This window comes from Cupriavidus metallidurans CH34 (assembly GCF_000196015.1).
GTDB lineage: Bacteria > Pseudomonadota > Gammaproteobacteria > Burkholderiales > Burkholderiaceae > Cupriavidus > Cupriavidus metallidurans.
The window spans coordinates 629,223-686,195 of the sequence record NC_007974.2 but is presented as its reverse complement, the minus strand read 5'-3'; the positions used below and the strand labels follow the sequence as shown (position 1 = coordinate 686,195).

The 56,973-nt window shown below is 64.0% G+C and carries 54 protein-coding genes and 1 pseudogene (2 of these 55 running past the window's edge); 27 read left to right on the top strand and 28 right to left on the bottom strand.

Features of this window, described 5'->3' with window-relative positions; all coding sequences use genetic code 11:
* The 5 genes from pdxK to RMET_RS21255 all read right to left on the bottom strand — a co-directional run.
* A protein-coding gene (pdxK, locus tag RMET_RS21275) for a pyridoxine/pyridoxal/pyridoxamine kinase (RefSeq protein WP_011518609.1) crosses the window boundary here: on the bottom strand, positions 1–817 show its 5' portion. The gene continues 50 nt to the left of window position 1, outside the view; only the first 817 of its 867 coding nucleotides appear in the window; its start codon is at positions 815–817; its stop codon lies off the left edge, out of view.
* A gap of 36 nt (positions 818–853) precedes the next feature.
* The gene (locus RMET_RS21270; protein ID WP_011518608.1) at positions 854–1,714 is read right to left on the bottom strand and encodes a YggS family pyridoxal phosphate-dependent enzyme; all 861 of its coding nucleotides are present in this window, start codon (positions 1,712–1,714) and stop codon (positions 854–856) included.
* A 169-nt stretch (positions 1,715–1,883) separates the two neighbouring features.
* A complete protein-coding gene (locus RMET_RS21265) occupies positions 1,884–2,837 on the bottom strand; it encodes a PDR/VanB family oxidoreductase (RefSeq protein WP_011518607.1) in 954 nt (317 codons plus the stop codon).
* Positions 2,837–3,361: an MOSC domain-containing protein gene (locus RMET_RS21260; protein ID WP_011518606.1), complete on the bottom strand. Its 525-nt coding sequence runs from the start codon at positions 3,359–3,361 to the stop codon at positions 2,837–2,839. Before RMET_RS21260 ends, RMET_RS21265 begins: the two co-directional genes overlap by 1 nt.
* Positions 3,362–3,500: 139 nt before the next feature.
* Complete coding sequence (locus RMET_RS21255) at positions 3,501–4,139, bottom strand: helix-turn-helix domain-containing protein (RefSeq protein WP_011518605.1); 639 nt, start codon at positions 4,137–4,139, stop codon at positions 3,501–3,503.
* 109 nt (positions 4,140–4,248) lie between these two features.
* Between RMET_RS21255 and RMET_RS21250 the strand changes: the two genes are divergently transcribed.
* Both RMET_RS21250 and RMET_RS21245 read left to right on the top strand, forming a co-directional pair.
* Complete coding sequence (locus RMET_RS21250) at positions 4,249–5,253, top strand: Bug family tripartite tricarboxylate transporter substrate binding protein (protein WP_011518604.1); 1,005 nt, start codon at positions 4,249–4,251, stop codon at positions 5,251–5,253.
* 45 nt (positions 5,254–5,298) lie between these two features.
* Positions 5,299–6,075: an aldolase gene (locus RMET_RS21245; RefSeq protein WP_011518603.1), complete on the top strand. Its 777-nt coding sequence runs from the start codon at positions 5,299–5,301 to the stop codon at positions 6,073–6,075.
* A gap of 179 nt (positions 6,076–6,254) precedes the next feature.
* Here the strand turns inward: RMET_RS21245 and RMET_RS21240 are convergent, their stop codons facing one another.
* Genes RMET_RS21240 through RMET_RS21230 form a run of 3 tightly spaced genes read right to left on the bottom strand, consistent with a single transcriptional unit; the run spans position 6,255 to position 11,268 of the window.
* Entirely contained in the window at positions 6,255–6,764 is a 510-nt protein-coding gene (locus RMET_RS21240) for an acetone carboxylase subunit gamma (protein WP_011518602.1), read from the bottom strand.
* A gap of 23 nt (positions 6,765–6,787) precedes the next feature.
* On the bottom strand, positions 6,788–9,112 hold the full coding sequence (locus RMET_RS21235) for a hydantoinase B/oxoprolinase family protein (protein WP_011518601.1): 2,325 nt from the start codon (positions 9,110–9,112) through the stop codon (positions 6,788–6,790).
* An 11-nt stretch (positions 9,113–9,123) separates the two neighbouring features.
* The gene (locus tag RMET_RS21230; RefSeq protein ID WP_029309363.1) at positions 9,124–11,268 is read right to left on the bottom strand and encodes a hydantoinase/oxoprolinase family protein; all 2,145 of its coding nucleotides are present in this window, start codon (positions 11,266–11,268) and stop codon (positions 9,124–9,126) included.
* A gap of 325 nt (positions 11,269–11,593) precedes the next feature.
* Here RMET_RS21230 and RMET_RS21225 point away from each other — a divergent pair, with 325 nt between their 5' ends.
* Entirely contained in the window at positions 11,594–13,579 is a 1,986-nt protein-coding gene (locus RMET_RS21225; RefSeq protein ID WP_011518599.1) for a sigma-54-dependent Fis family transcriptional regulator, read from the top strand.
* A gap of 268 nt (positions 13,580–13,847) precedes the next feature.
* On the opposite strand, the gene RMET_RS21220 is transcribed toward RMET_RS21225, so the two are convergent.
* From RMET_RS21220 to RMET_RS21205, 4 genes are all read right to left on the bottom strand, one after another.
* The gene (locus RMET_RS21220) at positions 13,848–14,957 is read right to left on the bottom strand and encodes an alkene reductase (protein ID WP_011518598.1); all 1,110 of its coding nucleotides are present in this window, start codon (positions 14,955–14,957) and stop codon (positions 13,848–13,850) included.
* Between the two features lie 7 nt (positions 14,958–14,964).
* On the bottom strand, positions 14,965–15,600 hold the full coding sequence (locus tag RMET_RS21215; RefSeq protein ID WP_011518597.1) for a TetR/AcrR family transcriptional regulator: 636 nt from the start codon (positions 15,598–15,600) through the stop codon (positions 14,965–14,967).
* Between the two features lie 99 nt (positions 15,601–15,699).
* Positions 15,700–16,686: a Bug family tripartite tricarboxylate transporter substrate binding protein gene (locus RMET_RS21210; RefSeq protein WP_011518596.1), complete on the bottom strand. Its 987-nt coding sequence runs from the start codon at positions 16,684–16,686 to the stop codon at positions 15,700–15,702.
* A gap of 47 nt (positions 16,687–16,733) precedes the next feature.
* The gene (locus RMET_RS21205; protein WP_011518595.1) at positions 16,734–17,492 is read right to left on the bottom strand and encodes an enoyl-CoA hydratase/isomerase family protein; all 759 of its coding nucleotides are present in this window, start codon (positions 17,490–17,492) and stop codon (positions 16,734–16,736) included.
* Positions 17,493–17,681: 189 nt separating this feature from the next.
* On the opposite strand from RMET_RS21205, the gene RMET_RS21200 reads away from it, so the two are divergent.
* The gene (locus RMET_RS21200) at positions 17,682–18,365 is read left to right on the top strand and encodes a GntR family transcriptional regulator (RefSeq protein WP_011518594.1); all 684 of its coding nucleotides are present in this window, start codon (positions 17,682–17,684) and stop codon (positions 18,363–18,365) included.
* 14 nt (positions 18,366–18,379) lie between these two features.
* Here RMET_RS21200 and RMET_RS21195 read toward each other — a convergent pair whose 3' ends face one another.
* Both RMET_RS21195 and RMET_RS21190 read right to left on the bottom strand, forming a co-directional pair.
* Positions 18,380–19,606: a CaiB/BaiF CoA transferase family protein gene (locus RMET_RS21195; RefSeq protein ID WP_104669924.1), complete on the bottom strand. Its 1,227-nt coding sequence runs from the start codon at positions 19,604–19,606 to the stop codon at positions 18,380–18,382.
* A gap of 95 nt (positions 19,607–19,701) precedes the next feature.
* Complete coding sequence (locus RMET_RS21190; protein ID WP_011518592.1) at positions 19,702–20,412, bottom strand: YoaK family protein; 711 nt, start codon at positions 20,410–20,412, stop codon at positions 19,702–19,704.
* Between the two features lie 95 nt (positions 20,413–20,507).
* On the opposite strand from RMET_RS21190, the gene RMET_RS21185 reads away from it, so the two are divergent.
* A complete protein-coding gene (locus tag RMET_RS21185) occupies positions 20,508–21,632 on the top strand; it encodes a porin (protein ID WP_011518591.1) in 1,125 nt (374 codons plus the stop codon).
* Positions 21,633–21,757: 125 nt separating this feature from the next.
* Here the strand turns inward: RMET_RS21185 and wrbA are convergent, their stop codons facing one another.
* The 4 genes from wrbA to RMET_RS21165 all read right to left on the bottom strand — a co-directional run bounded on the left by wrbA (position 21,758) and on the right by RMET_RS21165 (position 24,035).
* Entirely contained in the window at positions 21,758–22,357 is a 600-nt protein-coding gene (gene wrbA, locus RMET_RS21180) for an NAD(P)H:quinone oxidoreductase (RefSeq protein ID WP_011518590.1), read from the bottom strand.
* An 88-nt stretch (positions 22,358–22,445) separates the two neighbouring features.
* Positions 22,446–22,811, bottom strand: a complete 366-nt coding sequence (locus tag RMET_RS21175) for a nuclear transport factor 2 family protein (protein ID WP_011518589.1) — start codon at positions 22,809–22,811, stop codon at positions 22,446–22,448.
* Between the two features lie 50 nt (positions 22,812–22,861).
* Positions 22,862–23,284 (bottom strand): DoxX family protein, encoded by a 423-nt coding sequence (locus RMET_RS21170; protein WP_011518588.1) that lies wholly within the window; start codon positions 23,282–23,284, stop codon positions 22,862–22,864.
* A 52-nt stretch (positions 23,285–23,336) separates the two neighbouring features.
* A complete protein-coding gene (locus RMET_RS21165) occupies positions 23,337–24,035 on the bottom strand; it encodes a pirin family protein (RefSeq protein ID WP_011518587.1) in 699 nt (232 codons plus the stop codon).
* Positions 24,036–24,215: 180 nt separating this feature from the next.
* Between RMET_RS21165 and RMET_RS21160 the strand changes: the two genes are divergently transcribed.
* Positions 24,216–25,133, top strand: coding sequence for a LysR substrate-binding domain-containing protein (locus RMET_RS21160; protein WP_011518586.1), 918 nt, complete (start codon positions 24,216–24,218; stop codon positions 25,131–25,133).
* Between the two features lie 28 nt (positions 25,134–25,161).
* Here RMET_RS21160 and RMET_RS21155 read toward each other — a convergent pair whose 3' ends face one another.
* The gene (locus RMET_RS21155; RefSeq protein WP_029310062.1) at positions 25,162–26,397 is read right to left on the bottom strand and encodes an NADH:flavin oxidoreductase/NADH oxidase family protein; all 1,236 of its coding nucleotides are present in this window, start codon (positions 26,395–26,397) and stop codon (positions 25,162–25,164) included.
* Positions 26,398–26,492: 95 nt separating this feature from the next.
* Here RMET_RS21155 and RMET_RS21150 point away from each other — a divergent pair, with 95 nt between their 5' ends.
* The 4 genes from RMET_RS21150 (at position 26,493) to RMET_RS21135 (ending at position 30,666) form a co-directional block, all read left to right on the top strand.
* A complete protein-coding gene (locus RMET_RS21150) occupies positions 26,493–26,906 on the top strand; it encodes a MerR family transcriptional regulator (protein ID WP_011518584.1) in 414 nt (137 codons plus the stop codon).
* 259 nt (positions 26,907–27,165) lie between these two features.
* Entirely contained in the window at positions 27,166–28,437 is a 1,272-nt protein-coding gene (locus tag RMET_RS21145) for a paraquat-inducible protein A (RefSeq protein ID WP_011518583.1), read from the top strand.
* Between the two features lie 103 nt (positions 28,438–28,540).
* A complete protein-coding gene (locus RMET_RS21140; RefSeq protein WP_011518582.1) occupies positions 28,541–30,067 on the top strand; it encodes a PqiB family protein in 1,527 nt (508 codons plus the stop codon).
* Complete coding sequence (locus tag RMET_RS21135; RefSeq protein ID WP_029310064.1) at positions 30,064–30,666, top strand: PqiC family protein; 603 nt, start codon at positions 30,064–30,066, stop codon at positions 30,664–30,666. The genes RMET_RS21140 and RMET_RS21135 overlap by 4 nt, the downstream gene beginning before the upstream one ends.
* Positions 30,667–30,726: 60 nt before the next feature.
* Here the strand turns inward: RMET_RS21135 and RMET_RS21130 are convergent, their stop codons facing one another.
* From RMET_RS21130 to RMET_RS21120, 3 genes are all read right to left on the bottom strand, one after another.
* Positions 30,727–31,467 (bottom strand): hypothetical protein, encoded by a 741-nt coding sequence (locus RMET_RS21130; protein ID WP_080710375.1) that lies wholly within the window; start codon positions 31,465–31,467, stop codon positions 30,727–30,729.
* Positions 31,468–31,566: 99 nt separating this feature from the next.
* Positions 31,567–32,970 (bottom strand): alkaline phosphatase, encoded by a 1,404-nt coding sequence (locus tag RMET_RS21125; RefSeq protein WP_011518579.1) that lies wholly within the window; start codon positions 32,968–32,970, stop codon positions 31,567–31,569.
* Between the two features lie 35 nt (positions 32,971–33,005).
* Entirely contained in the window at positions 33,006–34,466 is a 1,461-nt protein-coding gene (locus tag RMET_RS21120; RefSeq protein ID WP_011518578.1) for an alkaline phosphatase, read from the bottom strand.
* A 111-nt stretch (positions 34,467–34,577) separates the two neighbouring features.
* Here RMET_RS21120 and RMET_RS21115 point away from each other — a divergent pair, with 111 nt between their 5' ends.
* The 10 genes and pseudogenes from RMET_RS21115 to RMET_RS21075 all read left to right on the top strand — a co-directional run bounded on the left by RMET_RS21115 (position 34,578) and on the right by RMET_RS21075 (position 41,888).
* On the top strand, positions 34,578–34,853 hold the full coding sequence (locus RMET_RS21115; RefSeq protein ID WP_141192919.1) for a hypothetical protein: 276 nt from the start codon (positions 34,578–34,580) through the stop codon (positions 34,851–34,853).
* Positions 34,854–34,948: 95 nt separating this feature from the next.
* Positions 34,949–35,242: a GYD domain-containing protein gene (locus RMET_RS21110; protein ID WP_008644323.1), complete on the top strand. Its 294-nt coding sequence runs from the start codon at positions 34,949–34,951 to the stop codon at positions 35,240–35,242.
* A 177-nt stretch (positions 35,243–35,419) separates the two neighbouring features.
* On the top strand, positions 35,420–35,869 hold the full coding sequence (locus tag RMET_RS32620; RefSeq protein WP_011518576.1) for a hypothetical protein: 450 nt from the start codon (positions 35,420–35,422) through the stop codon (positions 35,867–35,869).
* The gene (locus tag RMET_RS33655) at positions 35,866–36,009 is read left to right on the top strand and encodes a hypothetical protein (protein WP_017511282.1); all 144 of its coding nucleotides are present in this window, start codon (positions 35,866–35,868) and stop codon (positions 36,007–36,009) included. Before RMET_RS32620 ends, RMET_RS33655 begins: the two co-directional genes overlap by 4 nt.
* Before the next feature lie 167 nt (positions 36,010–36,176).
* Positions 36,177–36,392 carry a hypothetical protein gene (locus RMET_RS21100; RefSeq protein ID WP_029310066.1) on the top strand — a complete coding sequence of 72 codons (216 nt, stop codon included), beginning with the start codon at positions 36,177–36,179 and terminating at the stop codon, positions 36,390–36,392.
* Positions 36,393–36,887: 495 nt separating this feature from the next.
* Positions 36,888–37,019 (top strand): annotated as a pseudogene (locus RMET_RS34605) (BamA/TamA family outer membrane protein); the annotation flags it as partial.
* 760 nt (positions 37,020–37,779) lie between these two features.
* Positions 37,780–39,207, top strand: a complete 1,428-nt coding sequence (locus RMET_RS21090) for an L-lactate MFS transporter (RefSeq protein ID WP_011518571.1) — start codon at positions 37,780–37,782, stop codon at positions 39,205–39,207.
* Positions 39,208–39,228: 21 nt separating this feature from the next.
* Positions 39,229–39,360: an MFS transporter small subunit gene (locus RMET_RS21085; RefSeq protein WP_011518570.1), complete on the top strand. Its 132-nt coding sequence runs from the start codon at positions 39,229–39,231 to the stop codon at positions 39,358–39,360.
* Positions 39,361–39,605: 245 nt separating this feature from the next.
* Entirely contained in the window at positions 39,606–40,904 is a 1,299-nt protein-coding gene (locus tag RMET_RS21080) for a TAXI family TRAP transporter solute-binding subunit (protein ID WP_029309350.1), read from the top strand.
* A gap of 189 nt (positions 40,905–41,093) precedes the next feature.
* Positions 41,094–41,888, top strand: a complete 795-nt coding sequence (locus tag RMET_RS21075) for an SDR family NAD(P)-dependent oxidoreductase (protein WP_008644332.1) — start codon at positions 41,094–41,096, stop codon at positions 41,886–41,888.
* 62 nt (positions 41,889–41,950) lie between these two features.
* On the opposite strand, the gene RMET_RS21070 is transcribed toward RMET_RS21075, so the two are convergent.
* The 5 genes from RMET_RS21070 to RMET_RS21050 form a co-directional block, all read right to left on the bottom strand.
* Complete coding sequence (locus RMET_RS21070; protein WP_011518568.1) at positions 41,951–42,946, bottom strand: acyl-CoA dehydrogenase family protein; 996 nt, start codon at positions 42,944–42,946, stop codon at positions 41,951–41,953.
* A 179-nt stretch (positions 42,947–43,125) separates the two neighbouring features.
* Positions 43,126–44,286: an acyl-CoA dehydrogenase family protein gene (locus RMET_RS21065; protein ID WP_011518567.1), complete on the bottom strand. Its 1,161-nt coding sequence runs from the start codon at positions 44,284–44,286 to the stop codon at positions 43,126–43,128.
* A 42-nt stretch (positions 44,287–44,328) separates the two neighbouring features.
* A complete protein-coding gene (locus tag RMET_RS21060; RefSeq protein ID WP_011518566.1) occupies positions 44,329–45,327 on the bottom strand; it encodes a Bug family tripartite tricarboxylate transporter substrate binding protein in 999 nt (332 codons plus the stop codon).
* 58 nt (positions 45,328–45,385) lie between these two features.
* Complete coding sequence (locus RMET_RS21055) at positions 45,386–45,847, bottom strand: MaoC family dehydratase (protein WP_008644344.1); 462 nt, start codon at positions 45,845–45,847, stop codon at positions 45,386–45,388.
* Between the two features lie 35 nt (positions 45,848–45,882).
* On the bottom strand, positions 45,883–47,058 hold the full coding sequence (locus RMET_RS21050) for a CaiB/BaiF CoA transferase family protein (protein WP_011518565.1): 1,176 nt from the start codon (positions 47,056–47,058) through the stop codon (positions 45,883–45,885).
* 112 nt (positions 47,059–47,170) lie between these two features.
* On the opposite strand from RMET_RS21050, the gene RMET_RS21045 reads away from it, so the two are divergent.
* The 4 genes from RMET_RS21045 to RMET_RS21030 all read left to right on the top strand — a co-directional run bounded on the left by RMET_RS21045 (position 47,171) and on the right by RMET_RS21030 (position 54,397).
* Positions 47,171–48,064, top strand: a complete 894-nt coding sequence (locus RMET_RS21045; RefSeq protein WP_008644346.1) for a LysR family transcriptional regulator — start codon at positions 47,171–47,173, stop codon at positions 48,062–48,064.
* A gap of 185 nt (positions 48,065–48,249) precedes the next feature.
* Positions 48,250–51,552, top strand: a complete 3,303-nt coding sequence (locus tag RMET_RS21040) for an acetyl-CoA carboxylase family protein (protein ID WP_029310067.1) — start codon at positions 48,250–48,252, stop codon at positions 51,550–51,552.
* Positions 51,553–51,630: 78 nt separating this feature from the next.
* On the top strand, positions 51,631–53,370 hold the full coding sequence (locus RMET_RS21035) for an AMP-binding protein (RefSeq protein WP_011518563.1): 1,740 nt from the start codon (positions 51,631–51,633) through the stop codon (positions 53,368–53,370).
* A gap of 49 nt (positions 53,371–53,419) precedes the next feature.
* A complete protein-coding gene (locus RMET_RS21030; protein ID WP_011518562.1) occupies positions 53,420–54,397 on the top strand; it encodes a Bug family tripartite tricarboxylate transporter substrate binding protein in 978 nt (325 codons plus the stop codon).
* Here RMET_RS21030 and RMET_RS21025 read toward each other — a convergent pair.
* Positions 54,370–55,005, bottom strand: coding sequence for a class I SAM-dependent methyltransferase (locus RMET_RS21025; protein ID WP_029309344.1), 636 nt, complete (start codon positions 55,003–55,005; stop codon positions 54,370–54,372). The two genes, RMET_RS21030 and RMET_RS21025, sit on opposite strands and share 28 nt — an antisense overlap.
* A 263-nt stretch (positions 55,006–55,268) precedes the next feature.
* On the opposite strand from RMET_RS21025, the gene napE reads away from it, so the two are divergent.
* From napE to napA, 3 genes are all read left to right on the top strand, one after another.
* Positions 55,269–55,433: a periplasmic nitrate reductase, NapE protein gene (gene napE / locus RMET_RS21020; RefSeq protein WP_011518560.1), complete on the top strand. Its 165-nt coding sequence runs from the start codon at positions 55,269–55,271 to the stop codon at positions 55,431–55,433.
* Between the two features lie 95 nt (positions 55,434–55,528).
* A complete protein-coding gene (locus RMET_RS21015; protein WP_011518559.1) occupies positions 55,529–55,858 on the top strand; it encodes a chaperone NapD in 330 nt (109 codons plus the stop codon).
* A protein-coding gene (gene napA / locus RMET_RS21010; RefSeq protein ID WP_011518558.1) for a periplasmic nitrate reductase subunit alpha crosses the window boundary here: on the top strand, positions 55,839–56,973 show its 5' end (the start). 1,361 nt of this gene lie beyond the right edge of the window; only the first 1,135 of its 2,496 coding nucleotides appear in the window; its start codon is at positions 55,839–55,841; its stop codon lies off the right edge, out of view. Before RMET_RS21015 ends, napA begins: the two co-directional genes overlap by 20 nt.

The following is a 56,973-nucleotide window of genomic DNA, read 5'->3' as shown; positions in this document are numbered from 1 at the left end:
TTTGCGCGCGACGGGTGGCTTCCAGAGCGGTCACCACGTGGTCGCTGGCGCTTGCCGCGGCCTCGGCCAGCGGCATTCCTTCCAATAGCCGCGCGGTCAACTTCGCGCTGAACAGGTCTCCGGTGCCCTTGGGCGAAACCGGGATGCGGGGATGGCTCAGCACCTGCGCATCGTCCCGGGTGACGATGAGCAGTTTCATGTCGTCGTGTCCCCATGTGCCGGGGGCCGCGCTGGTGACCACCATCCATTGCACGCGGTCGGTCAGCAGGCTGCGCGCGGCGGCGACGACCTGCTCGACGCTGTCGGCGGAACGGCCACTCAGATGCCCGAGTTCGAAATCGTTCGGCGTGAGTCCATGTGCCAGCGGCAGAAGCAGCTCGCGCACGGCCTCGACCATGCCATCCGCGACATAGATCCCGGTGTCATGGTCACCGATCACCGGGTCGACGATCACCTGCACATCCGGGTGCTCGGCCAGCACCTGATTGATCCAGCGGGAGAGCACGGCCACCTGCTCCGGATTGCCGAGATAGCCGACCAGGATGGCTTTCAGGCGCTGGAGCGCGCCACGGGCCGACAGGTCGCTCAGGTATCCCCCGAACCAGTCGATGGGTAGCGCTCCACCGTGCAGCGTCGGGTAGTGAGGGGTGTTGCTGAACATGACCGTCGGCACGGCGGCCACGTTCAGGCCATGCGCGCGCAACGTTGGCAAGGCCACGTTGTTACCAACATGGCCATAGACCACCTGCGACTGTACGGACACAACGTCCATGAAGATGGGGCGCAGCGCGTCCCCGGTACCTGTCTCACCAAACATGGCTCATTTCCTTGCGATGCAATGCAGCGTGTCCCATCAACGTTCGCCTTGACGGCCGGAGTGAGCAGCGCTCAATGTAGAGTCACCCGCTTCCGCCTCTGGCCAGTAAAAGCTATCGGGCGTTGATCTGGCGCCAAAGATCGCCTGACCGACGCGCACGACCGTGGCGCCTTCCTCGATGGCAATCTCGAAATCCCCGGACATACCCATCGAAAGCTCATCGAGCCCGATGCCGACGGGCGCATCCTGCCGTAGCCGCTCGCGAAGCTCGCGCAGCAGCACGAAGCACTGGCGTACCCGCTCGGATTCCGCCGACAGCAGCGCCAGCGTCATGAGCCCGCGCACGCGCAAGCCGGAGAATGCAGGCAGCGCGCGCAGGAAGCCCGGCACCTCATCGGGATGCAGACCAAATTTGCTCGCCTCGCCGGACGTGTTGACCTGCACGAACACATCGAGCGCCCTGCCCTCGATCTGCAGACGGCGGTCCAGTGCCTCGGCCACGCGCAGGCTGTCCAGCGCCTGGAACTCGGTGGCGAAACGCGCCGCGAGCTTGGCCTTGTTGGTTTGCAGGTGGCCAATCACCGACCACTGCAGGTCCTCCAGATCCGCCAGTGCCTCCCACTTTCGGTAGGCCTCCTGCGGCTTGTTTTCGCCGAGCAGACGACAACCGGCCGCATGGGCCAGACGAATGCTCGCCTCCGGCTTGGCCTTGCTGACGGGCAACAGCCGCACACCGGCAGGATCGCGGCCAACGCGGTGACAGGCCGCCGCGATGCGCGCATGAACGGCCGCGAGGTTGTGACGGAAGTCCTCCACGGACTCGGCCTGTGGCCAGCGGTTGTGCAGGTCGTGGAGCGGCTGCGTCGGATGTACGGAATCAGGGGGATCTGTGTGCATGGCCTGGGCCTCGGCGCATATCGGGATATCAGCGGTGAGCGGACATGCAGCTCCCGTCGCAGCATTGTCATAGGACAAATGCTATCACGACACAGGACGGAGTGGGATCCGGCGAAAACCGAAACCATGCACAGGCACAGGCTCAGGCCCAGGGGCGAAGCGGCAGCCCCTACAGATCCAGCACCAGACGTGACCCCGCGCATCCGGCCACACAGACCATGACGTCCTGGGCGCGCTCTTCCGGCGACAGAACGCGGTCCCGATGGATCGGCGGCCCTTCCAGCCAGGTCGTCCTGCACGCGCCACAAACGCCGCCTCCGCAAGACACGGACACGTCCGCCCCAAGTGCCTCCAGCGTTCCGACCAGCCCGACATGTGGCTCGACGATCGCCTCCTTCCCGCTCCTTGCCAGCACCACGGTATAAGGCGCCGCGTCGGTATCTTCCACAGGCTTGGGCGGCGCGAAGCGCTCGATGTGCTTGCGGGCGTCCGGCCAGCCTTCGACGATCCGCTCGAAGGCGTCAAGCATCCTCATCGGACCGCAGCAGTAGGCTTTGGCATTCTCACCGCACGCATTCAGAATCGCATCCATATCGGGCGCGGATTCGACGCGTGTGTCGTAAAGCCGGACCCTGCCCGCCGCGATGGCATCGCCCAGCATGTCGACGAGCGATGGCACCCCCGCGCTGGACCAGTGCAGCACGTAGTTCGTCTGGCCCCGCAGTTCGAGATCGCGGATCGTCGAGATAAACGGCGTCACACCTATCCCGCCTGCGATGAAGACGTTCATCCCCGTGTCCGTGGTGCGGATGCCACCTCTGGGCAGCGACACCCCGATCGACGCCCCGACATCGAGCCGCTCGTGCACGAAGGCCGATCCCCCTCGCCCCGCCACCTCGTGCTTCACGGCGATGACATACCGGTTCCTGTCCGAAGGTTCGTTGCACAGCGAGTACGTGCGCACCAGGCCGCCTCCGAGATGCAGGTCGATATGCGCGCCGGGGGTGAAAGGCGGCAACGGCCAGTGGTCCTGGTCGCTGAGGACGAACCGCTTGACGCCGGGCAGTGGCTCGTCGATGGCGGACACCACCACCGAAACGGTCTTGATGGGCCGGGCCGCCATCAGGCTGGCCTCACTACATCGCCGATACGCACCACGCCGCCGCTGAGTATCTTGCAGTTGAGACCCGAGCGATGAACAAGCGGATCGAAGACAGCCTTGCCGAGGATTTCCTCCAGGTGACGACACGGTGTGGACAGGCGAGTGGCCTCCAGCAACGTCTCGCCAAGCCAGAACCGGCGCCCCACGAGGTGATTGAGGGGCACGCCCTCTACCGTGACGTTCCGGCGGTGTTCCTCGGGATGCAACACGACCTTGGCATCCCGGGCCAGCGCCTCGAGCGTTTCCAGTTCGAACAGCGTGACCTGCCGGCCCTCTTCGGGCTTGTGAGAGTAGAACCCCGCCTCGTTGCCGATCATGTAGCGATCCCCTTCGATGCCCTTGCCAGCGACGAGGGTGATCTCCGGAAAGGGCAGCATCGGCAGGAAAGCCCTTGGCGTTTTGTGAAGAAAGCGGACAACACCACGCCACGACGGCGCAGTGGCTCCGACGCTTCGGTCTGAAGTCTGACTCACGGTTTCCTCCATGCCTTTAAAATTTCCTATATGACACAGTGTGTCATGAAATCATAGGGCCAGAGGTCCGGCGCGGCAAGTGAATTGCCGAACTACGCGATCCGTTGTTGCCTGGAGCGAAAATCCGCCTCCGCGAGAGTTCGCCCTCGCGTCACGCCTTCTTGCGATCGCTGACGACCACCAGGGCCTGTGCCTGAATCCGCCCCAGCGAACGTGACCGGTGCGGAATGGAAGCGTTGAAATACAGCGAATCGCCAGCGCTCATGCGCACGGTACGGTCGTCGAACAGGACTTCCATTTCGCCCGAGACGACGAAGATCAGTTCCTCTCCCGCATGGCTCGCCATGGGCTGGTCTTCCTCGAGCGTGAACGGCGGCACCATGATGAAGGGCTGCATCGCCTTGTCGGGCCGTTCGGTCGCAATGGCCTCGTAGGTATAGCCAAGGCGCTCCGTGGACGGGCTGAAGGGAATCCGGTCCGCCGCCCGGATGTGAAGAATCTCGTTGGCACGCGACGACCGCGTGATGAGCTGATCCACCGTCACGCCCAGCGCATCGGCCAGCTTGAGCACAGTGCCAATGGTCGGCGACGACAGTCCCCGCTCCAGCTTGGACAGATAGCTCTTGGTCAGTGACGCGCGTTGCGCCAGTTCTTCGAGCGTCAGGCCGTTGAGTTTGCGCAGCTCGGCCAGCCGCTCGGCAATGCTCGGCTCGGCCGCCACGGGTTCCACTTTTTGCTTTTTGCTCATCCCGGAATCGAGGTTTGTGCGCGCCTGAACCGGCGCATCCATCGGTCCGCGATTTTACGGCCCGATGGACCCACCCGGCAACTCGGTTGCACTAAGGACACTTTGGTGTCATGCTAGACACACTTGTTTCCAATACGCCCCCTGAAGGAGAATGCAAGTGAGCCCCACCCGCCCTACCCGTCCCCATCGCCGCCGTAGCCTGTCGTCCATGGCCAGCCTGGCTGCGGCCACGCTGCTGAGCATCCCGTTCACCGCCCATGCCACCGGATACCCCGACAAGCCAATCACCCTGGTCGTGCCGTTTGGCGCCGGTGGCATTACCGACCTTATCGCGCGAGCGACGGGCAAGGCGCTCTCCGAGCAGCTTGGCCAGTCGGTGGTGGTAGAGAATCGGCCCGGCGCCGGCGGCAACATCGCGGCCGACTTCGTGCGGCGCGCGCGCCCCGATGGCTACACGCTGATGTTTGCCACCGTTGGCGTGCTGGCCGTCAATCCGCATACGGACGTCAAGGTCAACTTCGATAGCGCGAAGGATTTCACCTACATCTCGCTCGTAGGGTCCACGCCATTCCTTGTCGTGGTTGGCGCGGATGTTCCGGCTAACACTCTGCCCGCACTGATCAAGCTCGCTCAGCGCAAGCCCGATGCCATCAGCGTCGGCACCGCCGGCGTGGGGAGCGCGCCTTATCAGGGGATGCGCATTTTCCAGGACGTGGCGAAGGTCGAGTTCCTGCATGTGCCATTCAAGAGCGGTGCGGAATCCGTCACCAACGTTGTATCGGGCCAGGTCAACATGACGTTTGAAGCCACGCCCCAGGTGATGCCGTTCGTGACGTCCGGCAAGCTCCGCGCGCTGGCCGTGGCAAGCCCGCACCGGCTTTCCACCGCGCCGCAGGTACCCTCCACAGCAGAGCTTGGCTTTCCATCACTGGTATCCGGCTCCGTTGCCGGCCTGATCGGACCCGCGGGACTTGATCCGGCCATCGTGAAGAAACTCAATGCCGCCGTGGCGAAGGTGGCCGCCGATCCGAAGTTCAAGGCAACGCTTATTGCGCAAGGGACCGAGCCCGCCGCGTCATCACCCGAACAATTCCGCAAGCTGATCAGCGACGAGAATCAGCGATGGTCTGCCCTCCTTGGCGCAGGCAACAAGTAAAGCCACCTCCTACCCCGACTCCAGCACATCCCTGAAGGACACAACATGGCCAATACCATGCAGTTGAGCAAGAGCGAAATCGTCGCGTCTTCGCTCGAAAAAATGCAGACCGAACTCCGCGCGGACAGGATGCCGCTGCGCGAAGCTGTCGCCGAGACCTGCCGGATCCTGTTCACGTTCGGGCACGATTCGGTGCTCTCCGGCCAGATCACGGCGCGGGCGGAACAACCGGGCACGTACTACACGCAACGCCTGGGTCTTGGCTTCGACGAAATCACGGCGGACAACCTCCTGCTCGTCAACGAAGATCTTGAGGTGATTTCCGGAAACGGGATGCCAAACCCCGCCAATCGCTTCCATTCATGGCTCTATCGCGCGCGTCCCGATTTGAATTGCATCGTTCACTCTCACGCGCCGCACGCTTCCGCGCTTGCCATGCTGGAAGTGCCGCTGACGATCTCGCACATGGACACGTGCGTGCTGTACGACCAGACCGCGTTCCTGGAAAAATGGCCGGGCATTCCAGTCGGCAATGAAGAGGGCGAACTCATCGCGGGCGCCCTGGGCGACAAGAAGGCGATTCTGCTGTCGCACCACGGCCTGCTGGTAGCTGGCGCGTCGGTGGAAGAAGCCTGTGTGCTGGGCGTGATGTTCGAGCGCGCCGCTCGCCTGCAACTGCTGGCGATGGCCGCCGGGGAGATCCAGCCGATCCCGCCCGAACTCGGTCGCGAGGCGCAACGCTGGGTCAGCACGCAGAAGCGATTCGAAGCGACTTTCGCCTACTATTCGCGCCGCGCGCGCCGCCAGCTCGACGCGCAGTAAGGTTGGCGTAGTCCCCTCGACTACCGTGACGCCGCTGCCCGACCAGGCGGCTAGGCGGCAGCGTCGTGGACGATGCTGCCGGTCGCCGGCGTATCTCTGCTCGTGCAGGACCGCCGGACGGAGCGGGCGGGCTGCACCACCCGCCGCTTCGCACCGTACGGCAAACCCGCCCTACCCGGTCAGTCTGGTGCCCGCTCGGGCACCGGCAAGTGCACCCACTCCTTGTAGAACGCCTCGATATCCGGCTCGAAGTCGTGGATCACCGGATACCACGGTGTGGGCGCCTCCACGTCATGCATCGCGCCGCAAGACGGACAGTAGTACTCGCGATACACCTGCCAACTGGTATCAGGCGCCATCAGCGTCGGATAGACCTCGGCCATGGCCTCCTCGGTATCACGCACATAGATGGAGGCATGGAGCTTCCAGTTCTCGCGGTAGTCGCAGAACTCGTGGCCGCAGTCGCACTTGACCACCCACTTCTTGCTGGCGGCCGATTGCACGATATACATGTGCGGGCCGAGCGGCAGCACGATGCGGTCCGGGAAACTCACCTTCGCCTGCAAGGCGGCCAGGTACTGCTCGAAGCGGCCTTCGTCCTTGGGCATCGACAGCATGCGGAACGTGGTTTCCCAGTCGAGCTTCCCCTCGACGAGGTGGTCGACTTGTTCGTTGGTATAGACAGACATGGTTCGACTCCTGAGTGCGGTGGTTACTCTTCGACCTGGACAACGGTGGTGACGTCCGGCATCAGCGACAAGTCCATACGGTGCTTGGCGCCATAGCACGGCACACCCAGTTCTTCCTCTCTCACGTGCCATGCCTCGGGCAGGTTCCAGAAGTCCTTGAAGCTCTGCGTGAACTTCTCCGACAAGGCAAAGCTCGTGGCGAACATATGCTGCACCTGGACCGATGCGTGCTTGTTGAGGATGCGTTCGCGCTCCTCCTTCATCCACTCGCGCGTCGGCACCGCGCGCGCCAGGCGCTCCTTGCGGATCTCCGCGCGACGCTTCTTGGTCTTTGCGGCATCCACCGCGAACACGCCCCTGGCGTCCTGAGCGAACACCGCGCCATAGACCTTCTGCGCATACTCAGGCAGCAAGAACTTCTGGTTGAGGTCCGCCTCGATCGCCTTCGGGTCCCGATCGAGCGGATCGCCGAAGCCCGGGCCGCCGCGCAGGTAGTTCAGGTAAAGATCGTGGTTGGCGTAGCAGTCCTCGGTCGTGATGCACTGCTTGTCGCGCTTGACCTCGGCGGTGGCGTCGATATGGCGCTCGTAGTCCGGATTGGCCGGGTCGATGTCGCCGCCCAGCGGCAGTGAATCGCCACTGGCAATACGCTGTTCCAGCCCGGTGCGGTGCGCTTCGAAGCGATACCCGGTGGCCGATGGATAGCCACCCATCATGCCCCAGTCGCTGTTCATGAAGCCGTTGCCCATGAAGAACATCGTCCAGTCCTGGGCGTTCCAGACCATGCGCAGGGTCTCGAAGCCGCAACCGCCGCGATATTTGCCGTAGCCGCCGGAGTTGGCCTTGACGTTCCGGCCCAGGTAGAGCAATGGCTCGGCCATCTCCCAAATCTCGATGTCGCCCATGTCGCCTTCGGGGTTCCAGATGGCAGCGGCGTGATTGAGACCGTCCTTGACCGCGCACGCGCCTGTGCCACAAGAGCTGGCCTCGAAGCTGTTGACCGCGTGAATCTCGCCATCCTGGTTGATGCCGCCACCCTGCAGCCAGTTGGAAGTATTGGCGTTGCCCGCGTTCACTTCCTCCAGATAGCCGCGGCTGAAGTACGACTGAGAGAGACCACGCCACAGCGCCGCCCAGCCGGACACCAGGAAATGCCAGGCATACGCATGGCCGGTGCGCCGGTCATCGGGATTGCACCATGTACCCTTGGGTAGCCGGAACTCGGTGGCGAAGTAGGCGCCGTCGTTGATACGCTGGGTCGGCACCAGGGTCTGACACATCATCACCCAGATGCCTGAGGTGAAGGCCACCTGGTGCGCATTGAACGTGTGCCAACCCCAGCGGCTCGCGCCTTCGAAATCCAGGCGCCACTTGCCGTCGGGGCGGATCGTCATTTCCACCGGCGAATGCATGATGGAGTCGAGCTTGGCAAAGGCGTTGGAGACCTGCACGTCCGGATGCTTGTACGGCACGTCGACGAACGAGACCTTGCGGTACTTGCCAGGCAGCGTCATGGCCTTGATGCGGCTCTGGAGCCCGCGGCGGCCCTCCTCGATGACTTCATAGGCGAACTTCTCGTAGGCCTCGATACCGTCGGCGCGGATCACCTCCTCCACCAGCTCGCGAATCATGTGGCAGCCGGCGATGCGGGTCCGTTCGTCGAGAATCCAGTACTTCGGCGTCCGTACCGAGCGCTGCGACTCATGCAGCCAGTCGCGGAACGGCACATCGTTCGCGCCCGTCTTGCGGCACGTGATCATGTAGCCGTCGCCGAAGCGTTGCGTCTGGCCCGTGGACATGGAGCCCGGCGTTACGGAGCCCGTGTCGATGACATGGGTCACGCCGCCCACCCAGCCGATCAGTCTGCCTTCCCAGAAGATCGGCACGATCGTGGCGATGTCACACGGGTGCACGTTGCCGATGGAGCAGTCGTTGTTCGTGAACATGTCGCCGGGATAGATGCCGGGGTTGGCCTCCCAGTTGTTCTCGATCATGTACTTGATCGCCGCACCCATCGTTCCTACGTGGATGATGATGCCGGTGGAGGTCAGCACGCAGTCCCCGACCGCGTTATACAGCGTGAAGCAGAGCTCGCCCTCCTGCTCGACGATCGGGCTGGCGGCAATCTTCTTGGCGGTTTCACGCGCATGGACCAGTCCACCCCGCAGCTTGGAGAACAGCTTCTCATAGCCGATCGGGTCGCTGTCCCGGAAGTCCAGGCTGGTAAGGCCGTTGTAGTGGCCCGATTCCTGGGTGCGGGCGAGGATGTCGTCGCGAAATTCCTTGAGGGTCTGGCCGTTCTTCAACAGATCGGCGAACCCGACTTCCTTGTTGCTCATCATGTTCATGATGTGTCTCCTTATTTGACTTCCTTGAGATGGAACAGGCGGTGCTTGTCGATCGTGGTTTCGAAGCCGCCCGGCACCACGAACGTGGTGGCGTCGGATTCGATGATGGCTGGACCCACGATGTGGTTGCCGGCCTTGAGCGACTCCATCTTCCAGAGCGCGGCATCCATCCATGTCTTGTGGCGGTAGAAAGGCCGTACGCCCAGGTAGGCCTCCCTGGGCGGTGTTGGACCGGCGTCCGGGTCCTCTGGCAGCACGGGCTTCTGCGTGACCACCATGCCGCGCAGGATGGCCCCCGTGATCGAGAAGCCCAGTTCCGGCGAGCGTGCCGAACTGGCGTAGACGCGGCCGTAGGTGTTCTCGAACGCGTCGACGATGCGGTCCCAGTCCTCGGCGGACGACGCAGTGGCTACCGGCGAGACGATCTCAAGATCATTGAGCTGCCCCATGTACTGCATCTTGTAGCCCGGGATCAACACGACGTCCCTGGCATCGAAGCCATTGGCCCGGAACTCCTCAATCACCTTGACGGCCAGTTCCGACCACGCCTCCTGCAGGATCCGGCACGCGGTCTCCTTGCTGCCGTCCGGCGCGAACTGCGCGACACCGAGATCCACCGATTTGTCGTAGCGATACTCGAAGTCCGCGCAGGCGCAGCCGAAGGCCGAGAAGCCGGCAGCCCAGGCCGGCACCACCACGTCCTTGAAACCGACGCCGCCGGTGTATCCGTAGGTATGCACGGGGCCCGCGCCGCCGTAAGAAAAGCACGTGAACTCGGCCGGGTTGTAGCCCTTGGCGCTGATGTTGGCGCGCAGGTACTCCGACAGCGTAAGGTCCAGCAATTCGATGACCCCCGCCGCCGCGTCCTCGACCGACAGCCCGAGCGGGTCCGCGATCTGTGCCTTGATGTGCTGGCGGGCGCGTGCCACATCGAGCTTGATCGCACCGCCAAGAAAGTTCTCCGGGTTCAGATAGCCGAGCACCACGTGGCAGTCGGAAACGGTGACCGTATCCAGCCCGCTCTCCGGCCAGCAGGTACCCACGCGGTAGCCGGCGCTGTCGGGCCCGAGCTTGATCGACTTGCTGTACGGGTCCAGCCGCACGAAGCTGCCAGCGCCCGCGCCCACGGAGTCCATCGCCACCAGCGGCAGCGACAGCACCAGGCGCGCCATGTCGGGATCCGACTTGATCGCGAAGTTGCCCTTGGTGATCAACGCTACGTCGAAGCTGGTGCCGCCGATGTCCGAGCATGCGATGTTCTCGTCGCCCAACGCCTCGCCCAGGAGCTTTGATCCGATCACGCCACCAATCGGCCCCGACACGATCGTCCGCGCCAGCTCCTTCGCCTTCCAGCTGATCGTGCCGCCATGGGTGGCCATCACACGCAGATCGAACTTGGCACCGTGTTTCTTGAAGCGGTCGCTGACCTTCTTCAGCGTCTGCCGCGAGGGCTCCGCGCCGTAGGCCTCCAGGATGGTGGTGTTCATCCGGTGGCTTTCCTTGCGCGACGGGTAATAGTCCACCGACGCAAACACCGGGACATCGACCTTCAGCTTCGCCAGTTCATCCTGCACGATGTCGCGCGCACGTTGTTCGCTGGACTCGTTCTTGTGGGATTGCAGCAGGCAGATGACGATCGCCTGCGACTTGGCCTCCACCAGTTCCCGCGTGGCCTGCCGGACTTCTTCCTCCCGCAGCGGAATGACGACCTTGCCCTGCACATCGGTGCGCTCGGTCACGCCACGCGTGCGCGAGACAGGCACCAGCGGTTCGTCGTAGCGATGCGTGTTCAGGTGAATGCGGTCCTCCAGCGCGTAGCCCAGATAGCTCTGCAGCGCGCGCCCCATCGAATGGATCTGCTCGAAGCCGCGATTGCAGATAAGGCCGACGTCCAGGCCCTTGCGCATAAGAATGCGGTTGAGCATGGCCGTGCCGGAGTACACGCAGGTCAGTAGTTCCGGGTAGACGTCGTCCACGGTGCGCTCCCAGTGCGCCAGCGCATCCTCCGACGAGTTGTAGATGGCCAGCGATTCGTCGCCGGGGTTGCTCTGCGCCTTGCCGACCACGAACCGGCCGTCCGAGCGCACGAAGAATGTATCGGTCATCGTGCCGCCTGCATCGATGCCCATCACCTGTACGGTGGAGTGGGGTTGCATGTTGTCTCCTGTCATTGGTGTCATCGTCGTGGGAGTTCCCACACACCCTTCATGGCAAGGGACATGCCAGGCGGCATTGGCACCTGCAGGAGCCGATCACATGTGATTGAAATCAATGCCTTGCCGGCGCCGACTTGGGGGTTCGGGCATGGGGCAAACATCGCCCGAAGCTGTGCAGTTTCCGGACGCCTACGCGAAAGTGTCCGGAATCCGGACACTTTCGCGCCCCTGCTGCACAGCACAAACCCTTGATTGCAAAGAGAATTGTTGACTTGCGAAAAGCGTGGGGCTACGGTTGCCGGAATCAACTGAGAGTGATCGTCCCATGCCGTTCACCCACTACGGCACTCTGGTCCCCCGCATCAGCGACGAACCTGTCGTGGCCTCGGCCTGGGAACGCTTCCTGCGGGACCATCCCCATCATCCACATGAAGGGGACGGTGTGCGCAGAGTTGTCCTCGCTTCCTGGCAGCGGTGTCGTTCCGAAGCTGTCGACCCGACCCTGCATTCGGCGCCGGGCGCCGCCGACGATCGCCTTCGACAACTGCGCACGCAAAACCGCGACCTCTGCGACGCAGCGGGTCCGGCGCTCGAAGGCCTGCGCGACATCTTGCGCGAATGCGGCACGCTGATCATGCTCAGCGACACCGACGGCACCATCCTTCAGCTCAATGGCTCGACCCGCGTGCGCAGCGTCGGCGAGGAAGTCAACCTTGCCATGGGCGGATGCTGGAGCGAGGAAGTGATCGGCACCAATGCCATCGGCACCGCAATCGCCACCGTCGCGCCGGTGCAGATCCATGCCAGCGAGCATTTCTGCTGGGACGTCAAACGCTGGACCTGCGCCGCCGCGCCGATACTCGATCCGTTCGGACGTCACCTGCTTGGCGTCGTTGATGTATCGGGGGTGAAGGAGTCATTCCACGGGCACACCCTCGGTCTGGTGGTGGCGGCGGCCCGGCAGATCGAGAGCGAACTGGCGCGGCGCGACATGGCGATGCACGAGCGCCTGCTAGCCCGCTCCATCGATGATTTCGTGCGCTATGCCAGCGACTGCGTGGTCCTTGCCGATTTCCGCGGCCGTGTCGTTCGTATCAACGGCCGCGCGCAGGCGGCGCGGGATGCCCATGGCGTATGTTTCGCACTGGAGACCGGCAACGCGATACCAGGGCTCGATCTCACACTGCCGGAAGTCGATCAAATACATCAGCGCCCGGGCTGGCTGCGGCCCGAATGGCTTCACACGGTCAAGGATCGCGAAGGACTGCTCGGCACGATGCTCGTGATTCCACTCGCGGCACGCCCGGGCCGGACCAGCATTTCACTCCCCGCCACCCCGACTGCGGTGACAACGGATGACGCGTTCACCGAGATCATCGGCGAGAGCGAAATTCTCGCCGCCACCAAGGCACGCGCCCGCCGTATCGCGTCGCTCGATCTGCCCGTGCTGCTGGTCGGTGAGACCGGCGCGGGCAAGGAGCTGTTCGCGCGCGCGTTGCATCGGTCTGGCAAGCGGCCCGACGGTCCATTCGTTGCCGTGAATTGCGGCGCCCTGACGCGCGAATTGCTGGCCAGCGAGCTCTTTGGCTACGCGGAAGGCGCCTTCACGGGGGCGCGTCGCGGCGGCCATCCGGGAAAATTCGAACAGGCCGCAGGCGGCACGCTGTTCCTCGACGAGATCGGCGAGATGCCGCTCGACATGCAGCCGCATCTATTGCGTGTGCTGCAGGATGGCGTGGTGGTTCGTCTGGGGGATACGAGGGAGCGGCAGGTATCGGTCCGACTTGTCGCCGCGACCAACCGCGATCTGCAGAAGGAGATTGCCGCCGGGCGCTTTCGCGAGGATCTGTACCACCGTCTCTGCGCGGTCAGTCTGCAGCTTCCGGCCCTACGCGACCGGCCTGGCGATATCGAGTCCATCGTCGATCACCTCAACCACAAGCTCGCGCGCAAGTACGGGTGCGCGCCGAAGCAGATCGAACCGTCGGTCTATCAGACACTGGTGCGCTATCGCTGGCCCGGGAATATTCGTGAACTGCAGAACGTATTCGAGGTGATGTTCGCGCTCGGCGAGAACAATGGCATCGATGTGTCGATGTTGTCCTCCCTAGTCGAATCCGGACCGGCCGGAGACGCGATGGCACCGGCCCCGATGCCGATGTCGGCAGCGTCTGGCCGCCTCGACGATCTGGAGCGGCAGGCGATACGCGCCGCCATCAACGATGCGCGCGGCAACCTTTCAAAGGCCGCCAGAACGCTGGGGATTTCAAGAAGCACGCTCTACGTCAAGCTTGCGGCCCTCCGGACCTAAGAGGCGCTATCAAAATGATTCTGGCGTCGTTGCGCGGCCTTGGCCGGTCTACTTGTACTGTCTGCGGCCGCGCCCTTGCAGGGCGCGCATGTGCTCGCAGGCACATGCCGTTCCGCAGGCGGCTCGCATACGAGCCGAAACCCCTGCTTCACCCTAGCCAGAACCGCTTCGCTTCATTTTGATAGCGCCTCTAAGGACGTAAGGACCTATGGACATCCGGACATAGGTCCGGATGCAAACCCGCCCGTAGAGCGCGCGAGGCCGAAGATCAGGCCAATGCCGGATAGTCGACGTAGCCGTGCGGGCCAGTACCGCCGTAGAGCGACGCGTCCTCGAACGGACTGTTCAGCGGCTGGTTCTCACGGAAGCGGCGCGGCAGGTCGGGGTTGGTGATCATCTTGCGGCCGAACGAGACCATGTCGGCACGGCCGGCGCGGATCGCTTCCTCGGCCATTTCCTTGCTGTAGCCGTTATTGACCATCCACACGCCCGAGTACAGGCGGTGCAGCGCCTCGTAGTCGAACGGCACATTGTCGCGCGGGCCACCCGTGTAGCCTTCGACCACGTGGATGTACACCGGATGGAGTTTTTCCAGCTCACGCACGACGTACTCGAACAGCGGCTGCGGATTGCTTTCCACCGCGTCGTTGACCGGCGACACCGGCGCCAGTCGGACACCCACGCGATCGGCACCGATTTCGGCAGTCACCGCCGCCATGACTTCAAGCAGGAAGCGGGCGCGGTTCTCGATGCTGCCGCCGTAGGCGTCGGTACGCTTGTTCGTGCCATCGCGCAGGAAGGCATCGAGCAGATAGCCGTGCGCGCCATGCACTTCGACGCCATCGAAGCCAGCCTTGATCGCGTTGGCCGCGGCGACGCGGAAGTCATTCACGATCTCCGGAATCTCCGAAGCTTCCAGCGCGCGCGGCAGCGAGCATTCGACATAGCCCTGGCCGTTGATATACGTCTTGGCATTGGCCGCAATGGCCGAAGGCGCCACCGGTGCCTGATTGTCCGGCTGGAAATGCGAGTGCGACATGCGACCCGTGTGCCAGATCTGCAGGAAAATCTTGCCGCCTTGCGCGTGCACGGCGTCGGTCACCGTCTTCCAGGCCGCGATCTGCTCGGGCGTATAGACGCCGGGGGTGTTCGTGTAGCCCTGGGCAGTCTCCGAAACCTGCGTGGCTTCGGCGATGATCAGGCCGACGCTGGCGCGCTGGCGGTAGTACTCGACCACCATCTCGGTCGGCACCAGATCGTCATCGGCGCGGCTGCGCGTGAGCGGTGCCATGGCCATGCGGTTGGCGAGTTCGATACGGCCCAGCTTGATCGGCTGAAACAGGGCTTCGGTGAGGAATGCTTCGGTCTGTGCACCCATGAATGACTTACTCCAAGGTTGGACTGTGGTGGATGCCGGCCGCGGCGGCCGGCTGGAACAGGTGGTCGAACATCAGGTCGACGCTGCGGCGCAGCGGGGCAACCGAGCGTTCAATCTTCATACGTAGCAAGGCGCCCTCCCACGTATCCCAGACGAGCCCCGAGAGCTCGGCTGACGCGATATCGGCACGGATTTCACCATGCGCCTGGGCGAGGCTGATCATGCCGGCCAGCCGTTCGCGCCAGGCGAACTGGGCGTCCTGCAGCACGGCCCGACAGGTATCGCTCGTCAAGGCGATCTCGGCAGCGAAGTTGCCGATCAGGCAACCCGCCTGCGTGGGACAGCATTCGTGATAGGCAATCATCCGCGTGAAGACATAGCGGATCGCCGCCATCGGCTCGGGCGGGGCGTCCTCCATCATGGCTTCCCATGACCGGTGCAGATAATCGGCGTATTCCGCGATGATCGCTGCCGCGAACGCTTCCTTGCTTTCGAAGTGGTTGTAAAACGAGCCCTTCGGCACGCCAGCGTGATCGGTGATCTGCTGGATGCCGGTGGCGTTGTAGCCGTGGTGGGAGAACAGTTCGCGACCCGCCTTGGTCAGGCGGTTCGGAATGTCGGTCTTGTCTGAAGTACGAGCCATGGCGGAAATAATATGACCAGTCGTCTTAAAAAGTCAAACGCCTGAATCGTCACTATTTCCGCCATTGGCCATGGGCCTGGCGGCCCCGCTCCGCCCAGCCTAGTCCAGATGTGCGCCAGACTGCTCAATCAATTGCTTGGACTTGGCCCCTTCCGCCAACGCCCATTTGCGGAATTCGTCCGGCGACGCAGAAGGCAGCGCCTCATTGCCTTGCACCGCAAGCTTCTGCACCACCTCGGGATCGCTCAATGCCTTCTGGCTTGCGGTGAAGAGCTTGCGCACCACATCGGGCGGCAGATTGGCCGGGCCAAACAACCCAAACCAGAACGTGAAGTCGTAGCCCTTGACGCCACTCTCCGACACCGTCGGCAGGTTCGGCAGCAACGGCGACCGCTTCTCCGACGTCACGGCCAGCGCCTTGAGCTTGCCGGTCTCCACCATCGGCAGCACCGACGGCGGCGTGGCGAAGATCATCTGCGCATCGCCAGCAATCACGGCCGTCACCGCCGGCGCGCCGCCCTTGAACGGCACGTGCTCCATCCGCGTGCCGCCGAGCTTGTTGAAGTAGACGCCAGCCATATGCGGCGCCCCGCCGCTGCCGGACGACGCATAGAAGTACTTGCCGGGATTCTGCTTCGCCTTGGCGATCAGTTCCTGCACCGACTTCACACCGATATCGTTATTCACCGCCAGGATCATCGGCGCGATGGTCCAGCGCGAGATCGGCGTGAAGTCCTTCTGCCCGTCGTAGCGAATCTTCTTGTAGAGGACCTTGTCCGCTCCGAAGAGGTTCGCGCTACCCATGAAGACCGTATAGCCATCGGGCTCGGCACGGGCTGCCGCTTCCGCCGCGATGGTCGTGCCGGCGCCGGGCTTGTTGTCGATGATGATGCTCTGCCCCAGGTCCCGGGACATTCTTTCCGCGACGATGCGCGCCACAGCGTCCGCACCACCGCCCGGCGGGAAACCGACGATCAGCCGGATCGGTTTGGTTGGATACGCGGCAGGACCCTGCGCCCACGCCAGCGTCATCGGCACCAGCAACGCGGCGGCGATGCATACCCTCGATGCCTTCGCAATCTTCATGCTTCTGTCTCCATTTCGGTTCTACTGATGAAAGCCGGCTCCCTGGACTAGTTGCCCTGGAACCTTGGTTTGCGCTTTTCCCTCCAGGCCAGCGCGCCCTCCTTGATGTCAGCCGATTGCGCGGCGCGTGCAACGTCGACAGCCAGTTCCTCGACATCGAGCACGCCCCGCGCAATCCGGTTGAGATGTTTTTTCATGCCAAGCACCGCGAGCGGCGCCATGCTGGCGACCGTTTCGCTCAGCGCATCGACGTTCGCGTCGAGGTCGGCAGCGTCGACCAGCGATGTCAGAAAACCGCAGTGCAGCAGTTCGTCCGACTGGAGCCGGGCCGCGGTCAGGAAGAGCCGCTTGGCCGTGTCCAGGCCGAGCCTGGTCACGTATCGCTCCATGCCACGCTTGTAGAAATGCAGGCCGAGACGCGCCGCGGGCATGAACATGTCCGTTGTCGGTACGCCTACGCGGAAGTCGCACGCGAGAGCGAGATCAGTGCCGCCGCCATAGACACCACCGTTTAGCGCGGCGATGGTGACGGGCCGGCAGTCCTCGACCGCGTTGACGAGTTCTTCAAAGCCCGAGCCACGCTGACCCGCCGCGAGCTTGCCGATATCGAAGCCGCTGCAGAAGTACTTGCCAGTGCCACGAATCCGCAGGACGAGCGCTTCGCTGGCGTTCACCGTTTCGATATGGCGATGAATCTCGTCAAGGTCATCGGGCCCAAGGCGATTGGCGACGTCGGGGCGCTGGAATGTGATGGTGGCGACTCGCCCTTCGATGGCGAGCGAGGGCAATCCGGATGTGTCGGTCATGGAAGGTTTGGGGATGAAGGTGTGTAAAGGCGTAGAGACATAAGGGCGCTCACGCAGCAAATCCATGCATGCACAAGCTGACGTTATGTGTACATAAACGGAGAAAAAGATCGAATTCCGAGCCGGAAGACGGTCAGCAAGCGCCGGCAGCAGCGTAGAATCGCCACATCTACAGCGATGAACACAGGCATGTCGGAAGAAAAGAAGAGCCGCACCGAGACCATCAGGTCCGAGATAGAGCAGGAAATCCTGTCCGGGCACCTGCCGAGCGGCACCCAGATCGATGAACAGCAACTGATCGACCGTTTCGGCGTGTCCCGCACGCCCGCGCGCGAGGCGCTGATCCAGCTCGCCTCGGCTGGACTCGTCACCCTGGTGCCGCGCCAGGGCGCGATCGTGTCGTCGATTACATTGCGCGACTACGTCGCGCTGAGTGAGATCCTGGTCCAGCTGGAATCGCTTGCCGCCCGCCTCGCCTCGCGCCGCATGACGCCGGCGGAGCGTGACGCGCTGGCGACCGCGTACGAAGCGTGCGCGGCCGCGCAGGGAGATGCCGAGGCCTACCGCGCCGCCAACGACGAATTCCATGGCGTGCTCTACGAGGGCAGCCGCAACGACATCCTGGCCAAGCAGATCCGCACCATGCGCGCGCGGATGCGTGGCATGCGGGACTACCGCTTCGAGCACCCCGCGCGCGTTCGCGCATCGCTGGCCGAGCACAAGGCCGTGCTCGACGCGATCAAGGTTGGCGACGAGGATGGCGCCGCCGAAGCGATGGTCCGGCACATCTCCGCGGGCGGCAATGTCTATGCCGACATGATCGCGGCGATGCCCGACGATGGCGCGGCGGTCGGCCGCGGACGTCGCCCGTAAACACATCACGCGCATCACGCCGCGACCGGATGAGCGCAGTCGTGGACCACGGCGTTGCGCAGCAGGTCCTCGATCTCTCCCGCGGCAAATCCAAACTCCCGCAGCACTGAACTGGAATGCTCGCCCAGCGCGGGGGCCGGGCCGGTCGAACTGGCGTTGCCCCCGTCGAACAGGACGGGTAGCCCCAGCGCGCGCGTCATGCCGCCGCCTGGCTTGCGGGCTTCCACGACCATCCCGACTGCCTTCGCCTGCGGATGCTCCAGTGCCTGCGCCACGTTCTGAACCGGGCCGACAGGCACCCCCACGGCATCGAATCGCTCCACCCACGTCGCCACCGGCGCGCCCTTCAGGACATCGGTGATCAGCAGTTCGAGCTCGGCACGGCGCGCGAGTCTTTCCGCCGCGCTGTCGAAACGCGGATCGGCCTTCCACTCCGGATGGCCCAGCACATCGGCGATGCGCTCCCAGTTGGTCTGATTGGCGCCCCCGAGCGCGATACCGCCATCAGCGCATTGATACACCTGGTAAGGCGCGATGAGCGGATGCGCCGTGCCGACCGGCTTCGCAATCGCCCCGGTCGAGAAGTAGGCCGCCGCGTACCAGTAAAGCTGCTGCATCGATGCCTGCAGCAGCGAGGTCTCGACGCGCGAGCCCTCGCCCGTGCGTAGCCGGTTGATGTACGCCGCCAGGATACCGAATGCGGCCAGGATGCCGGCATTGACGTCGGCGATCGACATGCCCGGCTTGACCGGGTCGCGGCCGGGCTCTCCTGTCACGCTGATGAGCCCCGAGAACGCCTGCAGAATCAGGTCGAAACCACCTTTGCTGGCGAGCGGCCCCGTCCGTCCGTATCCGGTGATCGAGCAGTAGATCAGGGCCGGATTCACCTCGCGCAGCACGTCGTAGCCAAGGCCCAGTTTCTCCATCACTCCCAGACGAAAGTTCTCGGTCAGCACATCGGCCTGGGCAACCATCCGCTTGAGCACCGCCTTGCCCTCTTCCTTGCGCAGGTCGAGTCCGAGCGACCGCTTGCCGCGATTGACAATCAGGAAGGAAGGCGGCAATCCGCTGTCGCCCTGCCGGCGGTACTTCCGCGCGTCGTCCCCGGCGGGAAATCGCTCGATCTTGACCACGTCGGCCCCGAGATCGCCAAGCATCAGCCCACAGGTGGGGCCGGCCAGAATCTGTGACAACTCAAGCACTTTTACGCCAGCCAGCGGGCGAAACTTATTGGCTTCCATTTTTTGCATACGTTGACGACGTTAATGTATGCGGATGGTACACCAAAATATTTCAAACCAAAAAGGCAAAATTTCGACGGCAGGCGAACCTCGATTCAGGCCAGCGCCACCCTGCCGGGCCAACGCTGGCGACACACCGCCGCCAGCAGCAGCACCGGCAGAAAGACGCACCAGAAACTGACCGCCTGATAGGCAAGCGCGCCGAGCACCGCGCCGGCGGCAAACCCCACTACGGCTGGCAGCATCTTGCGCAGCCGCGTGACGATCGCCCCGGTCTGTTCCGGGCTGGCGGAAGTCAGATCGACGAGATCGATCACGACCTGGGTAGTGTTGCCAGTCATGATGGTGGTTGGCCCCAGATCGGCCAGCGCGGTACGGGACAACGCGTTCTGGATACCCATGGCCACCACGGCCAGCATTCCCGCAAGCGTGGACGGCAATGCATTGGCAGTCAGGCCAGCGCCAGCCTTCGCCCAAAGCCCGGTGCCGATGAACAGCAGCAGGAACAAGCATTCGATGGCGAGCAGCAGCGCAACCACGGGACGCTGGCGTCTCGCGAAATTCGACTCGAGCACACGTGTGGCGGCCACTGCGACGACAAAGGCCGGCAGTGCCAGCAGCTTGGTCGCCAATCCGTCCGAGTTCCCGGTCAACTCCACGCCGATCATGATGAAGTTGCCGGTCACGTGGGCCGTGAACAGCCCGAACAGGGCGATGAAGCCAACCACATCGACAAAGCCTGCGACAAACGACAGCACACCGCCGTGCATGCTGGTCGGAATAGGTTTCTGGTTCTCGAGCGCCATGATTCCCTTCTAATGGTCCCTCTATCGATCAGCGTCGATTCCCGTCCGTGCGACGCTTCACTACTATAGGAATCAAACCAACGGGGGAGCGCGAGATGACAAGAGTTGGCGTGTGGCACTGGATGCGCCCCCTGGCGACGATAGCGGCGCTATCGGCCTCGGCCACCTGCCTGGTCGGCACGGCCAACGCCCAGTCATCCGTTGTGATTTACGGGCGACTCAATACGGCCGTCGAGTACGCGTCAGCCTCCACCGCGACCGACGGCACCCACCTGGGCGGCACTGCGCGGCTGACCAACAACCGGTCCGTCTTCGGTATTCGCGGCGAGGAAGCGCTCGGGTATGGGCTCAAGGCCATCTGGCAGGTCGAGAGCACGCTGTCGATCGACACCGGCGCGGGGCAGATCGCCGCACGCGACACGCGGCTCGGCATGGCCAGCCCGTATGGCACCGTATTCATGGGCAACTGGGATACGGCCTATACCACTTCGACCAAGACCCTCGACCCCTACTACCCGACCACCGCCGGCTATATGTCGATCATGGGCAATGGCGCGGCCGCCACCACGGACAACGTCCAGAACACCAACTCGTTCGACCGGCGCCAGCAGAACTCCCTGCATTACCAGTCGCCGCAATGGCACGGGTTAAGCGGCGCGATGACCTGGGGCCTGCCGGAAGAAAAGATCAGCGTGCCGCGCAATCCGGCGTTGTACTCGTTTGCGGGCGCGTACGAACGCGGCCCGCTCAGTGTGTCGATGGCCTACGAGATCCATCAGCACTATCAGACCGCCGGCCGTAACGACGATGGCATGAAGGTCGGCGTCTCCTACCAGTTCCCCACGACGACGATCGCCCTGGTGTACGAGCGATTGCACTATCGCACCGCCACCGGCGACCTGGCGCGCAACAGCTACTACACCTCACTGGTCCAGAAGCTCGGACCCGGCAGCGTGAAGATCGGCTTCACGTTCGCCAGCAACGGCACGGGCAATGCGACCGAGACAATCGGTTCATTCCATGCCGGCCCCGAAACCGGCGCCACGCAGATCACTGTCGGCTACGACTATCCGCTTTCCAAGCGCACGTCGATCTATACCTACTACAGCCGGATCAACAACAAGCGGAACGCCCTCTATGACTTCGCCATCAACGGCCTGGGCGTGAAGGCCGGCGCCGATCCACAGACCTTCGCGCTGGCCATGCGGCATAACTTCTAGCACCCGAGCGCGCCGGGAACGCATGTCGCTTCCTTCCCGCCATGGGCGAAAAGGAAGCGACGCACGGCAAGGCGCCCCCCTGTCCGACTGCCTCCGGCAGGCCGCTCAGCTAGCGATGCACATCCTCAGCCGAACAGCTTGTTCGCGGTCTTCGCGATCAGTTCGCCCTGGTGGCGCGCACCCTCGAGTTCGATGGCGCTCGGCTGACGTTGCCCTTGTCCGCCAGCAATGGTCGTCGCGCCATACGGCGACCCGCCGACGATTTCATCCAGCGTCATCTGCCCTTGATGGCTGTACGGCAAACCGACGATGGTCATGCCGAAGTGCAGCAGGTTGGCAATGATCGAGAACAGCGTGGCTTCCTGCCCGCCGTGCTGAGTGGCAGTTGACGTGAAAGCGCCTCCGACCTTGCCGTTCAGCACGCCGCGCATCCACAGGCCACCGGCCTGATCGAGAAACGCCGCCATCTGCGAGGAAATGCGCCCGAAGCGCGTTGGTGTGCCGACCACGATGGCGTCGTAGTTAGCCAGATCCTCTACCGTGGCTACCGGCGCTTTCTGGTCGACCTTGAAGTGGGAGGCCTCGGCTACCGCCGCCGGCACCGTTTCCGGTACCCGCTTGACGTCGACGGTAGCGCCGGTGGCGCGAGCGCCTTCAGCGACCGCCTCCGCCAGGGCTTCCACGTGCCCGTAGGTGGAGTAATACAGCACCAGGACCTTGGACATTTGCAGACTCCTTCATGAGGTTTCTATGGTTCCGGCAACGCCGGAGGGATTCGGCAGCACCAGCCTTTTGAGGCAGGCGCGCCACGACTCAAGGCAGTTCGTCGAAGAAGAGATAAACGGCAACAATGCGGCCGTCCCTGGTAACGATGAAGTCGGTGCCCGCATAGGCAGGCGCTTCGCCAGGACGCCCCGATACCCATCGAATGCGCCCGCCGTCCCCCGCCACCTCGGGCTCGGCAATCGGCTGATACCGGAAGTCCGGATGCGACGCCTTGATAACACCTGCAATCCTGTCGATCGCGTCGCGGCCACGATGGATACCGCTGTTCGGATCGTAGAACACGCTGTCGTCAGTGAAGATGTCGTCGATGGCGCGGCGCCTGCGCGCCGGATCGATTTCGCCGAAGACCTCTTCAAGATTGCGCCGCAACAGCGTTGGAATACTGTTCTGCATTGGTTGCCTCCTGCAGGCAATTCGTCATGCTTGCCAAGCAATCGCCGATATCAGTTCGCCCGCAACGCCGTCTTGTGCGACGCCGGCCCCGCAAGACGCGCGTCCAGGCTCCATGCGCCCGCGCCAAAGCTGGCGATCTGCAAAAGGCCGCCCGCGATCATCAGGTTCTTCAGGAAGTGAATCATCTGATTCTGATCGGCGAAGTTGTGATGGAAGAAAACGGCTGTCGCCACGCAGAATGCCGCCATCACTAGCGACGCCGCACGCACCTGATAGCCCGACAACAGCATCATGCCGCCGCCCACCTCGACCGCCACCGCGATCAGGTACGCCAGCGGTGCCACAGGCAGGCCGACTGCGGAAATATAGCCAACGGTGCCGCCATATGCGGCCAGTTTTCCGAGACCGCTCATGAGAAATGGCGCACCGAGCATGATGCGGCCGAGTAGCGGGTAGTACTTGTTGTGTTCCATGGTCATGTCCTTTCAGACGAAAATGCTTCGAGGTGGATGGATCAAGTGACTCTCAACGGGTTTCCACCATCACCAGTTCAGAGTGTTCAAGCGCCGCGACGTCGATGGATGCGGCATTCGTGATCGCCACCCCATCGCGTAGCCCGACGAACTCGCCATCCACGGCGATACGTCCCGAAGCCACCACGAGGTAAGCGTTGTTGTGTGGAGCAAATGAATGTGTGAGGCGATCGCCGGGCCCGAGCGTCGCGGCGAGAAGCCGAGCATTGGCACGGATCGGCAGCGCGTCGCCGTCGCCGGGGAATCCACTGGCCAGTACCGCGAAGCGTCCGAATCGGCCTGCCTCGGGAAAGGGCCGGGTCTCCCATCGCGGGTCACCGCCACGTTCGCGCGGCAGCAGCCAGATCTGATAGAGCCTGAGCGGCTCGCTGCCGCGGTTGGACTCGGCGTGACGAATGCCACGGCCCGCACTCATCACCTGGACCTCTCCCGCCCGGATCGTGCCGATGGAGCCCAGCGTGTCGCGGTGTTCGAGCGTCCCCTGGCGGACATACGTGACGATCTCCATGTCACGGTGCCCATGAAGCGGAAAGCCGGCACCGACCGCAATCTCGTCGTCATTCCAGACAATCAGCGAGCCAAGCGGGTGATGCGCGGGGTTGCCAGCGGCATCGACCTGGAAGTGGTGCTTCGCGCGGAGCCAGCCATGATCGGCTGCATCCAGTGATTCCCAACGCCGGTGTACGAGCATTTCCATCCCCTCGGTCAGGCCGTCCGCGATCGGCCGGCTCTCCCATCGACCCGCACGATTTAGCGTGGTCTCTGGTTGGGATGAATGCTAGACAAGCAACGACAACGGCGAAATATCCGAGTTTGCAAAGCATCGTTGCCACCAGTAGGATGATCTGATCATCCTGAAGCGCCTCCTCACATGGATCAGATCCCGGACCTCAATGACCTTCGGCTGTTCGCCGAAGTGGTGGATCGCGGCAGCTTCACTGCCGCCGCCCGTAGCCTTGGCCAGCAGACATCGAAACTGAGCCGGCGCATCCGCGCGCTGGAAGAGGCGCTTGGCGTGCGCCTGCTGAACCGCACCAGCCGCAGCCTGTCGTTGACGGAGACCGGGCGACGCTTTCACCAGCACTGCCTTGCGGTGGTGGCCGAAGCCAGGGCCGCCAAGGAGATCGTCGACCAGACCCGCTCGCAGCCACAGGGCACCGTGCGGATCAGTTGCCCGGTTGCGCTCCTCAGTTCGGGCGTCGCCGAGACCATCTCTCGTTACGTGCACGACAACCCACAGGTGCAGGTTCTGGTCGACGCCACCAATCGCCGCGTCGACGTCATCGAAGAAGGGCTGGACTTCGCGATCCGCGTCAGGCCCGCGCCACTGGAGGACACCGACCTCGCGGTCCGGCAACTGGGCTTGTCCACGTTCGTCCTCGTCGCAAGTCCGGAACTGGCAAGGCTGCACGCCCCGCCAGCCTCGATCGAATCGCTACAGGACTGGCCGACCATTGCCATGGCCAGCAACAACGAGCGATACGTCTGGAATCTTGTCGATGCCGGCGGAAAGGAGCAGGCTTTCGCCCACCGCCCCCGACTCGCAACGGACGATATCGCAAGCCTGAGAATCGCCGCGATGTTCGGCGTCGGCGTGGCCATGCTGCCGAGGGAATTCATCGAAGAGGATCTGCAGTCAGGCCGGCTGCTGCATCTGCTGCCCGAACTGGCCTCGACGAGTGGGCTCGTGCACGCGATCTTTCCGACGCGGCGCGGCATGGTGCCCGCCGTGCGCCATCTGCTCGATGCACTCGTCGCCGGATTCGAAGCCGTGAATCAGGGGCGATAGCGGGCCTGCCCCTTACCCTCACTTACCCTCAGCCCAACTCCCGCCCCATCATCCAGCGCTTGTAACGCCTTGTCTGGCAGGCGTTGGCCATTTGCTGCATGAGCAGTGCCCTGAGCGGGGAGACCCGTGGATGCGTGCCGCGTCCCTGGCTGAGCCGCTTGAGCTGGAACTTGACCACGGCCATGTTGGCCAGCGAACCCAGCACCTTGTTCTTCCATGTGATCGGGCGGAGCGCGGGCGCGTTGTTCTTGCCCGCCAACCAATCGCGCGGCAGATTGGGATCGATGGACAGCGCGGTGGCGATGCCAACCATCGCAATGCCGCTATCGACCACCTGGTCGGCCACGGCGCGGCGACGGATACCACCCGTGACCATCAGCGGCATCTGCGCGATGGCTGCGATATCACGCGCAAAGGCCAGAAAGTACGCCTCGCGCTCGAGCGTGCGCCCATCCCGCGCCTGCCCTTGCATGGCCGGGGCTTCGTAGCTGCCGCCCGACAGTTCCACCAGATCGACGCCGAGCGGATTGAGCAGTTCGACCACGCGCTTCGCGTCATCGGGGCTGAATCCCCCGCGCTGGAAATCGGCCGAGTTCAGCTTGACGGACACCACGAAAGCCGGCGACACCGCCTGCCGCACCGCACGTACGATGTCGAGCAGCAGGCGCGCGCGGTTCTCGATCGGGCCACCCCATTGGTCCTGTCGCCGGTTAGCCAGCGGCGACAGGAACTGACTGAGCAGATAGCCATGGGCCGCGTGGATCTGCACGCCAGTGAAGCCGCTCTGTTCGGCCAGCTGAGCGCTGCGGACGAAGAGCTCGCGCACATCGTCGATGTCGGCTGCGGTCATCTCCCTGGGAACAGGAAACTGCTTGGACAGCGCGCCCAGTTCCAGCGGAACCGCTGACGGCGCCAGCGTGGTCTGTCCCAGCGCGGCGGGCATCTGGCGGCCGGGGTGGTTGATCTGCATCCAGACGTGGGCGCCGTGGGCGCGCGCGATCCGCGCCCATTGCCGGAAGCGATCCAGATGGGCGTCGTTCTCCAGCACGACGCCATTCGGTCCGGTCATCGCCCGGTGATCGACCATGACATTGCCCGTAAGCATCAGGCCAGCGCCTCCCGCGGCCCAGGCTTCGTAGAGGCGTAGCAATGCGTCAGATGGCGCATGGTCCGCATCGGCCATGTTCTCTTCCATGGCGGCCTTGGCCAGGCGGTTGGGAATGACTGCGCCGTTGGGCAGGGTAAGGGGCGTGAACAGTTTCATGGCTGGGGTTCGCAGGCATTTGCGCATTGCGTTGACGACTGCGTAACCCTAAGCTTAAAGTCAACTTTAATGTCAAGTCCCCTGGAACACTGCAGATGAAGATTGGAGAACTGGCACGCCTGAGCGGCGTGGCCGCCTCGCGCATTCGGTTCTACGAGGCAAGCGGTCTGCTCCAGCCGGCACAGCGGCAGGCCAATGGCTACCGTGAGTACGCCCCGGAAACGCTGACACGGCTAGAAATCATCCTGCGGGCCCAGAACGCCGGCTTCTCGCTCGACGAAATCCGCGCCATCCTTCCGACCCGTCTCAATGACTGGCCGCGCGAAAAACTGATCGAGGTATTGCGGCGCAAGGCCGGCGAGATCGAATTGTTGGAACAGCGGCTGGCTGGCACCCGGCGCGACCTGCTCGCGCTCGCCCACGACATCGAGAACCTTGCCGACGACGAAGACTGCTCGGGACACGCGCGGCACGTGCTGGGGCAGATGGATCAGCGCTCCGGGCGCTGATTCATGCAGTTTCATTCGCCGGTTACGCCAATTACGCCGATTACGCCGGGCATATCCCGTGCGTAGCCCGGCGATGCTGGACCAAAGTCCCCTACCCGATCCAGGCGTCGATTGATAGGCTTAGCTGCAGTGGCTCCCACGAGCCGCTGGTGGCTTGACGCCTGTACAAAGCGGAAAGGACCAGGAAGCCACTCCGGCACCGGCGATGTCAACAGGCAAAGCAGGATCGTCAAGGCCGAACACGTCACGGAGGTGGCGCATGACCCGCACCGATCTGATCGCCTGCCCCGAATGCGACCTGCTCCAGCGCGCATTGCCCGTGCCCATCAAGGGCACGCTGCGATGCTGCCGCTGCGACGCCGAACTTGCCCGCAACCACCCTGACGGCCTGGAGCAGGCGCTGGCCCTCGCGCTCGGCGCGCTGGTGCTGCTGGGCATTTCGAATCTCTATCCGATCGTCGGTCTCTCCGTCAGCGGCACGCTGGTGCAAACGACACTCGCTGGCGCAGTGCGCGTGCTGTTTCACGGCGGCATGTGGCCGCTGGCAATCCTGGTCCTGATCACGACCATCGTGATGCCGGTACTGCAGACGGTGGGCATGTTGTGGGTACTGCTGCCGCTGCGTCTGGGCCGCAAGCCCTGGTTTGCGCCTCAGGTGCTGAGGCTCTGCCATCAGGCCGAGTCCTGGGGAATGACCGAGGTGCTGATCCTTGGCCTGCTGGTGGCCCTGGTCAAGCTCGCGCACATCGCGTCGGTCGTGCCCGGCGTCGCGCTGTGGTCGTTCGGCGCGCTAATGCTCGTGCTGGTCGGGGCCCATACCGCCTTCGACCCGCATTCGCTATGGGTCCGATTCTCGGATGTGCGCACAACCAGCGGCGCACGCCCGCACCTGGAACCGCCAATCGTTTCGGGCCCCATCACGGCGGCGCATTGTGGCCTGCTTTCGTGCCACGATTGCGGATTGCTGACCAGCGCCCACACGCGCGACCATGCGCTGGCCTGCCCGCGATGCGGCGCGACGCTGCATAGCCGCAAACCCGCGAGCCTGACACGCACCTGGGCGTTGCTGATTTCCGCCGTCGTGCTGTACATCCCCGCTAACGTGCTGCCCGTCATGTACACGAGCTCGCTGTTCGGCGCGGAGAACGACACGATCCTGAGTGGTGTCGCATACCTGTGGACGTCAGGATCGTGGCTGCTCGCGATCGTGGTGTTCATTGCCAGCATTGCCGTGCCGATGCTCAAGATCCTCGCGCTCGGCTACCTGGCCTTCTCCACGCAGTTTCATTCCACCTCCGCGCCGAAGCGCCGCACGAAGATCTATCGCGTGGTGGAGTTCGTCGGCCGCTGGTCGATGCTGGATATCTACGTAATCACCGTGCTCGTCGCACTGGTGCAATTCAAGGCCCTGGCCACGATCCAGGCCGGCCCCGCCGCCATCGCCTTCGGCGCGGTGGTGGTACTGACCATGTTCGCCGCGATGACATTCGATCCGCGGCTGATCTGGGATGAAGCGGAGCATCAACCATGACCAGTCCAGGCCAGGACCCCGATACCCCGGACTTCCCCGAGGCCGTCGCCAAGTCGCCAAGTCGCCATCGCGCTCGCGCTGGCGCCTGCAGCTCATATGGCTCGTGCCGATCATCGCCGTGCTGATCGGCGGCTGGCTCGCGGTGAAGGCCGTGATCGAACAGGGACCGACGATCACCGTCAGCTTCAAGACCGGCGAGGGCCTGGAGGCCGGCAAGACCAAGATCAAGTTCAAGGACGTCGACATCGGCTTGGTCAAGTCGGTGGCGCTTTCCCCCGATAGCAAGCGCGTGGTGGTGACCGCCGAGATCGCCAAGGACGCCGGACGCCTGCTTGTCGACAACACGCGTTTCTGGGTGGTGCGGCCGCGCATCTCGGGCGGGTCCGTTTCCGGCCTCGGCACACTGCTGTCCGGTTCGTACATCGCCACCGATGCCGGCACGGCGACGGCGACGCGCCACGACTTTGTCGGGCTCGAGACGCCGCCCGCATTCACCAGCGACGTGCCGGGCCGCGAGTTCACGCTAAAGAGCGAGGACGTGGGCTCGCTCGATGTCGGCTCCCCGGTCTACTTCCGCCGCCTTCAGGTGGGACAGATCACCGCGTTCGACCTCGACTCCGACGGGCGTGGCGTCACGCTCAAGGTGTTCGTGAATGCCCCGTACGACCGGTTCGTGCAGCAGGGCACACGCTTCTGGCACGCCAGCGGCGTTGACGTGTCGCTCGATACGGGTGGCTTGCGCGTGAACACCCAGTCCGTGGTGTCGATCCTGATCGGGGGCATCGGCTTCGAGACCCCGTACGAATCGCAGGACCAACCCGTTGCAGCGGCAGGATCGACCTTCGCACTGTTCCATGACCGTGTCACCGCACTCAAGCGCCAGGACAGCGTCGTACATCACTACGTGGTCAATTTCACGGACACGGTGCGCGGACTGGCCGTTGGCGCTCCGATCGAGTTCCGGGGCATCGTGATCGGCGAGGTCACCGGCATCTACACACGCTACGATCCGGTTACGCGCAAATTCAGCATCCCGGTGGAAATAAACTTCTACCCAGGACGGTTCACGTCGCGTTACCGCACCGGTGCGGGCGCGGGCCCGGTGACCGAAACGCCCCGCGAGCTTGGCGACTTCCTGGTCTCCCAAGGGCTCCGAATGCAGTTGCGGAACGGTAACCTTCTGACCGGGCAGCTTTATATCGCGCTGGATTTCTTCCCCAACGCACCCAAGGCCAAGATCAACTGGAACGAAAACCCGCCGGAGTTTCCGTCCATCCAGGGCGATCTGCAGTCGCTGCAGCAGTCCCTGACACGTGTTGTCGCGCAACTGAACAGCGTGCCCTTTGCGCAGATCGGTCAGAACACCAAGGACATGCTTCGCAACGCGACCTCGCTATTGACGCGGCTGGACTCGGAGCTCGTGCCGCAAGCACGCGACACGCTGGCATCGGCGCGCTCCACGCTCGACTCCGCCAACACCGCGCTCGGCCCCGACTCGGCGCTGCAGCAGAACACGGCGGACGCCATGAAGGAACTCGCCCGTACGGCCGCCGCGCTCCGCTCGCTTGCCGACTATCTGGAGCAGCACCCCGAAGCGCTGATACGCGGCAAAGCGGAGGACAAGCCATGAAACGCATGACAAGGTCGATCGCCACCGCAAGCGTGGCATCCGTGGCGCTCATCGGGCTGCTGGCCGGCTGCAGCTCGCCGAAATCGCGGTTCTACACGCTAGATCCGGACAACACCGTGGAACGTGCCTCCACCGCGACGCCAATCCGTGTCGTCGTCGGGCCGGTAACAATCCCGGATCTGGTCGATCGGCCTCAGATCGTGACACGTGTCTCGGCCAATGAAGTCAAGGTCAACGAATTCGCACGCTGGGCCGAGCCGCTCAAGTCCGAAATCTCCCAGGTCATCGCCGCCGATCTGAGAACCATGCTGGGGTCCGATCAAGTGACTGTCTTCGATACTGGTTCGAATGCAATGCCGGCCTGGCGTGTCCGCGTGGATATCCTGAGTCTGGATTCGGAGCCGGCCGTCGCCGTGTCGATGGATGCGCTGTGGACCATCCAGCCGCCGGGGAAGCAGCCGGCGATTGCCGGGCGCTCGGTGGTGCGCGAGGCCGTTGCCAGCGATGGCTTCGACGCGATCATCGCAGCGCATAACCGCGCCCTCGCCTCGGTGAGCCGCGATATCGCCACGTCGATTCGCACCCAGCCGGGCCGCTGAGCGCCCAGCGCTGTCCGGCACAGTCCGGCGCGTCAGCGGGTCACTGAGTCAATCGTCGATTCAATCCAGCAGATCGGAATAATCGCCCTGCGCGTAGCCGCGTGTGCGAGACCAGGGCGCGCTCGCCGGCGTCGCGACCGACGTGACACGCGTGATCTTCTTCTGTGTGCCGCTTGTGTTGAGCGACTGCACCAGGCGCGGATACTGCCCGGCCACATCCCATTGCACCGTCACGCGCTCGTCGCCGCGGCGGGCCGTGTATTCCTGCACGCCGTCGCGTACGGGGCCGTTAGCCTTCATCGTCTTGAGCAAGGCGGGGTCGAGCAGATGGCTCGCCGCAGCCCAGGAGCCATCGAAGCCGATATTACCGTAGTCACCCTGGCGCACCTCGAATGTCTTGCGCATCTGGTCGCTGACGAGCCGCACATTGAGTTCGCCGTTGGGCTTGCGTTCGATCCAGCGCGCTGCCGTCGAAACATCCATGTGCTTGTGTCCCTTGTCGCCCGCCGCGTGTTCTGCCTCGTCATGCGCGTGGCGCACGCTCGCCGGCACTTCGCGCTCGATCCAGACCGAGTCACCATTGCGATAGACACGTTCGCCGAACGACACATCACGCTTCACGCCATCCTTGCCGAGTGCCGACAGCTCGTGCTGCACGCGCAGCGCGAGCGGCTTACCCGAATCGGTGGCCGTAGCCGTGGCCGCTAGGGCCGTCGACGAGGCGCATATGCCGAGAGCCAGCAGAACGAACTGGCCGATTGCCTGCTTCACGCCGGCTTGTTTCATGCTGGCTTGCTTCATGTTGATCATTGCCGTGCTGAAAGTGGAAAGCGCACGCCGGCGAACCGGCGTGCGTCATGGCACGGGCACGCGAAGCGCCCGTGTCGGGTACGACGAGGATCAGAGACCCAGGGCCGACTTGACCACACCGAACACCTTGGTGTTGTCGAGGGTGCCCTTCAACGGCGCGCTGCCGGGGCCGGTGGAGAACAGCATCACATCGCCGCCACCGTGCGTTTCGGCACCCGGGGAACCCAGGTTCACGCCAACTTCCTGCAGATAGTCATTGGCGGTGGTGTCCACCAGCGACGGGTTGTCGCGGGTAGCCTTGCGCGGGGTGCCACCGTTGCCGAACACCAGCGTCGTGTAGGGCAGACCGTCGGCCGCCAGGGCGGTCTTCTTGGTCTTGTAGTCGGTGGCCGTGGCCAGGATCGGGTTGCCGCGGTGCGAGTAGCCGTTGATCGTCATCGTGTGATCGTGGTCGGCGGTGACCACGATGATCGTGTTCGACAGATCAACCATCGAAAGCGCGCGCTTGATGGCGTCGTCGAAGGCGATGGTGTCTTCCAGCGCACGCTTGGCGTTGGTGCCGTGCAGCGCGTGGTCGATACGGCCACCCTCGACCATCAGGAAGTAGCCATTGCCATTCTTCGACAGCAGCTCGATCGCCTTGGCGGTCATGTCGGCCAGGCTCGGCTGGGTAGCGCCTTCGCCCTTGCCCGCCACGCGGTCGATCTCGTACTCGAGATGGCTCGTCGTGCTGAACAGACCAATCAGCTTGTTGCCGCTGGCCTGCATCATCTGGTCGCGCGTGGCGGCCACGGCGTAGCCCTTGGCGGCAAACTCCGTCAGCAGATTGCGGCCATCGGCACGACCCTTCTTGTTGGCCGTGGCGTCAAACGGCGTCCAGTGGTTGCGTCCGCCGCCCATCAGCACGTCGACACCGTCACCCAGCGCCGTATTGAAACCCGCGCCACCCGGCACCGCTTGCGCGGCGATGTCGTACTGCGCATCGCGATGGCAGATGTGGGAGTACGTGGCGGCCGGCGTGGCGTGCGTCAGCTCGGTCGTGGTGATAGCGCCGGTTGCCTTGCCGCGCGCCTTGGCCAGTTCCAGCAGCGTCGGCACCGAAGTACCGTTGGTCGGCAGGCAGTTGTTGATGGTCTTGTTGCCGTTGACGTCTGTGCCCGGCGCGGTCGCCTTCGTGTCCGGAGACATCGAGATGACCTCGTTGTTCATCTTCACGCCGGTCATGTAGGCAGCCATCGACGGTGCGCTGTCGGTGGTTTGCGCGTCGTTGGAGAACGTCTTGATGCGCGCGGTGCGCTTCAGCGATTCCATCGTCAGCTTGCCCGACTCGCCGTACTTGTAGATACGCGATGCGGTAACGGTGGCGGGGCCCATGCCGTCGCCCAGGAAGAAGATGACGTTCTTGGCCTCGCCAGCGGCTTGCGCCGCGGGCATCGTCAGGCAAGCGCTGGCCGCCGCGGCCGCCAGCATTCCGATACGGGTAGTGATTTTCATGTCGATATTCCGTTGTGCGGTGATGGCGGGTTGGCTCAGAGTCCGATTGCCTTCTTGATCAGGCCGAACACCTCGATGTTGTCCATCACACCGGTGAAGCTGGTGGCCCCGTTGCCCATGGCGCCGATGAACACATCGGTGCCACCGTGGGTTTCACCACCCGCGGGCATCGGAATCACCGCTTCCTGGTGATAGGTCTTGTCGAAGACCTGCACATCGGTCAGCGCGGTACGCGTGGCCGGACGGTTCTCGCCATTGCCGAAGCCGATGATCGAGAACGGGTTGCCGGTCGAATCGAGCTTGGCAGAGCCAGTCACGTAGTCCTTGACCAGACCCAGCACGCCGGGGTTGGCATCGCTGGTCTTGCCCGTGCGCTTGGCGTAGCCGTTCAGGACCAGGGTGTGGTCATGGTCGGCGGTGACGACGATCAGCGTGTTCTTCAGGCCCGGGTCGATTACGTTGAGCTTGTCGATGGCAGCCTTGATCGCGTCGTCGAACGCGGCGGTGTCCTGCAGTGCCTTGCGGGCGGTGGTCTCGTGCAGCGCGTGGTCGATACGACCGCCTTCCACCATCAGGAAGAAGCCCTTCTTCTTGGCAGCCAGCACGTCGATGGCCTTGCCGGTCATTTCTGCCAGGCTCGGCTCCTTCGCCGGATCGCGATCGAGGTCGTAATCCATGTGGCTCGCGTTGAACAGACCCACCACCTTGGCAGAGCTGGCCGTGATCTTGTCGAAGTCCGACTTGCTGGCAGCGTAGCTATAGCCGGCCGTCTTGAACTCGCCGACCAGATCGCGGCCATCGGTACGCTTGCCGCCTGCGGTCGTGGCCAGGAAGTGCTGGCGGCCGCCGCCGAAGATCACGTCGACGCCATCGGTCAGCGCGCCGTTGAAGCCGGCGCCCTTCGGTACCAGTTGCGCTGCGATGGCGTTCTCGCCGTCGCGGTGGCAGATGTGGGCGTAGGTGGCCGCCGGCGTGGCGTGCGTGATGCGCGTGGTAGTGACCACGCCCGTGCCGTAGCCGGCAGCCTTCATCTGCTCGAGCAGCGTCGGCACGCTCTTGCCGTTGCCCGTCGCCGGGCAGGTGCTGTCAGCGCCCGACACATAGGCCTTGCCGTTGGCGTCCACGGCGCTCGTTTCCGGAGTCATCGAGATGACTTCGTTGTTCATTTTCACGCCGGTCATGTAGGCGGCCATCGACGGGGCGCTGTCCGTGACCTGGGCGTCGTTCGAATACGTACGGACGAAGCCGCTTTCCGGCATCGTGTCGATCGTCAGATCGCCTTCCTCGCCCACCTTGTAGATACGCGCGGCGGTCAACGTCGTCATGCCCATGCCGTCGCCGAGGAAAAATACGACGTTCTTGGTCGGCGTGGTGCCGCCTTGTGGCTGCTCGATCGGCGGCGTCGTGCCGGCGTTGTTGCCATTGTTGTCATCGCCGCCGCAGGCCGCGAGGGCGACCGACATGGCGGCTGCCGCGAGTACGGAAATCCTTCTCATTATGGTGTCCTCCCTGTTTGAGACGGACTGGAGGATGCATGAGAAATGTGGCAGGAAGATTACTACTTGATTCTTATGAAAGACATTCTTGGCTGACCCAGAATGGCAGCCATGTTGCAGCGCATCCGTTACATGGCGATGGCAACAGGCCGGGTTGCGGCGCGGAAGGCGCTTCATTTCTGCAACACCTCGCGCCACACCACGGGATCGCATTCGCCGAAATGGGCACGGAATGACTACGAACCGCATCCGGTCGCCGGTGGTTCGCAATTTGCGTGCTTTCGGCATTGCTCAGGCTGTTTCGCCGAATTTCCCGGCGAGCGTCGTCACCGCCATCGTCTTCGGGTGAACGACGAAGCGCCGCGCGAACTCGCGCCGAATCCCTGAACCACCGTCCACACGCTCTCCCGGCCGGATGGGGGTCACGCCCACACCCGGCACGGCGCCGACGGCGCCCATCCACTTGTTGCCGGAGACTCACCATGACCCGCTACATCGTGCTGGCAAGCTTCACCGATCAGGGCATCCGCACTGTCAAGGAAACGACCAAACGCGCCGCCGCCGTGCGTGAATTGGGCGCGCAACTTGGCGTGCAAGTGAAGGATGTGTTCTGGACACTGGGCAAATACGACGTCGTGCTGACGCTGGAGGCGCAGGATGACACCGTGGTGACGGCGTTCGGGCTGAGCGTCGGCGCGCTTGGCAACGTTCACACCCAGACGCTTCGGGCATTCGACGCCACCGAGATGCAGGCCATCCTCGGCAAGATGCGCTGAGCCGCGCGGTGCTCCGAGGCGGTGTTTGCCACGGTCATCGTTGGCGAACACCGCCGCCGATGCATCGCGACAACAAATGTAATGCGCTTGGCGAAATTGGAAACACAAGTTTACTCGCCGTAACGCGCATGCCTTCTTAGACTCTCTGAAACCAATCAGAGGACAAGGAGGTTCAAGGTGGGATGGTTTCTCGTCACCGTCGCCCTGCCTGTGCTGGCGCCGATGATCTCGCTGATCTGCATGAAGGCCTTCCCGCTTGCCATCCCCTCCGCCCAGCTGGCCTTAGTTAGTGTTGTCAGGAACGGGCAGCTCTGCTGGGCTGCGATCGGCTTCTGCACCTCCGCGCTGTATGAGCTGGCAGAACCCTGTCCACCAAGTGCGAGGGTGAATGCCATATTCCAGGGGTATCTGAACGGCGGCATGACGCTCCTGCTTGTGCTGGCAAGCCTGTTCGCCGCGTGTGGCGCAGTTCTACCCCACACGGACGGATATGCATCGGGAGTACCCCGGCGCGGGCATAACAGGGTCCTGCTGGCCTCGCTCGGCATTACCTCACTGTCTGCAATTGGCTTTGCATTGATTCCTCTCGGCGCGCTTGCGTCGTCTGACTTCTGGAGATTGATATGAACAACTGGCTGAAAGAACGATTTTCAGACCCCAATCGGGCGATGGACACGCTCTGCACGGTGGCGTTTTCGCTCTGCGGACTGCTATTCGTGTACTTCATGGTCCTTGTGGTCGTCGCACAAATCATGTTCCGGTCGTAGGCACCAGAAGTAGCGGCAGTACCTGGGCTGGCCCTCTGCGCAATAGCTGGCCTCATCGCCAACTATTGGCCCAGCCTATCGCTCGAATAACGATCCGGTCTTGGACACTATGACGGAAGGAGCGGATCATTCTGGGCATAGTTTTTCCCACCCGTCGGAGTTTTCTGATGAAGTCCGCCCTGCTCGCCCTGTGTGGCGCAGCCTCCCTCCTTGCTTCGCTGTCAGCCATTGCCGGCCCCGACTTTGCCGTGATCGAGCGCGGTCGCGCCGAGGCCCGGCAGCGACAGCAACTCACCCGCCCGGCCTGCGACTCGGCCGCGGCCAGCACGCCGAAGGTTTCGGCCACTCCGGCCACCGCTACCACTCCTGCGCAGTCGAGCTGACCTACAGCGATCAGCCCTAGTCCATCGCCCATCTGCGGCGATGCGAACGCCAATCCGCTTCGCGCCTCAGGCTGCGGCCTGAGTGCATGGTCGCTGCGCCGTCGGGTTCGGATTGGGATCTGGATTTCCTCATGTCGCCTATCGAGAACATTCACTTCGATCCAGGGCGGCATTCGGTAAAGATCGTGCATCTTGACCGGCCCAAGGGAATGCGTACGCGATGGGACTACGCGGCGGACGAATCGGCTGCCTGCCGCTTGCCGCCCACGGTTGGACCGCGGGCGGCGGCAGCGGCCAGACTGCCTTCCTGAACTACCAGATGGACGAGCAGGTCACGGGGGCCTGGAGCAGATCCGTCGGCGCGATCTGGACAATCAACCGCAGTGCCGGCTTACTGCTGGAGAGGTGAAATACCGCTGGCACATCGTGGGCCGGCAAGGCATGATGTTCTAGCTCGCCACTGGCGCCATCGCCGGCAACCCCGGCGGGCTGACGTCGGCCCACTGGCTGCCGAATGGCGGCGTGGGCTACCTCTTCGAGTTCAAGCCGCGGGTCAATGTCCGATTCGATGTCGGCGTCGGTCGCCAGACGAAGGGCGCCTACTTCCAGATCAACGAAGCCTTCTGACGTTTGACTGACCTTCTCGGGCGCAAAAAAATGCCGCGACCATTGGGCGGCCGCGGCGTGTCAATTCGCCGGTCCGTGCGACACCCACTTGTCGCCCGTTTGCACCCATTGCTGGTGACCGGCTTGTCCTTCCATGGCAGAGGAAAACCGCCACGGCACAGATCGTAGGCGTCGTGCATGACGCATTCGTGACAATTTGTCCTATCAATAGGGCATCTATGATGGCATGTGCCGTCCACACATTATTCAACGCTGTCGCAAAAATCACACGGTAAATATCGTGTCGCACCGACGATTTTCATGCATCACGTCGAAAGCGCCGTTGGTGCGGGAATATGTCCTCGAAAACCTATTGAAGTCAGCGATCGACACAGCTAAGGTTCAGCGCACATAACATTTTCCACGGTAGTCATTGTTGGTCAGAACAATGACTGCTCGCCCCCGACGGAAAAATAATGAGCCATTTCATGCCGGGACGCCTCGCGTCTCTCGCCACGCCGACTGCCGGATCCGCCGGCACTCGCTCGCGCCAGTTGCTGCTGCGCCATTACCCGCAGCCCAATCTCATTTCCGATTTGTAGTGTGGTAGCAAGCGTCGACCAGTCCGGGCCATAACCATGTCCAAAGCCCGGTGCGTCGACACATCTGGGGGTAATCCGACCGCGGCGTGACGGGTCAACCGGCTGGGCCACCCAGACCCGCCGGCGCGCCATGCTGCAAGCGGAACGGTTGCCCAGGACCCTCGTCTGGAGAACGCTCGATGAGCAGTGTGATGAATGAAGGCAGCAGCCCGGCCTATGGCCCGGCCCCGTTCTTTTCCAAGGAAGCGACCTACGCCAAGCCGGGATTTTCCCGCTGGATGGTCCCGCCCGCCGCGCTGGCGGTTCACCTTTGCATCGGCCAGGCCTATGCATTCTCGGTATTCAACGTACCGCTATCGAGGGTAATCGGCATTACCGAGTCAGCGCCCGATGACTGGAAACTGACCACGCTTGGCTGGATTTTCTCGCTGGCGATCTTCTTCCTTGGCATTTCCGCTGCATTCGCCGGCAAATGGCTCGAGCGCGTGGGTCCACGACTGACGATGTTCACCGCCGCCTGCTGCTTTGGCAGCGGGTTCCTGGTCTCCGCGCTGGGTATCTACACGCACCAGATCGCCCTGCTCTATCTCGGTTACGGCGTGCTGGGCGGCATCGGACTGGGCCTGGGCTATGTATCGCCCGTGTCCACGCTGATTCGCTGGTTCCCGGACCGTCGCGGCATGGCCACCGGCATGGCGATCATGGGCTTCGGCGGCGGCGCGATGATCGCCGCACCGCTGTCCGTGGCGCTGATGAACACCTTCAAGAGCGCTACGTCGGTCGGTGTGGCCCAGACTTTCGTGGTCATGGGCATCGGCTACTTCGTGTCGATGCTGATCGGCTCGCTGGCCATCCGCGTGCCCGCCCCGGGCTGGAAGCCGGCCGGCTGGACCCCGCCCACCACCGCCAGCAAGATGATCACGCGTAACCACGTGCACATCGACCAGGCTCTGAAGACGTCTCAGTTCTACCTGCTGTGGCTGGTGCTGTTCCTGAACGTGACGGCCGGCATCGGCGTGCTGGGTCAGGCGTCGCTGATGATTCAGGAGAGCTTCAAGGGCAGCGTGACCGCCGCCGCCGCAGCCGGCTTCGTGGGCCTGCTGTCTCTGTTCAATATGGGCGGCCGCTTTTTCTGGGCTTCGTCCTCTGACTGGATCGGCCGCAAGAACACCTACTTCGTATTCTTCGCCCTGGGCGCTGTCCTGTACTGGCTGGTGCCACAGCTTGGCGCAAGCGGCAACATCGCGCTGTTCGTGCTGGCCTACTGCGTGATCATGTCGATGTACGGTGGCGGCTTCGCCACGATCCCGGCTTATCTGGCCGACATGTTCGGCACCGCCTTCGTGGGCGGCATCCACGGTCGCCTGCTGACGGCCTGGGCCGCTGCGGGTATTGCCGGCCCGGTGCTCGTGAACTACATCCGCGAGTACCAGGTAGCGCACGGCGTGACCGGCGCCGACGCGTACACGATGACGCTGCACATCATGGCGGCCCTGCTCGTGGTCGGCTTCATCTGCAATCTGCTGGTGGCGCGCGTCAGCGACAGGCACCACATGAGCGAAGCCGATGTATCCAGCCTTGCCGGCAATGCCAGCGCCGCCCACTGACCGCCCGACGAAGAGATGCACATGGACAACTCACAAGTGAAAGCCCAACCCACCAGCAAAGGCCTGCTGGCCATCTTCTGGCTGTATGTGCTGGTCCCGCTGGTCTGGGGCGTATCCAACACGATCACCCAGGCAATGAAGCTCTTCCACTGAGCGGCATCGCACGAAGAGAAGGCCGCATTCATGCGGCCTTTTTTCTTGCTCCCTGATCGAGCTGCCGAGTGAGGTCGTTTGAGCCGCGATACAACAATCTGGTATCGTAGAAAATCCAAAAATTACAAAACTCGCCATGTCATCAGCGATACTCGGCGTTGCTGCAGCGGGAGTACTTTCTTTCTGTTATCGGGTGACCAATGTCTAGGCGCGATCCGGCGCTTCGCCGCAGCCAGAATCCGCCCATGTCGGCGGGCCGCCGGCGCCTCCTTATTGCTGGAGGCATCCTGCTGCTGGTCGCACTGGGCTGGTCACTGGTAGCTGTCATCCGGCCCGCCATCCAGCATACGATCATCATCACGACCGGTGCGGACAAGGGCATCTATCAAGGTTTCGCGGATCGCTACGCGACCATCCTGAAACGCGATGGCATCAAGCTCGAGATTCGCAGTTCGTCCGGTTCGATCGAGAACTACGAGCGGCTGAAGAATCCGGATAGTGCGTACGAGGTGGGGTTCATCCAATCGGGCACGGTCAGCCCGAGCGATACCGACGGGCTGCAGACCATTGCCGCCGTCGCCTATGAACCGATCTGGGTGTTCTATCGCGGCGCTGCCAAGATGGATCGGCTATCCGAACTGCAAGGGAAGAAAGTCTCCATTGGCGTTCCGGGCAGCGGGCTGCTCGAGGTCTCCCGAATCCTGCTCGCGCATAGCGGCATTACCGCTTCCAATACCACGCTGCTGCAAATGGACGCCAACGCGGCCTACCAGGGCCTCAAGGATGGGCAGTTGGACGCCGCGTTCTTCATCGGCAGGCCGGATGCGGAGATGCAGCAGACGCTATTGAACAGCGACCTGAAACTGATGAGCTTCGCCCAGGCCGATGCGCTGGTACAGAAATTCCCGTCGCTCTCCAAGATCGTATTCCCGCGTGCCTCGACCAGCATCGTCAACGATCTGCCGCAGGCCGACGTCACGCTGCTGGCCGCCAAGGCCCTGCTCGTATCCAAGGACACCATGCACCCTGCATTGGTGTATCTACTGCTGGAAGCCGCCAAGACCGTCCACGGCGGCGAAGACTACTTCACGCCGCTTGGCACGTTTCCCAACCTGAACACCAATGAATTTCCCGTTTCGGAGGAAAGCACGCGCTTCTTCAAGTCGGGGCGTCCTTTCCTGCAGCGATACCTGCCCTTCTGGCTGGCCAGCTTTGTCGAAAGACGGCTGCTGATCCTGCTCCCCTTCATGGCCCTGCTATTGGGCCTGTTGCAGGCCCTGCCGCGTTTCGCGGAGTCGCGGATCAAAGGCCGGCTCGTGGTCTGGTATCGGGAGATCAAGGCGCTGGAAGATGAAATCTGGAAAAGCGAGCGGCCGACGCGGCACCAGATTGCGCAGTGGCGCGAGGAAATCGAGCAGATCGATGCGCACGCCAGTCAGATACGGATGCCGCAGCGCTATTTTCAGGATGTCTACGCCCTCAAGCAGGCTATCGCCGTGGTGCGGAACCGGATTCTGCACGTGGCCGGGACGGTGAAGGAATAGCCGGCAGACAAGGGCTGGCCACGTCACCCGCCGGTGGCTCGCCTGGCCCCGGGGGGCTTCCGTCCCCTTTCACGAGCGGAACGCAGCATTCCACAGGCCCGGCTTGCAGTTCGCCGGCGGCTTCATACACTTGACGGGTTGCCCTGCCGTAGCGGCCAAGGGCTCACCTTCCAACGAAATGGAGTCGCCATGAACATCGATCTGTCGGGCAAGACCGCCCTCGTCACCGGTTCCACCGCCGGCATCGGCTTTGCCACGGCGCGCGGTCTGGCCGAGTCCGGCGCCCACGTGATCGTCAACGGCCGTAGCCAGGCCTCGGTCGATAACGCGCTGGCGTCGCTGAAGAAATCCTATCCCACCGCCCAGGCCACCGGATTCGCAGGCGACCTGACCGACGCTGCCGTCTGCGACACCCTCGTCAAGACCCACCCGGCTGTCGACATCCTCGTCAACAACCTCGGCATCTTCGAGCCGAAGGATTTCTTCGATATTCCGGACAGCGACTGGACACGCTTTTTCGACGTCAACGTGCTGTCCGGCGTACGCCTCTCGCGCGCCTATGCCAAAGGCATGGCCGAGCGCAAATGGGGCCGCATCGTGTTTATCGCGTCTGAGTCTGGCATCAACATTCCGGTCGAGATGATCCACTACGGCTTCACCAAGACCGCGCAGTTGGCGGTCTCGCGCGGTCTGGCCAAGCGGATGGCGGGCACCGGCGTCACGGTGAACGCCGTGCTGCCCGGCCCGACGCTATCCGAAGGCGTGACGGCCATGCTCAAGGATGAAATCGCGAAATCCGGCAAAAGCGCCGAGGAAGTGGCGGCCGAGTTCGTCAAGGCACACCGCAGCACGTCGATCATCCAGCGCGCGGCCAGTGTCGAGGAAGTGGCCAACATGATCGTCTACGTCTGCTCGCCACAGGCGTCCGCCACCACCGGGGCGGCCCTGCGCGTTGACGGCGGTGTGGTCGACACGATCGTGTAACGCACACCAAGGATCGACGACGGCCCGCTCCCGCGTGGAGAGGGCCGTGGCCGTCCCTGCGACTACGCTGCCTCGCCGCTCCACTCGCGTATCAGGTCCACGGTCAGGCCATCGGCCTCACAGGTCGCCTCGCCAAGTTCGCGCGCCCAGTACCGCTCCGACCCATCCGCCAGCCGCCACGCGTGCAGCCGGCGCGTATAGAGCTGCAGGTCGTATTCCGCCGTCACACCAATCGCGCCATGCACCGCGTGAGCGATCGACGTCACGGCCGTCACTGCATCACTCGCATTGAACTTTCCGATGGCCGCGCGCAGCCGGTCAGGTTGCCAGCCATCGGCCGCGCAAGCGATCTGTGCCGCCATGCGCACCGCCGCCACCTGCTCCGCCATCACGCTGATCTGATGCTGGATCGCCTGGAACTTGCCGATGTTGCGACCGAACTGCACCCGGTCATTGGCGTATTGCAGCGTCAAGTCGAACACGCTCGACATCGCACCTGCCATTTGCACTGCGTGCAGGCACGCGCCCACCGAACGCAACAGCCCTGCCGGCAATGGGAAGCGCTGCGGGAAACGTTGCATGCCAATTTCCCCGAGCGACAGCGTCAGGTCATCCCGCACGCCAGTGGGCGAAAGCGCCACGGCATCGCGATGGACGAGCGCCGCCTGGGCGCCGTCCTGCACCAGAAACCACGTTGCTGTGGCGCCGCACGGCACATGCGTGCGTTGCGCACCATCGAGATCGGCCAGCGCAATAGACCCTTCCGGCCCCTCCCGCCCCTCCGGCACCTCGACGCCCGCCATCCGCAGCACGGCCCGCGCAAACATCGTCTGCGCCAACGGCACCGGGAGCACATGCCGGCCCATCACGAACAGCATCGGCGCGACGTCCGCCAGGCTCAACCCGGCTTCCGGCAGCAAGCTGTCCGCGAAGCCGCTTTCATCGAGCAAGCGCCAGAGATCCGCGCCACTGCCGCCGGACTCGATCTGTCGCACGACAGCGGGCGTGCAGTGATCGCGCAGTAGCACTTCCAGTGCTTCCGAGTATTCGTTGTACATGGTGCTTCCTTAATCCCTTAAGCGTCCCGCAGCATCACTAGCGTCCCTGCATCCCTGTGTCCCTTAGAGGCGCTATCAAATTGAAGCGAAGCGGTTCTGGCTAGACGCGCGGCCGCAGACAGTACAAGTGGACTGCCCAAGGCCGCGCAACGACGCCAGAATCTTTTTGATAGCGCCTCTTAGCGAAGGCCCAGGCCGCGGGCGATCATGCCCCGGAGGATCTCTCGCGTACCACCGCGCAGCGAATAGGTCGGCGAAATCTGACTGACATAGGCAGCGGTGCGATAGAGCTCCGCGTCCATCGCCAGCTCCGGGTCATCGCCCAGCGCCGCTTCGGCCAACGCGCCGATCGACTGCTCCAGTCCGGTGCCGAGATCCTTGACCAATGCTGCCTCCACCAACGGGCTTTCTCCGGCAGCCAGCCGCGCGGTCACGGCCACGGACATCGCCCGTAGCGTGGCCAGCCGGCCGACGATCCCGCCGATTGTGACTGCATCGCGGCGCACCGCAGGCAGGCGACGGAGCGCAGCCACCCAGGCATCGAGCAACACCACGCTGGAGTACAGCCGCTCGGGGCCGCTGCGCTCGAATGCCAGTTCCGCGTTGACCTGTTCCCAGCCCGCGCCTTCGTTGCCGATCAGCGCATCGGCGGGCAGCAGCACGTCCTCGAAGCTGACCTCCGAGAAATGGGCATCACCGGCCAGATCATGAATCGGCCGAACCGTCACGCCCGGCAGAGACAGGTCGACAATCACCTGCGACAACCCCTTCTGCCGGTCTCCGGCCTCGCCAGACGTTCGCACCAGCGCGAGCATGTAGTGGCAGCGATCCGCGTTGGTCGTCCAGATCTTGCGGCCGTTCAGGCGCCAGCCGCCACCTGGCTGTGGCACCGCACGCGTGGCCACGCTGGCCAGATCGGACCCCGAATTGGGCTCGCTCATGCCAATGCAGAAGAAGGCCTCGCCCCGGCAGATACGCGGCAGATAGAACTCGCGTTGCGCATCGCTGCCGTAGCGCAGGATCAACGGGCCACTCTGGCGATCGGCAATCCAGTGCGCGGAAACCGGCGCGCCGCAGGCAAGCAGTTCCTCCACCAGCACGAAACGCGAGAACGCATCGAGCCCCGCGCCACCGAACCGCGCCGGCAGCGTGACGCCGACCCACCCACGCTGCGCAAGCGCGCGGCTGAACGCGGCGTCGAATCCCATCCACGATCGCGCGCGAACATCGGCGGGAAGATCCGGCAGATGCTCGGCCAGGAATGCCTTCACCTCGCGCCGGAACGCCAACGCCTCAGGCGGCAGGGATGTCAGCGAGAACGCGCCAAACAGTGAACTCAAAACGGTACCTCCGTAAGCGCCCGGTGAGCGCCTGATGCCTCTTCAATCCAGCGTCACGCCGGTGTCCTTGACCACTTTGTGCCAACGGTCGATTTCCGACGCCACATACTTCGCATAGGCCTCCGGGCTCGACGCCCGCACCTCCGCGCCCTGCTGCGCCAGGCTGGCACGCACATCGGGCGCCGCAAGCGCCTTCAGCGCCGCGCTGTTGAGCTTCTTGATGATCTCCGGCGAGGTCTTCGCGGGCACCATCATGCCCTGCCACGCGCCCACTTCGAACCCATGCATGCCAGATTCGGCCAGCGTCGGCACGTCCGGGAGTTGCGAACTGCGCGCGCTGCTAGTGACGGCTAGCGCGCGCATCCGCTTGTCGCGGATAAACGGCAGCGACGAGTTGATGGTGTCGGTCATGAACTGCACCTGCCCGCTGGCCAGATCGGTCAGTGCCGGCGCGCTGCCTTTGTACGGCGCGTGGGTGGCATCGAGCCCGTTGGCCTGCAGGAACAGGAACGCCGCCAGATGCGTGACGTTGCCGTTGCCCGCCGAACCATAGGTCATCTTGCCCGGATTGGCCTTCAGCCAGGCAACGAACTCCGGCACGGTGCGCACCGGCACCTGCGCGTTGACTTCCAGCACGAGCGGCACCATCGCGGTCATCGCCACCGGCGCGAAGTCACGCTTCACGTCATACGGCAGCTTCTTGTACAGCGCCGGGCTCAACGCGATCGACGACGTGTTGTACAGCACCGTGTAGCCGTCGGCCGGCGACTTGGCCACCATCTCGCCGGCGATATTGCCGTTGGCGCCAGGCCGGTTGTCGACGATGACCTGTTGCCCGATCTCCTCGGACATCTTCCGCGCAATCACGCGCGACACCAGATCGGTAGGTCCGCCGGGCGGGAACGGCACGACGAGCCGGATCGGATGATCCGGAAACTCGCCCGCCATGGCCGGCGCGACAGCAGCCGTCAGCGCGAAGGCGCAGCCGGCAAGCAGAATCGAACGAATGGAATGCCCGGCTTTTTTGCTCTGTGTCGGCATGATGGTTGTCTCCTCCAGAAAGTACGGCAAGTACGGCGAAAGCGGCTACGCCACCGGATCAGCGGCCCGCCAGCAGGCGTCGCGCCGTGTACGTCATGACCAGCTCGTTACGCTGGTTGAACACCTCGATCGACGAATCCACCACGGCGCGGCCGCTCTTCGACGTCGGACGAATGCCAGTCACGGTGATCCTGGCGTGGATCGTGTCGCCCACCACCACCGGGCCGAGGATCTTCTGCGTCAGCTCGAGCATCGCCAGCCCGGTACCCTGGATCATCGTCTGCAGGATGAAGCCCTCGATCAGCGAGTACGTCAGCGCGGCGGGCACCGGACGCCCCTTGATGGCGCCGGCCTCGTAACCTTCTTCGATAAAGATCGCTTCGAGCATCCCGGTGACCGAGATGAAGTTGACCAGATCAGTCTCGGTAACGGTACGGCTGAAGGTCTCGAAAACCTGCCCTTCGCGGATGTCCTGCCAGTAGAAGCCCTGGCCCAGGCGTTGCGGTTGTGAAGTCGTCATGGTGTCTCCTCGGGAATTCGGTGATGGATGCAGGCCTACTGATTCGATTGCAACCGGTCGATCTCGTCGTCGCCAAGTCCTGCGGCGGCAAGGATCTCGCGCGTATGCTCGCCAAGCCTGGGCGGCACGGCCGCGCGCGCGCGTTCGCCATCGAAGCGCACTGGCGCGCCGGGAAAGCGCAGCGTGCCCATCGACGGATCTTCGATCTGGTCGAAGAAGCCGGTCGCGCGCAGGTGCGGATCGTCAACGAGTTCGTGAAGGTCGTTCACGCGGGCCACCGGAATCTGCAGCCGCTCGCAGATAGCCAGCCAGTCCGCGGTGCTGCGCGCGCGCACGAGTTCGCCAGTGATTTCATAGAGCGTTTCGATATGGCGCGTGCGGGCGGCGATATCGGTGAAACGCGCATCGGCAACCAGGTCCTCGCGCCCCGACGCCTGGAAGAAGTCACGCCAGTGCGCGTCGGTGTACGGCATCATGCAGACGTAGCCGTCCGCGGTCTGGTATGGCCGGCGCAGCGGCGCCAGCACGCGCGGATAGCCGGACGGCCCACGCGGCGGCTCGAAGTGCTGCCCGTACAGATGCTCGACCATATTGAAGGCCACCATCGATTCGAACATCGGCACTTCGACCATCGAGCCCTTTCCGCCTTGCCGCTCACGGCCCGCAATCGCGGCCGAGATCGACAGCGCGGCCACCAGACCACTGGTCTTGTCCGCCGAGATGGTCGGGAAGTAACGCACGGTGCCGGTCTGCGCGGCCATCAGCGCCGCATTGCCGCACAGGCCCTGGATGATGTCGTCATACGCGGGACGGCCACCGTACGGGCCGTCCTCGGCGAAACCGAGCAGGCTCACGAAGATTAGTTGCGGATGACGCGCCATGACGCTGGCAGGATCGAGGTCCAGCTTCGCCAGCTTCTGCGGCCGCATGCTGTGGACGAAGACATCGGCTGACGCCAGCAGCCGGTGCAGCGCCGCCTGCGCCTCCGGGCGCTTCAGGTTCAGCACCACGCTCTTCTTGCTGCGGTTCACGCCCAGGAAGATCGCGGACATGCCGTCTTCGGTCGCCGGGCCGGTTCGGCGCGTGGAGTCACCTTCGGGTGTCTCCACCTTGATGACTTCCGCGCCAAGATCGGCCAACCACTGGCTGGCGTAAGGACCCATCACCACGGTCGACAGATCCACCACGCGGATGCCGGACAGAGGCAGCATACCGTGTCTCCTGTTGTATTGATTCGATGTATTGATCGGCCAAGATTAAGGCAGCCAGCCCCATTGCGTCTAATATTAGATTTTTAGCAACCGATATTCACTGGATATCATCATGGATCTACGTCAGCTCCAGCAATTCGTCGTGCTGGCCGAAACCGGCAACTTCCACCGCGCCGCCGAGCGCCTGCACATGGCGCAACCCCCGTTGTCGATTTCGATCCGCAAGCTGGAGGAATCACTGGGCACGCCGCTGTTTGTACGCACCACGCGCGGCGTGCGGCTCACCCAGGCGGGCGAAGCGGCGCTCAACGATGCGCGCCGGGCCCTGTTCCATGCCGGCCAGGCGCGGGCCGCAGCGGTGTCTGCGGCGCTTGGGGAACGCGGCGCGCTGCGTATCGGTTTTGTCGGCTCCGCCACCTATGCGTTGCTTCCCCGTCTCATCCCGGCCTTCCGCTCGGCACACCCTGGCATCGACCTGATCCTTCACGAATCCACGTCGGCCGCGATTCTGGACCGCATCGAACACGGCCAGCTCGACGCCGGACTCGTACGCTTTCCCATCCTCAACAGCGGCCCTTACACGTTGACCCCGCTCGAGTCCGACGCGTTCGTGGCGGCCGTGCCGGCCGACGGGCGCTTTGCCGAGCAGGAGAGCATCGCGTTGAAGGCACTGGCCGACGAGCCCTTCATCATGCATCCCCGTGCCGATGTGCCGAACCTGCAGGCCGTGGCGATGCTGCTGTGCCAGCAGGCCGGTTTTGTGCCGCGCATCGCGCAGGAAGCGGTGCAGGTGCAGACCATCGTCAGTCTGGTGGAAAGCGGATTGGGCGTCGCGCTGGTGCCTGGCGTGGCGGCGCGTTACACGAATCGGCGCGTGCGCTTTCTGCGCCTGTCCAGCCCACGCCCGGCGGCACGTATCGGCATCGCCCTGGCCACGCAGCAGGACACCGACGATCGCCATGTGCAGCGCTTTATCGCTGCAGCGCAGCGAATCGCAGGCGACTAGGCGCGGCGGCAGAAGGCAACTCAAGGCAACTCAAGGCAGCAATTCCGCAGGGCGGCTGCGGCTATACAGCCGATGCATGGCCGCCATGAAACTTGCGCCATGGGTGCATGCAGCTTGACGCACGCGCCTTACATTCTGGCTTGCATCCGGGCGGTACTGCATCCATCCCTCACGGAATCGAGCCAGTGAAAAAGCTTCTGATTGCCAACCGCGGCGAAATCGCGCTGCGGGTTCAACGCGCCGCGCAGGATCTCGGCATTGCCACTGTCGCGGTGTACGCCACCGACGACGCTCAATCGCGCCATCGCCAGCTTGCCGATGAAGCCATCGCGCTGCCCGGCAATGGTCCGGCTACCTATCTCGACATCGACGCCATTCTCGGCGCGGCGCGCGCCGCTGGCTGCGATGCAATCCATCCCGGCTACGGCTTCCTGAGCGAGCGTGCCGACTTCGCGCAGGCATGCGCGGCAGCAGGTATCACGTTCGTCGGCCCCACGCCCGAGCAGCTTGCCCTGTTCGGCGACAAGGGCCGCGCGCTCGAGCTGGCCGCGCAGTGCGATGTCCCGGTGATGCCGGCCACCCCCGGTGGCGCTTCGCTCGACGACGTCCGCGCATTCTTCGCGGCGCAGCAAGGCAATGGCATCGTGCTGAAGGCCGTGGGCGGCGGCGGTGGGCGCGGGATGCGCGTCGTCCGCGATGCCGAAGCGCTGGCCGAAGCCTACGCGCGCTGCCAGTCGGAGGCCCGCAGCGCCTTCGGCATCGAAGCGATCTATGCCGAGCGACTGGTCGAACGCGCGCGCCATATTGAAGTACAGATCATCGGCGATGGGACTGAGACAATCGCGCTCGGCGAACGCGATTGCACGCTACAGCGGCGCTTCCAGAAACTGGTGGAAATCGCGCCGAGCCCGGTGCTGACACCCGCCCTGCGCGACCGCATCGTGCAGGCCGCCAGCAGGATCGCAAAGCACACCGGCTACCGCAGCCTGGGCACGTTCGAGTTCCTGGTGGAGACCGACGACGCCGGCACGCCCCACGGCTTCGTGTTCATCGAAGCCAATCCCCGTCTGCAGGTAGAGCACACCATCACGGAACAGGTGACGGGTCTCGATCTCGTTGCCCTCCAGCTTGGCCTTGCTGATGGCCGGAGCCTGCGCGACCTGGGTCTCGACCCCGCCGCGCCGCCCACGGCGCGCGGGTTCTCCGTTCAGCTACGCATCAATGCCGAGGCCACCGATGCGCAGGGCCAGGCGCGCCCGGCGCTCGGAAGGCTCGAACGTTTCGATCCGCCCACCGGGCCCGATGTTCGCGTCGACACGCACGGCTATACCGGCTACGCGCCGCCAGCTGGCTATGACTCGCTGCTGGCCAAACTGATCGTAAGCACTTCTTCACCCCGTTTCGAGGACGTGGTGCGGCGCGTGCGGCGTGCGCTCGGTGAATGCCGTGTTGACGGCGTGCCAAGCAACCTCGACCTGCTGCGCGCCCTGGTGGCACGCGAAGACTTCGCGACACAGCATGTCCATACACGTCACTTCGAGGCGATCCTGCCGGAACTGCTGACCGCCGCGCAACGCGTGGCGGCCAGTGACGCCGCGCGACAGGCTTCCATCGGCATCGCGCAGACCGCCCCCGTGCCTGTACCGACCGCTACTGCCGAGGCCATCGACGAAGGACTGGTTGCAGTGCGCGCGCCAATGAACGGGCGCGTGGTCGAGATGCGCGTCCAGGAAGACGACATCGTGCAACCGGGCCAGATCGTGGCGATCCTCGACGCGATGAAGATGGAGCACACCATCGCGGCCGAGTGCGCGGGGCGTGTGATCGACGTGCGCGTCGGTGCCACCGGGCAGACTGTCGAAGGGCAAATCCTGCTCGTGCTGGAGCCGGTGGCTGACGCCGGCGTCGCGCATCACCGCAGCGAGGCGGCAGACCCACGCGCGATCCGCCCCGATCTGCAACGTGTGCGCGATCGCGATGCGTTCCTCGATGATGCCGCGCGGCCGGACGCGGTGGCGAAACGCCATGCGCGCGGCCAGCGCACCGCGCGCGAGAACGTGGCTGATCTGTGCGACGCAGGCAGTTTCGTCGAGTACGGCGCCTATGCGGTAGCCGCGCAGGCCAGCCGACGCAGCGCCGAGGACCTGATCGCCAATACGCCAGCCGATGGCCTGATCACCGGCACCGGCCGCATCAACGGCACCCGATTCGCACCGGAGCGCGCGCGCTGCGCAGTGCTGGCGTACGACGCCACGGTGCTGGCGGGCACGCAGGGCAAGCGCAATCACATCAAGACAGATCGCATCCTGCAGGTGGCCGCCGAACAGAAGCTGCCAACCGTGATCTTCGCGGAAGGCGGCGGCGGACGCCCCGGCGATGTGGACTTTCCTACCGTCGCTGGCCTCTACCAACCGTCCTTCGCCGCATTTGCCGCGCTGAGCGGCGAGGTGCCGGTGATCGGCATCGCCGCTGGCCGGTGCTTCGCGGGCAACGCTGCCCTGCTCGGCTGCAGCGACGTGATCATCGCCACGCGCGACGCGAACATCGGCATGGCCGGCCCCGCGATGATCGAAGGCGGCGGCCTTGGCGTGTATCGCCCGGAGGACATCGGCCCCGCCGCCGTGCAGTACCAGAATGGCGTGGTCGACCTGCTTGTCGACGACGAAGCCGAGGCCGTGCGCGCCGCGAAGCATTACCTGTCGATGTTCCAGGGCCGCACGCAGGACTGGGAGGCGCCCGACGCCCTGATGCTGCGCGGCGTGGTGCCCGAGAACCGCCTGCGCGTCTACGACACCCGTGCCGCGATCCAGGGCATTGCCGACGTCGGCAGCGTGATCGAGTTGCGCGCGGGCTATGGCACTGGCGTGCATACCGCGCTGGCGCGTATCGAAGGCCGACCCGTGGGCATCGTCGCCAACAACCCGCGTCACCTGGGTGGCGCCATCGACGTGGACGGCGCGGACAAGGCCGCGCGATTCATGCAGCTGTGCGATACGCATGGCCTGCCGATCGTCTCGCTGATCGACACGCCGGGCTTTATGGTCGGCCCGGAGATCGAAGCCCGCGCGCAAGTCCGTCATGTGTCCCGATTGTTCGTGCTGGGCGCCAAGGTGCGCGTGCCGTTCATGGCCGTGGTGCTGCGCAAGGGCTACGGCCTGGGTGCGATGGCCATGGCTGCAGGCGGCTTCCGCGCGCCGGCCTTCACCATCTCCTGGCCAACCGGCGAGTTCGGCGGCATGGGACTGGAAGGGGCGGTACGTCTCGGCTTCCGCAAGGAGTTGGAAGCGCTGCCGGCTGGCCCCGAACGCGACGCCCTCTACCAGCAGCTCGTGGCGCAGATGTACGAACGCGGACACGCAATCAATGCCGCAGCCGGGCTCGAGATCGACGCGGTCATCGATCCGGCCGAAACGCGGCGCTGGTTGCTGGCCGGCCTCGATGCCGCCCCACGAGACGAGGCGCCCCGACGTTACGTGGATGCGTGGTAGCCGATGCAGTGACTGAACTGGCCCCCTGACTCCGCTCCCGCCATGCTGGAGCGCGGAGCAAATACTCCTGGAGACACGATGGAAGACGCAGCTTTCTTCGCAGATCTTGAAGCGCGGCATCGCCGCATCTGGCCCGCAGGCCTGCCCACCTCGCCGCAGTATCCACACGGCGAGATCAGCCTTGGCGAGACCCTGCGGGCATGGGCGCGCATCCAGCCTGAGCGGCCCGCGCTGATCTACTACGGCAGCGAGATCACCTTCGCCGAACTCGACGACCTGAGCGAGCGCTGCGCGGAACTGCTGCGGGGCCACGGCATCGGCCCCGGCAATCGCGTGGCCGTTCTACTGGGCAACTGTCCGCAGTTCCATATCGTGTTCTACGCGATTCTCAAGCTTGGCGCCGTCTACGTGCCCGTGAATCCACTGTTCAAGGAACACGAACTGGCCTACGAGCTGAACGATGCCGGTGCGACCATGGTGATCGCGCTCGACACGCTCGTGCCGATGCTGATGACGGTGAAGCCGCAAACCAGCGTGGAAACGGTCTTCAGCACATCGGCCGGCGAATTCCTGCCCGCGCATCCCACGCTGCCCGTTCCGGCTGGACTCGACGCCGCGCCAGTGGCGCACGCGGGCACGATCGACCTGATGGCGGCCATCCAGACATGCACGGGCAACGTGCGCGACGTGAGCGTGGATCTCGATGCATTGGCCGCGCTGAACTACACGGGTGGTACCACCGGTATGCCCAAGGGCTGCATGCATACCCAGCGCGACATGATCTACACGGCGGCCGCCACGCTGGCGGTCACCAGCGGGCGCGAAGACCGGGATGCAACGCTGCCGTCGTCCGACGTGATGCTGAACTTCCTGCCGATGTTCTGGATCGCCGGCGAGAACCTCGGATTGATCTATCCGATCTTCAGCGGCGCCACGCTGGTGCTGCTGGCGCGCTGGGACCCACTCGCCGTCATGTCTGCCGTGGACCGCTACCGCGTCAATCGCACGTTCATGGTGGTCGACAACCTTGTGGAACTGCTGCAGCACCCCGAACTTGCGCGGCACGACATGCGCTCGCTGCAACATACGCGCGTGGCATCGTTCATCCGCAAGCTGACCGTGGACCTGCGCCGCCAGTGGCACGCGCTGACCGGCAGCGTCGTGGCCGAAGGCGCCTGGGGCATGACGGAGACGCACACGAGCGACACCTTCACCACGGGGATGCAGACAGACGACATGGACCTGCACGGCCGGCCAGTCTTCGTCGGTCTGCCAGTGCCGGGCACGCGTATCAAGATCTGCGACTTCGAAACCGGCGTGACGCTGCCCGTTGGCGAGGAGGGCGAGATTGTCGTCACCACGCCTTCGCTGCTCAAGGGCTATTGGGGCCGCCCCGACGCCAATGCGGAGGTGTTCCGGGACGGCTGGTTCAGGACAGGCGATATCGGCGCCTATGACGATGCGGGCTACCTGCACTTCCTTGGACGGCGCAAGGAGATGATCAAGGTGCGCGGCATGAGCGTATTCCCGTCAGAGCTGGAAGTCCTGCTCGGACGTCATGCCGCCGTACTCGGGTCCGCCGTGGTCGCACGTCCCGATCGGGACAAGGGCCAGGTGCCGGTGGCATTCATCCGCCTGCGCCCCGGGCATGACGATGTGTCGGCCGAGGCGCTGACGGCATGGTGCCGCGAGCATATGGCGACCTACAAGGTGCCCGAGATCCGCGTGGTGGACGAGTTGCCGATGACGGCAACGGGCAAGGTCAAGAAGGGGGAACTGCAGAAACAGTTCGAGCAGGACGAACAAGAGGTGGGCTGACAGCCCGCCACCGCGCCCCGACACGACCAAGAGACCATTGGAGACAACGATGAACACCCAGCGACGCCACTTGTTGAAGCTCTCCGCCGCGATGCTCGGCGGCCTCGCGCTGCACCGCCCAGCGTTGGCGCAGACCGTCACCGGCCCGATCCGCATCGTCTTGCCCTATCCGCCCGGCGGCTCCACCGATGCGATCACGCGCTTTATCGCGGACAAGCTCGGTACCGCGCTGAAGACCAACGTGATCGTCGACAACCGCCCGGGCGCGGCGGGCATGATCGGCGCCGCCGCTGTCGCCACCGCCGCGCCCGATGGCCGCACGCTGCTGTTCACGAACACCGCCCTGATCCAGAGCCCGTTGATCCAGCCCCAGCCGCTGTACAACCCGCTGACCGACTTTGAAGCGCTCACTCTCGTGGCGGATGCCGCGCAGGTCCTGGTGGCCAGCGATGCCACCCCGGCCAGGACACTGCCCGAGTACGTGGAATGGGCCCGCAAACATCCCGGCTCCGCCTATGGCAGCCTGGGGGTCGGCTCCACTGGCCATCTGTACGGTGAACTGCTCAAGCGCAAGGCCGGTATCAATATCGTCCATGCCGCCTACAAGGGCGATACGGCAGCCATCGGCGATCTGCTGGCCAACCAGTTGCCGGTAGGCTTCGTATCCACGGTGATGGCCAAGACCTATGGCGATGCCGGCCGGATCAAGGTGTTGGCAACACTAGGCCGGTCGCGCGTGCCATCGATGCCGAATGTACCGACGTTCGCCGAAGCCGGGTTCAGCGGCTTCGAGTCCATCGGCTGGATCGGCATGTTGGCGCCGGCCCGGACGCCGGCGTCACTGGTGCAGCGGCTCTCGAACGAGCTTGCGGCGATCATCAAGACGCCTGCCGGCTCGAAGATGCTGATTGACAGCGGCATGTTGCCCAGAGGCACGACGGCGCAGGAGTTCGCCGCGTTGCTCCGACGCGACCAGCAGGTCTGGCAGACGCTCGTGGCTCAGTCGGGCATCAAGGCCGAAGGATGAGGCACGAAGTGGCAGTACAGGAATGACTGCGCGTGCCCCGCCGGGGTTGTATGGGTCTCCGTGGTGTGCGCGACGAGATCGAAGGCGGGGGCGAACTCGGCCCGCAGCCCTGCGACGTCGTATCGCACCACCGGCAGGCCGCTGCATTGCGTGGGCCCGTCCAGCGCGAAGGTAGCGATGATCAAGTGACCGCCGGGCCGGACCGCGCGCCTGGCCTGCGCCACATACGCCGCGCGATCCTCTGACGCGGTCAGAAAGTGAAACACAGCACGGTCATGCCAGAGATCGGCGGACGCTTCCGGCAATACCGGCGTGGTGACATCGCCGACGATCCAGCGCACACCGGCCGCCCGTGCACCCAGACGGTCCCGCGCAGCGGCCAGTGCATGGCCGGCAAGGTCGACAACTACCAGGCGATGCAATCCCAGTGACAAAAGATGATCGACCAGCGTCGAGGCACCCCCGCCAATGTCGGCGATGGTGGCGTCCGCTGGCAGATCGAGCTTGCGGATCAGGTCGAGCGACAGGGTCGGCGCGGATTGATACCAACTGACCTCTGTTGGCGGCTTCGTCGCGTAGACGGTCTCCCAGTGATCTTTGCTTTGCATGGCTTTACGGGCGATGGGCATGGTAGGGCCGGCGGCGGCCACGGCGATCTCCGTCGAAGGTACCAGAACCACGCTTTTCCCATCTTCAGCGCCTTCGCGCAGGCCACGGTCACGAATCAGATCACGTCTTGATATATTCCACCGCCGTCGGAGCGGCGTGACCACCGCGTGTGGCCGCCTTGACACTTTGCTTAATGGTTTCTTTAATAAGTACGCATAACCGGCGCAAAGTCCGGCAAGCCTGTACATAACCAGAGGCCGCTATGCAATCAGGCAGCGTCGAAGATCCCCAGCGCAAAACGGAAGAACTGCGCAGCTTCCTGTTTCTGACCGCCGTGATGGTGCCCGTGCTCTCGGTCATCGTCGTGGCCGGCTATGGCTTCATCGTCTGGATGAGCCAACTGATCAGCGGACCGCCAACCCATTGAACATTGCCATGCAGGATTGGCCTTTGGTCCAATGCCCGTGCCATAACAAGGCTGCGAAGCTAGCCTGAGCAGCCGAAAAGCTGGAGTCCCCCGTCATGCCAGCATCAGGAGTGTCGATTCCCATCGTGCCCGTGCCGGCCGGCGAAGAGTGGCATATCGCCGGCATCATGGTGTACGCGAACCCGGAAAAGCTCGATGCCGTCTGCTCGGCCATCGACGCCATGACTGGCATGGAGATCCATGCGATCAGTGACGCCGGCAAGATCGTCGTCACCGCGGAAGCACCCAGCTCGCGCGCCATCGCCGCGCAACTCACCTGTCTGCATCAACTCGAAGGCGTCTTTTCCGCCACGCTGGTCTACCAGCACAACGAAGATGCCGCCGCCATGAACGAGGAGATCTCCGATGCCACTCACGCGCCGTGATTTCATCAAGCAGACAGCCATCGCCGCCACGGCCTCGGTGGCGGGCGTCTCGCTGCCGACGGATGCGGCCAATTTCGTGACGGACAGCGAAGTCACGAAACTGAAATGGTCGAAGGCGCCCTGCCGCTTCTGCGGCACGGGGTGCGGTGTGACCGTCGCGGTCAAGGACAACAAGGTGGTGGCCACCCAGGGCGACCCGCTTTGCGAGGTCAACAAGGGCCTGAATTGCGTGAAGGGCTACTTCCTGTCGAAGATCATGTATGGGCAGGACCGCCTGACCAAGCCGCTGCTGCGGATGAAGAACGGCAAGTACGACAAGAACGGCGAATTCGCGCCGGTCAGCTGGGATCGCGCCTTCGACGAGATGGAGGCCCAGTTCAAGCGCGTGCTCAAGGAGAAAGGCCCGACCGCCGTGGGCATGTTCGGCTCCGGCCAGTGGACCGTATGGGAAGGCTACGCCGCTTCCAAGCTGTACAAGGCGGGGTTCCGCTCCAACAACATCGACCCGAACGCGCGCCATTGCATGGCGTCGGCCGTGACCGGCTTCATGCGCACCTTCGGCATGGACGAGCCGATGGGCTGCTATGACGACATCGAGGCCGCCGACGTCTTTGTGCTGTGGGGCTCCAATATGGCGGAGATGCACCCGATCCTGTGGACACGCATCACGGACCGCCGCCTGAGCCACCCCAAGACCCGCGTGGCCGTGCTGTCCACGTTCACGCATCGTTCGTTCGACCTGGCCGATATCCCGGTCATCTTCAAGCCCCAGACCGACCTGGCGATGCTGAACTTTATCGCCAACTACATCATCCGCAATAACAAGGTCAACAAGGACTTCGTCAACAAGTACACGGTGTTCAAGGAAGGCGTGACCGATATCGGCTATGGCCTGCGCCCGGACAATCCGCTCCAGAAGGCGGCCAAGAACGCCGGCAACCCGAACGACTCCAAGCTGATTACGTTCGACGACTTCGCGAAGTTCGTGTCGAAGTACGATGCTGACTACGTCAGCAAGCTCTCCGGCGTGCCCAAGAAGCAGCTCGAGCAACTGGCCGAGCTTTATGCCGACCCGAATCTCAAGGTCATGTCGCTGTGGACCATGGGTTTCAACC

Coding starts and splice junctions, on each gene's coding strand:
- RMET_RS21080 (WP_029309350.1), top strand. CDS start 39,606: ATGTCGGCGGGCCGCCGGCGCCTCCTTATTGCTGGAGGCATCCTGCTG.
- RMET_RS21265 (WP_011518607.1), bottom strand. CDS start 2,837: ATGGCGGCCCGGCCCATCAAGACCGTTTCGGTGGTGGTGTCCGCCATC.
- RMET_RS21090 (WP_011518571.1), top strand. CDS start 37,780: ATGAGCAGTGTGATGAATGAAGGCAGCAGCCCGGCCTATGGCCCGGCC.
- RMET_RS21205 (WP_011518595.1), bottom strand. CDS start 17,492: ATGACCGACACATCCGGATTGCCCTCGCTCGCCATCGAAGGGCGAGTC.
- RMET_RS21235 (WP_011518601.1), bottom strand. CDS start 9,112: ATGAACATGATGAGCAACAAGGAAGTCGGGTTCGCCGATCTGTTGAAG.
- RMET_RS21195 (WP_104669924.1), bottom strand. CDS start 19,606: ATGGAAGCCAATAAGTTTCGCCCGCTGGCTGGCGTAAAAGTGCTTGAG.
- RMET_RS21210 (WP_011518596.1), bottom strand. CDS start 16,686: ATGAAGATTGCGAAGGCATCGAGGGTATGCATCGCCGCCGCGTTGCTG.
- RMET_RS21050 (WP_011518565.1), bottom strand. CDS start 47,058: ATGCTGCCTCTGTCCGGCATCCGCGTGGTGGATCTGTCGACCGTGGTG.
- RMET_RS21230 (WP_029309363.1), bottom strand. CDS start 11,268: ATGCAACCCCACTCCACCGTACAGGTGATGGGCATCGATGCAGGCGGC.
- RMET_RS21075 (WP_008644332.1), top strand. CDS start 41,094: ATGAACATCGATCTGTCGGGCAAGACCGCCCTCGTCACCGGTTCCACC.
- RMET_RS21215 (WP_011518597.1), bottom strand. CDS start 15,600: ATGGCTCGTACTTCAGACAAGACCGACATTCCGAACCGCCTGACCAAG.
- RMET_RS21085 (WP_011518570.1), top strand. CDS start 39,229: ATGGACAACTCACAAGTGAAAGCCCAACCCACCAGCAAAGGCCTGCTG.
- RMET_RS21015 (WP_011518559.1), top strand. CDS start 55,529: ATGCCAGCATCAGGAGTGTCGATTCCCATCGTGCCCGTGCCGGCCGGC.
- RMET_RS21120 (WP_011518578.1), bottom strand. CDS start 34,466: ATGAGAAGGATTTCCGTACTCGCGGCAGCCGCCATGTCGGTCGCCCTC.
- RMET_RS21200 (WP_011518594.1), top strand. CDS start 17,682: ATGTCGGAAGAAAAGAAGAGCCGCACCGAGACCATCAGGTCCGAGATA.
- RMET_RS21025 (WP_029309344.1), bottom strand. CDS start 55,005: ATGCAAAGCAAAGATCACTGGGAGACCGTCTACGCGACGAAGCCGCCA.
- RMET_RS21155 (WP_029310062.1), bottom strand. CDS start 26,397: ATGAAACTGTTCACGCCCCTTACCCTGCCCAACGGCGCAGTCATTCCC.
- RMET_RS21190 (WP_011518592.1), bottom strand. CDS start 20,412: ATGGCGCTCGAGAACCAGAAACCTATTCCGACCAGCATGCACGGCGGT.
- RMET_RS21035 (WP_011518563.1), top strand. CDS start 51,631: ATGGAAGACGCAGCTTTCTTCGCAGATCTTGAAGCGCGGCATCGCCGC.
- RMET_RS21060 (WP_011518566.1), bottom strand. CDS start 45,327: ATGCCGACACAGAGCAAAAAAGCCGGGCATTCCATTCGTTCGATTCTG.
- RMET_RS21070 (WP_011518568.1), bottom strand. CDS start 42,946: ATGTACAACGAATACTCGGAAGCACTGGAAGTGCTACTGCGCGATCAC.
- RMET_RS21160 (WP_011518586.1), top strand. CDS start 24,216: ATGGATCAGATCCCGGACCTCAATGACCTTCGGCTGTTCGCCGAAGTG.
- RMET_RS21055 (WP_008644344.1), bottom strand. CDS start 45,847: ATGACGACTTCACAACCGCAACGCCTGGGCCAGGGCTTCTACTGGCAG.
- RMET_RS21240 (WP_011518602.1), bottom strand. CDS start 6,764: ATGTCTGTCTATACCAACGAACAAGTCGACCACCTCGTCGAGGGGAAG.
- napE (WP_011518560.1), top strand. CDS start 55,269: ATGCAATCAGGCAGCGTCGAAGATCCCCAGCGCAAAACGGAAGAACTG.
- RMET_RS21100 (WP_029310066.1), top strand. CDS start 36,177: ATGAAGTCCGCCCTGCTCGCCCTGTGTGGCGCAGCCTCCCTCCTTGCT.
- RMET_RS21185 (WP_011518591.1), top strand. CDS start 20,508: ATGACAAGAGTTGGCGTGTGGCACTGGATGCGCCCCCTGGCGACGATA.
- RMET_RS21170 (WP_011518588.1), bottom strand. CDS start 23,284: ATGGAACACAACAAGTACTACCCGCTACTCGGCCGCATCATGCTCGGT.
- RMET_RS21260 (WP_011518606.1), bottom strand. CDS start 3,361: ATGGAGGAAACCGTGAGTCAGACTTCAGACCGAAGCGTCGGAGCCACT.
- RMET_RS21225 (WP_011518599.1), top strand. CDS start 11,594: ATGCCGTTCACCCACTACGGCACTCTGGTCCCCCGCATCAGCGACGAA.
- RMET_RS21030 (WP_011518562.1), top strand. CDS start 53,420: ATGAACACCCAGCGACGCCACTTGTTGAAGCTCTCCGCCGCGATGCTC.
- RMET_RS21145 (WP_011518583.1), top strand. CDS start 27,166: ATGACCCGCACCGATCTGATCGCCTGCCCCGAATGCGACCTGCTCCAG.
- wrbA (WP_011518590.1), bottom strand. CDS start 22,357: ATGTCCAAGGTCCTGGTGCTGTATTACTCCACCTACGGGCACGTGGAA.
- RMET_RS21255 (WP_011518605.1), bottom strand. CDS start 4,139: ATGGATGCGCCGGTTCAGGCGCGCACAAACCTCGATTCCGGGATGAGC.
- RMET_RS21175 (WP_011518589.1), bottom strand. CDS start 22,811: ATGCAGAACAGTATTCCAACGCTGTTGCGGCGCAATCTTGAAGAGGTC.
- RMET_RS33655 (WP_017511282.1), top strand. CDS start 35,866: ATGAACAACTGGCTGAAAGAACGATTTTCAGACCCCAATCGGGCGATG.
- RMET_RS21110 (WP_008644323.1), top strand. CDS start 34,949: ATGACCCGCTACATCGTGCTGGCAAGCTTCACCGATCAGGGCATCCGC.
- RMET_RS21250 (WP_011518604.1), top strand. CDS start 4,249: ATGCAAGTGAGCCCCACCCGCCCTACCCGTCCCCATCGCCGCCGTAGC.
- RMET_RS21150 (WP_011518584.1), top strand. CDS start 26,493: ATGAAGATTGGAGAACTGGCACGCCTGAGCGGCGTGGCCGCCTCGCGC.
- RMET_RS21125 (WP_011518579.1), bottom strand. CDS start 32,970: ATGAAAATCACTACCCGTATCGGAATGCTGGCGGCCGCGGCGGCCAGC.
- RMET_RS21045 (WP_008644346.1), top strand. CDS start 47,171: ATGGATCTACGTCAGCTCCAGCAATTCGTCGTGCTGGCCGAAACCGGC.
- RMET_RS21130 (WP_080710375.1), bottom strand. CDS start 31,467: ATGAAGCAAGCCAGCATGAAACAAGCCGGCGTGAAGCAGGCAATCGGC.
- RMET_RS21115 (WP_141192919.1), top strand. CDS start 34,578: ATGTTGCAGCGCATCCGTTACATGGCGATGGCAACAGGCCGGGTTGCG.
- RMET_RS21220 (WP_011518598.1), bottom strand. CDS start 14,957: ATGGGTGCACAGACCGAAGCATTCCTCACCGAAGCCCTGTTTCAGCCG.
- RMET_RS21245 (WP_011518603.1), top strand. CDS start 5,299: ATGGCCAATACCATGCAGTTGAGCAAGAGCGAAATCGTCGCGTCTTCG.
- RMET_RS21165 (WP_011518587.1), bottom strand. CDS start 24,035: ATGCTCGTACACCGGCGTTGGGAATCACTGGATGCAGCCGATCATGGC.
- RMET_RS21270 (WP_011518608.1), bottom strand. CDS start 1,714: ATGCACACAGATCCCCCTGATTCCGTACATCCGACGCAGCCGCTCCAC.
- RMET_RS21135 (WP_029310064.1), top strand. CDS start 30,064: ATGAAACGCATGACAAGGTCGATCGCCACCGCAAGCGTGGCATCCGTG.